Source organism: Streptomyces sp. NPDC102406 (genome assembly GCF_044765725.1).
Lineage (GTDB): Bacteria > Actinomycetota > Actinomycetes > Streptomycetales > Streptomycetaceae > Streptomyces.
Genome location: NZ_JBIWKP010000005.1, coordinates 394,361 through 449,955, shown reverse-complemented (window position 1 = coordinate 449,955; position 55,595 = coordinate 394,361). Strand labels below are relative to the sequence as shown.

General features: G+C 70.3%; 52 protein-coding genes, 2 tRNA genes and 1 riboswitch (1 of these 55 cut by a window edge). Of the genes, 22 read left to right on the top strand and 32 right to left on the bottom strand.

Going from position 1 to position 55,595, the window contains the following annotated elements:
- Positions 1–22: 22 nt before the first annotated feature.
- On the bottom strand, positions 23–661 hold the full coding sequence (locus ACIRF8_RS23225; protein WP_404217351.1) for a TetR/AcrR family transcriptional regulator: 639 nt from the start codon (positions 659–661) through the stop codon (positions 23–25).
- A 95-nt stretch (positions 662–756) separates the two neighbouring features.
- Between ACIRF8_RS23225 and ACIRF8_RS23220 the strand changes: the two genes are divergently transcribed.
- A complete protein-coding gene (locus tag ACIRF8_RS23220) occupies positions 757–1,509 on the top strand; it encodes an SDR family oxidoreductase (RefSeq protein WP_404217350.1) in 753 nt (250 codons plus the stop codon).
- 449 nt (positions 1,510–1,958) lie between these two features.
- On the top strand, positions 1,959–2,744 hold the full coding sequence (gene nagB / locus ACIRF8_RS23215) for a glucosamine-6-phosphate deaminase (RefSeq protein WP_404217349.1): 786 nt from the start codon (positions 1,959–1,961) through the stop codon (positions 2,742–2,744).
- Positions 2,745–2,992: 248 nt separating this feature from the next.
- Here the strand turns inward: nagB and ACIRF8_RS23210 are convergent, their stop codons facing one another.
- The 4 genes from ACIRF8_RS23210 to ACIRF8_RS23195 form a co-directional block, all read right to left on the bottom strand.
- On the bottom strand, positions 2,993–4,534 hold the full coding sequence (locus ACIRF8_RS23210; protein ID WP_404217348.1) for a glycoside hydrolase family 3 protein: 1,542 nt from the start codon (positions 4,532–4,534) through the stop codon (positions 2,993–2,995).
- A 9-nt stretch (positions 4,535–4,543) separates the two neighbouring features.
- Positions 4,544–5,374 (bottom strand): carbohydrate ABC transporter permease, encoded by an 831-nt coding sequence (locus ACIRF8_RS23205; protein ID WP_404217347.1) that lies wholly within the window; start codon positions 5,372–5,374, stop codon positions 4,544–4,546.
- Positions 5,371–6,360, bottom strand: a complete 990-nt coding sequence (locus tag ACIRF8_RS23200) for a carbohydrate ABC transporter permease (RefSeq protein WP_404217346.1) — start codon at positions 6,358–6,360, stop codon at positions 5,371–5,373. The genes ACIRF8_RS23205 and ACIRF8_RS23200 overlap by 4 nt, the downstream gene beginning before the upstream one ends.
- A 119-nt stretch (positions 6,361–6,479) precedes the next feature.
- Positions 6,480–7,763 carry an extracellular solute-binding protein gene (locus tag ACIRF8_RS23195; protein ID WP_404217345.1) on the bottom strand — a complete coding sequence of 428 codons (1,284 nt, stop codon included), beginning with the start codon at positions 7,761–7,763 and terminating at the stop codon, positions 6,480–6,482.
- 384 nt (positions 7,764–8,147) lie between these two features.
- Here ACIRF8_RS23195 and ACIRF8_RS23190 point away from each other — a divergent pair, with 384 nt between their 5' ends.
- From ACIRF8_RS23190 to ACIRF8_RS23160, 7 genes are all read left to right on the top strand, one after another.
- The gene (locus ACIRF8_RS23190) at positions 8,148–8,912 is read left to right on the top strand and encodes a GntR family transcriptional regulator (protein WP_404217344.1); all 765 of its coding nucleotides are present in this window, start codon (positions 8,148–8,150) and stop codon (positions 8,910–8,912) included.
- Between the two features lie 112 nt (positions 8,913–9,024).
- Positions 9,025–11,187, top strand: coding sequence for a carbon starvation CstA family protein (locus tag ACIRF8_RS23185; RefSeq protein ID WP_404217343.1), 2,163 nt, complete (start codon positions 9,025–9,027; stop codon positions 11,185–11,187).
- Complete coding sequence (locus ACIRF8_RS23180) at positions 11,156–11,359, top strand: YbdD/YjiX family protein (RefSeq protein ID WP_404217342.1); 204 nt, start codon at positions 11,156–11,158, stop codon at positions 11,357–11,359. The genes ACIRF8_RS23185 and ACIRF8_RS23180 overlap by 32 nt, the downstream gene beginning before the upstream one ends.
- 119 nt (positions 11,360–11,478) lie before the next feature.
- On the top strand, positions 11,479–11,748 hold the full coding sequence (locus ACIRF8_RS23175) for a DUF3311 domain-containing protein (protein WP_404217341.1): 270 nt from the start codon (positions 11,479–11,481) through the stop codon (positions 11,746–11,748).
- Positions 11,745–13,370, top strand: coding sequence for a monocarboxylate uptake permease MctP (mctP, locus tag ACIRF8_RS23170; protein WP_404217339.1), 1,626 nt, complete (start codon positions 11,745–11,747; stop codon positions 13,368–13,370). Before ACIRF8_RS23175 ends, mctP begins: the two co-directional genes overlap by 4 nt.
- A gap of 108 nt (positions 13,371–13,478) precedes the next feature.
- Positions 13,479–13,623: riboswitch (cobalamin riboswitch) on the top strand.
- A gap of 122 nt (positions 13,624–13,745) precedes the next feature.
- On the top strand, positions 13,746–16,088 hold the full coding sequence (locus ACIRF8_RS23165) for a ribonucleoside-diphosphate reductase subunit alpha (protein ID WP_404217338.1): 2,343 nt from the start codon (positions 13,746–13,748) through the stop codon (positions 16,086–16,088).
- On the top strand, positions 16,088–17,113 hold the full coding sequence (locus tag ACIRF8_RS23160; RefSeq protein WP_404217337.1) for a ribonucleotide-diphosphate reductase subunit beta: 1,026 nt from the start codon (positions 16,088–16,090) through the stop codon (positions 17,111–17,113). The genes ACIRF8_RS23165 and ACIRF8_RS23160 overlap by 1 nt, the downstream gene beginning before the upstream one ends.
- Here the strand turns inward: ACIRF8_RS23160 and ACIRF8_RS23155 are convergent.
- Positions 17,110–17,277, bottom strand: coding sequence for a hypothetical protein (locus ACIRF8_RS23155; RefSeq protein WP_404217336.1), 168 nt, complete (start codon positions 17,275–17,277; stop codon positions 17,110–17,112). The two genes, ACIRF8_RS23160 and ACIRF8_RS23155, sit on opposite strands and share 4 nt — an antisense overlap.
- A 94-nt stretch (positions 17,278–17,371) precedes the next feature.
- On the opposite strand from ACIRF8_RS23155, the gene ACIRF8_RS23150 reads away from it, so the two are divergent.
- Positions 17,372–18,334 carry a GlxA family transcriptional regulator gene (locus ACIRF8_RS23150; protein ID WP_404217335.1) on the top strand — a complete coding sequence of 321 codons (963 nt, stop codon included), beginning with the start codon at positions 17,372–17,374 and terminating at the stop codon, positions 18,332–18,334.
- Here the strand turns inward: ACIRF8_RS23150 and ACIRF8_RS23145 are convergent.
- The 10 genes from ACIRF8_RS23145 to ACIRF8_RS23100 all read right to left on the bottom strand — a co-directional run bounded on the left by ACIRF8_RS23145 (position 18,331) and on the right by ACIRF8_RS23100 (position 28,457).
- Positions 18,331–19,710, bottom strand: coding sequence for a cytochrome P450 (locus ACIRF8_RS23145; protein ID WP_404217334.1), 1,380 nt, complete (start codon positions 19,708–19,710; stop codon positions 18,331–18,333). The genes ACIRF8_RS23150 and ACIRF8_RS23145 overlap by 4 nt on opposite strands.
- Positions 19,707–20,744 carry a multidrug MFS transporter gene (locus ACIRF8_RS23140; protein WP_404217535.1) on the bottom strand — a complete coding sequence of 346 codons (1,038 nt, stop codon included), beginning with the start codon at positions 20,742–20,744 and terminating at the stop codon, positions 19,707–19,709. The genes ACIRF8_RS23145 and ACIRF8_RS23140 overlap by 4 nt, the downstream gene beginning before the upstream one ends.
- 364 nt (positions 20,745–21,108) lie before the next feature.
- Positions 21,109–21,759 (bottom strand): peptide deformylase, encoded by a 651-nt coding sequence (gene def / locus ACIRF8_RS23135; RefSeq protein WP_404217333.1) that lies wholly within the window; start codon positions 21,757–21,759, stop codon positions 21,109–21,111.
- A gap of 80 nt (positions 21,760–21,839) precedes the next feature.
- Positions 21,840–22,820: a tetratricopeptide repeat protein gene (locus tag ACIRF8_RS23130; RefSeq protein WP_404217332.1), complete on the bottom strand. Its 981-nt coding sequence runs from the start codon at positions 22,818–22,820 to the stop codon at positions 21,840–21,842.
- 108 nt (positions 22,821–22,928) lie between these two features.
- Positions 22,929–24,119: an HD-GYP domain-containing protein gene (locus ACIRF8_RS23125; protein WP_404217533.1), complete on the bottom strand. Its 1,191-nt coding sequence runs from the start codon at positions 24,117–24,119 to the stop codon at positions 22,929–22,931.
- Positions 24,120–24,238: 119 nt separating this feature from the next.
- Entirely contained in the window at positions 24,239–25,570 is a 1,332-nt protein-coding gene (locus ACIRF8_RS23120) for an HD-GYP domain-containing protein (protein ID WP_404217331.1), read from the bottom strand.
- Between the two features lie 177 nt (positions 25,571–25,747).
- On the bottom strand, positions 25,748–26,038 hold the full coding sequence (gene rsrA, locus ACIRF8_RS23115; RefSeq protein ID WP_404217330.1) for a mycothiol system anti-sigma-R factor: 291 nt from the start codon (positions 26,036–26,038) through the stop codon (positions 25,748–25,750).
- Positions 26,035–26,718: an RNA polymerase sigma factor SigR gene (sigR, locus tag ACIRF8_RS23110; RefSeq protein WP_404217532.1), complete on the bottom strand. Its 684-nt coding sequence runs from the start codon at positions 26,716–26,718 to the stop codon at positions 26,035–26,037. Before sigR ends, rsrA begins: the two co-directional genes overlap by 4 nt.
- 245 nt (positions 26,719–26,963) lie before the next feature.
- Positions 26,964–27,608, bottom strand: coding sequence for an alpha/beta family hydrolase (locus tag ACIRF8_RS23105; protein WP_404217329.1), 645 nt, complete (start codon positions 27,606–27,608; stop codon positions 26,964–26,966).
- A gap of 33 nt (positions 27,609–27,641) precedes the next feature.
- Positions 27,642–28,457, bottom strand: a complete 816-nt coding sequence (locus ACIRF8_RS23100) for an SOS response-associated peptidase (protein ID WP_404217328.1) — start codon at positions 28,455–28,457, stop codon at positions 27,642–27,644.
- A 64-nt stretch (positions 28,458–28,521) separates the two neighbouring features.
- On the opposite strand from ACIRF8_RS23100, the gene ACIRF8_RS23095 reads away from it, so the two are divergent.
- The 4 genes from ACIRF8_RS23095 to ACIRF8_RS23080 all read left to right on the top strand — a co-directional run bounded on the left by ACIRF8_RS23095 (position 28,522) and on the right by ACIRF8_RS23080 (position 32,048).
- Positions 28,522–29,223, top strand: coding sequence for a M50 family metallopeptidase (locus ACIRF8_RS23095; protein ID WP_404217327.1), 702 nt, complete (start codon positions 28,522–28,524; stop codon positions 29,221–29,223).
- Positions 29,224–29,259: 36 nt separating this feature from the next.
- Positions 29,260–30,585 (top strand): 3-phosphoshikimate 1-carboxyvinyltransferase, encoded by a 1,326-nt coding sequence (aroA, locus tag ACIRF8_RS23090; RefSeq protein ID WP_404217326.1) that lies wholly within the window; start codon positions 29,260–29,262, stop codon positions 30,583–30,585.
- Between the two features lie 12 nt (positions 30,586–30,597).
- On the top strand, positions 30,598–31,608 hold the full coding sequence (gene rsgA / locus ACIRF8_RS23085) for a ribosome small subunit-dependent GTPase A (protein ID WP_404217325.1): 1,011 nt from the start codon (positions 30,598–30,600) through the stop codon (positions 31,606–31,608).
- 116 nt (positions 31,609–31,724) lie between these two features.
- Positions 31,725–32,048 (top strand): multidrug efflux SMR transporter, encoded by a 324-nt coding sequence (locus ACIRF8_RS23080; RefSeq protein ID WP_361064379.1) that lies wholly within the window; start codon positions 31,725–31,727, stop codon positions 32,046–32,048.
- Between the two features lie 51 nt (positions 32,049–32,099).
- Here ACIRF8_RS23080 and ACIRF8_RS23075 read toward each other — a convergent pair whose 3' ends face one another.
- Positions 32,100–32,693: a TetR/AcrR family transcriptional regulator gene (locus tag ACIRF8_RS23075; protein ID WP_404217324.1), complete on the bottom strand. Its 594-nt coding sequence runs from the start codon at positions 32,691–32,693 to the stop codon at positions 32,100–32,102.
- A 176-nt stretch (positions 32,694–32,869) separates the two neighbouring features.
- On the opposite strand from ACIRF8_RS23075, the gene hisN reads away from it, so the two are divergent.
- Together hisN and ACIRF8_RS23065 are read left to right on the top strand one after the other, a co-directional pair.
- Positions 32,870–33,667 carry a histidinol-phosphatase gene (hisN, locus tag ACIRF8_RS23070; protein ID WP_404217323.1) on the top strand — a complete coding sequence of 266 codons (798 nt, stop codon included), beginning with the start codon at positions 32,870–32,872 and terminating at the stop codon, positions 33,665–33,667.
- Positions 33,668–33,835: 168 nt separating this feature from the next.
- On the top strand, positions 33,836–34,243 hold the full coding sequence (locus ACIRF8_RS23065; protein ID WP_404217322.1) for a cyclic nucleotide-binding/CBS domain-containing protein: 408 nt from the start codon (positions 33,836–33,838) through the stop codon (positions 34,241–34,243).
- Positions 34,244–34,296: 53 nt separating this feature from the next.
- Here the strand turns inward: ACIRF8_RS23065 and katG are convergent, their stop codons facing one another.
- Complete coding sequence (gene katG / locus ACIRF8_RS23060) at positions 34,297–36,513, bottom strand: catalase/peroxidase HPI (RefSeq protein WP_404217321.1); 2,217 nt, start codon at positions 36,511–36,513, stop codon at positions 34,297–34,299.
- Between the two features lie 137 nt (positions 36,514–36,650).
- On the opposite strand from katG, the gene ACIRF8_RS23055 reads away from it, so the two are divergent.
- Positions 36,651–37,064 carry a Fur family transcriptional regulator gene (locus tag ACIRF8_RS23055; RefSeq protein ID WP_404217320.1) on the top strand — a complete coding sequence of 138 codons (414 nt, stop codon included), beginning with the start codon at positions 36,651–36,653 and terminating at the stop codon, positions 37,062–37,064.
- 142 nt (positions 37,065–37,206) lie between these two features.
- Here ACIRF8_RS23055 and ACIRF8_RS23050 read toward each other — a convergent pair.
- The 4 genes from ACIRF8_RS23050 to ACIRF8_RS23035 all read right to left on the bottom strand — a co-directional run bounded on the left by ACIRF8_RS23050 (position 37,207) and on the right by ACIRF8_RS23035 (position 42,454).
- Positions 37,207–37,280 (bottom strand) — tRNA-Met (locus ACIRF8_RS23050).
- 95 nt (positions 37,281–37,375) lie between these two features.
- The gene (locus tag ACIRF8_RS23045; protein ID WP_404217319.1) at positions 37,376–39,193 is read right to left on the bottom strand and encodes a tetratricopeptide repeat protein; all 1,818 of its coding nucleotides are present in this window, start codon (positions 39,191–39,193) and stop codon (positions 37,376–37,378) included.
- A gap of 239 nt (positions 39,194–39,432) precedes the next feature.
- Positions 39,433–39,506, bottom strand: a tRNA-Met gene (locus tag ACIRF8_RS23040).
- Between the two features lie 44 nt (positions 39,507–39,550).
- Positions 39,551–42,454 carry a UPF0182 family protein gene (locus ACIRF8_RS23035; RefSeq protein WP_404217531.1) on the bottom strand — a complete coding sequence of 968 codons (2,904 nt, stop codon included), beginning with the start codon at positions 42,452–42,454 and terminating at the stop codon, positions 39,551–39,553.
- Positions 42,455–42,587: 133 nt separating this feature from the next.
- Between ACIRF8_RS23035 and ACIRF8_RS23030 the strand changes: the two genes are divergently transcribed.
- The gene (locus ACIRF8_RS23030) at positions 42,588–43,136 is read left to right on the top strand and encodes a PPA1309 family protein (RefSeq protein ID WP_404217318.1); all 549 of its coding nucleotides are present in this window, start codon (positions 42,588–42,590) and stop codon (positions 43,134–43,136) included.
- Between the two features lie 84 nt (positions 43,137–43,220).
- Here ACIRF8_RS23030 and ACIRF8_RS23025 read toward each other — a convergent pair whose 3' ends face one another.
- From ACIRF8_RS23025 to ACIRF8_RS23010, 4 genes are all read right to left on the bottom strand, one after another.
- Positions 43,221–44,309, bottom strand: a complete 1,089-nt coding sequence (locus ACIRF8_RS23025) for a PDZ domain-containing protein (RefSeq protein ID WP_404217317.1) — start codon at positions 44,307–44,309, stop codon at positions 43,221–43,223.
- A gap of 97 nt (positions 44,310–44,406) precedes the next feature.
- Positions 44,407–44,571 carry a hypothetical protein gene (locus ACIRF8_RS23020; RefSeq protein WP_404217316.1) on the bottom strand — a complete coding sequence of 55 codons (165 nt, stop codon included), beginning with the start codon at positions 44,569–44,571 and terminating at the stop codon, positions 44,407–44,409.
- Between the two features lie 103 nt (positions 44,572–44,674).
- Positions 44,675–45,139, bottom strand: coding sequence for a molybdenum cofactor biosynthesis protein MoaE (locus ACIRF8_RS23015; protein WP_404217315.1), 465 nt, complete (start codon positions 45,137–45,139; stop codon positions 44,675–44,677).
- Between the two features lie 103 nt (positions 45,140–45,242).
- Positions 45,243–46,355 carry an SDR family oxidoreductase gene (locus tag ACIRF8_RS23010; RefSeq protein WP_404217314.1) on the bottom strand — a complete coding sequence of 371 codons (1,113 nt, stop codon included), beginning with the start codon at positions 46,353–46,355 and terminating at the stop codon, positions 45,243–45,245.
- Between the two features lie 191 nt (positions 46,356–46,546).
- Between ACIRF8_RS23010 and ACIRF8_RS23005 the strand changes: the two genes are divergently transcribed.
- Positions 46,547–48,043: a zinc-dependent metalloprotease gene (locus tag ACIRF8_RS23005; protein ID WP_404217313.1), complete on the top strand. Its 1,497-nt coding sequence runs from the start codon at positions 46,547–46,549 to the stop codon at positions 48,041–48,043.
- Positions 48,040–48,564 carry an NUDIX hydrolase gene (locus ACIRF8_RS23000; protein ID WP_404217312.1) on the top strand — a complete coding sequence of 175 codons (525 nt, stop codon included), beginning with the start codon at positions 48,040–48,042 and terminating at the stop codon, positions 48,562–48,564. Before ACIRF8_RS23005 ends, ACIRF8_RS23000 begins: the two co-directional genes overlap by 4 nt.
- 76 nt (positions 48,565–48,640) lie before the next feature.
- Here ACIRF8_RS23000 and ACIRF8_RS22995 read toward each other — a convergent pair whose 3' ends face one another.
- The 4 genes from ACIRF8_RS22995 to ACIRF8_RS22980 all read right to left on the bottom strand — a co-directional run bounded on the left by ACIRF8_RS22995 (position 48,641) and on the right by ACIRF8_RS22980 (position 52,446).
- Positions 48,641–49,396: an AIM24 family protein gene (locus ACIRF8_RS22995; protein ID WP_404217311.1), complete on the bottom strand. Its 756-nt coding sequence runs from the start codon at positions 49,394–49,396 to the stop codon at positions 48,641–48,643.
- Positions 49,397–49,413: 17 nt separating this feature from the next.
- A complete protein-coding gene (locus ACIRF8_RS22990; protein WP_404217310.1) occupies positions 49,414–50,094 on the bottom strand; it encodes an AIM24 family protein in 681 nt (226 codons plus the stop codon).
- An 11-nt stretch (positions 50,095–50,105) separates the two neighbouring features.
- Positions 50,106–51,737, bottom strand: coding sequence for a TerD family protein (locus ACIRF8_RS22985; RefSeq protein WP_404217309.1), 1,632 nt, complete (start codon positions 51,735–51,737; stop codon positions 50,106–50,108).
- 112 nt (positions 51,738–51,849) lie between these two features.
- Entirely contained in the window at positions 51,850–52,446 is a 597-nt protein-coding gene (locus ACIRF8_RS22980) for a M48 family metallopeptidase (protein WP_404217308.1), read from the bottom strand.
- A 190-nt stretch (positions 52,447–52,636) separates the two neighbouring features.
- On the opposite strand from ACIRF8_RS22980, the gene ACIRF8_RS22975 reads away from it, so the two are divergent.
- Both ACIRF8_RS22975 and ACIRF8_RS22970 read left to right on the top strand, forming a co-directional pair.
- Complete coding sequence (locus ACIRF8_RS22975) at positions 52,637–53,800, top strand: TOMM precursor leader peptide-binding protein (RefSeq protein ID WP_404217307.1); 1,164 nt, start codon at positions 52,637–52,639, stop codon at positions 53,798–53,800.
- A gap of 67 nt (positions 53,801–53,867) precedes the next feature.
- Positions 53,868–55,232 (top strand): ABC1 kinase family protein, encoded by a 1,365-nt coding sequence (locus ACIRF8_RS22970; RefSeq protein ID WP_404217306.1) that lies wholly within the window; start codon positions 53,868–53,870, stop codon positions 55,230–55,232.
- Here ACIRF8_RS22970 and ACIRF8_RS22965 read toward each other — a convergent pair whose 3' ends face one another.
- Entirely contained in the window at positions 55,233–55,433 is a 201-nt protein-coding gene (locus ACIRF8_RS22965) for a hypothetical protein (protein WP_404217530.1), read from the bottom strand. It lies immediately after the preceding gene.
- A 133-nt stretch (positions 55,434–55,566) separates the two neighbouring features.
- Positions 55,567–55,595: the 3' end of a hypothetical protein gene (locus ACIRF8_RS22960; protein WP_404217305.1), read on the bottom strand. Its footprint extends 295 nt past the window's final position; 29 of the gene's 324 nt are visible here — the last part of the coding sequence; the start codon falls outside the window, past its right edge; it ends in the stop codon at positions 55,567–55,569.

Genomic DNA, 55,595 nt, shown 5'->3' with positions numbered 1-55,595 from the left:
CCTCCGAGTCCCGTACCGGATCCTAGGCCGGATGCGAGCCAGGTTCGAGGCTACGTCCGGGACTTTCCCGCACGGGCCAGGCCGCCATGGCGATGTCGGCGATGCCCTCCAGCTCGGCCTTGCTCGCCCCGTCCCGGGACTGTTGCGACATGCCTTGGAAGACGGCCCCCACGAAACGGGCGAGCGCGGCGATGTCCGTGTGCTCGGGCAGCTCCCCCGCGTCCACGCCCTGCCGCAACCTGTCCTCGATCGCGGCGAGGCTCGCGCCGCGCTGCTCGCGCAGGGCCTGCTCGACCTCGGGGGTCGTGCAGTTCGTCGCGGCGTGGATCACGAGGCAGCCGTGCGGATGGGCCGGGTCGGTGAATTCGTCGGCCGCCTCCCTCAGCATCCGTTCGACGGCCGCGCGGGCGGTGGGCTCCTCGGTCAGGGCGCGGGCGGGCCCCGCACCGTGCGTGACGCCGTAGACCCGGACGACCTCCTCGAACAGCGAGCGCTTGTCGCCGAACGCGGCGTACAGGCTGGGGGCGCCGATGCCGATCTCGCGGGTCAGCTCGGAGACCGACGTCCCCTCGTAGCCGTGCTCCCAGAAGGCTCGCATGGCCTTTTCCAGGGCGGTTTCCCGGTCGAAGGAGCGAGGTCGTCCGCGCTGCTTGGTCGCCATGGGGTGAATTCTATAGCGACCACTAGATATCCGGGAGGCGGGTGCGCTACGGTCTTTCCATAACGACCGCTACAGATATGGGGAGGGGCGTCGACATGGGCGTACTCACGGGCAGGACGGCACTGGTCACGGGCGCGAGCCGGGGTATCGGACGAGCCATCGCCGAGCGGCTCGGCAGGGACGGTGCGCGGATCGCGGTGCATTACGGGGTGAACCAGGAGGCGGCGAAGGAGACGGTGGCGGCGATCGAGGCGGCCGGCGGATCGGCGTTCGCCATCGGGGCGGATCTCGGGTCGCCGGGTGCGGCGCGGGAGCTGTGGGAGAAGTTCGACGCGCAGGCGGACGGTGTGGACATCCTGGTGAACAACGCGGGGATCGGTACGTCGAGCCCCTTCGAGGACATCGAGGAAGCGGAGTTCGACCGGCTGTTCGCGGTCAACGCCAAGTCGCCGCTCTTCCTCGCCCAGCTCGCGGCCCCGAGACTGCGGGACGGCGGCCGGATCATCAACATCTCCTCCGGCGCCTCCCACACCGCGATGCTCACCCAGCTCATGCCGTACGCGATGACCAAGGGCGCCCTCGATGTGCTGACGCAGTACCTGGCCAAGATCCTCGGACCGCGGGGCATCACGGTGAACACGGTGGCACCCGGCATCGTCGACACGGACGTCAACGCGGAGTGGCTGCGCGCCAGCGACGAGGCGTGGGCGGAGGCGGCGGCGCTCTCGGCCCTGGGCAAGGTGGGGACACCGGAGGACATAGCCGACGTGGTGGCGTTCCTGGCGTCACCGGACGGCCGCTGGGTGACGGGGCAGTGGGTGGATGCGACGGGGGGTTCACTGCTCTGACCGCACAGGGGGCGGAGGACTGAGGGTGGAGGGCTGGAGGTGGAGGACTGGGGGTGGGGAGCTGGAGGTGGAGGACTGGGGGTGGAGGGCTGGAGGTGGAGGGCCGGGGATGGAGGGTCTGAGGGGCGAGCCCCGGACGCGGGGTCGGGCTGCGAGCGTCGCCGGGCGCACGCCTCAAGGCCCGAACCACCCACGGTCCCGCACGACCTCCAGGCCCGAACCACCCCCCGATCCCCCACGACCTCCAGGCCCGAACCACCAACGCCCCCGCACGACGCCCAGGCCCCCCCGCCCGACATGCCAACCGATCGCGCAGCGCTGAGCATGGACAGAGCGGGGCGGGTGACGCAGAAGGCCTGACCGAGAGGGGGCCGCTCTGCTAGATTGGTCTATACCACATACCGTCAGTCTCTCCAGTTGACTCCTCTCACCAGAACGGCAGGCCCAGCGTGGAAGTAGTGATCGTTCCGGACGCCAAGGCAGGTGGCGAGCTGATCGCCGAGGCCATGGCCGAGCTGTTGCGACGCAAGCCCGAGGCGTTGCTCGGCGTGGCCACCGGCTCGACCCCGCTGCCCATCTACAAGGCGCTGACGGCCAAGGTGCGGGCCGGAGAAGTCGACGCGTCGAAGGCCCGCATCGCTCAGCTCGACGAGTACGTGGGGCTCCCGACGGGGCACCCCGAGTCCTACCGGGCGACAGTGCTGCGCGAGGTCGTGCAGCCGCTCGGCCTGAACGAGGCGTCGTTCATGGGGCCGGACGGCAGTGCCGCGGACGTACAGGGAGCGTGCGAGGCGTACGACAAGGCGTTGGCCGAGGCGGGCGGTGTCGATCTCCAGTTGCTCGGGATCGGTACGGACGGGCACATCGGGTTCAACGAACCGTGCTCGTCGATCGCGTCGCGCACCCGGATCAAGACGCTGACCGAGCAGACCATCGCGGACAACGCCCGGTTCTTCGAGGGCGACCTGAGCCAGGTGCCGCGGCACGTCATCACCCAGGGCATCGGCACGATCCTGGAAGCCCGCCACCTGGTGCTGCTGGCGACCGGTGAGGGCAAGGCGGACGCGGTGGCGGCGACGGTCGAGGGGCCGGTGGCTTCGGTGGTGCCGGCGTCGGCGTTGCAGCTTCACCCGCACGCGACGGTCGTCGTGGACGAGGCAGCCGCGTCCAAGCTCAAGCTCGCGGACTACTTCCGGCACACGTACGCGAACAAGCCGAAGTGGCAGGGCCTGTAGATGTGGCAGGGCCTGTAGATGTGGCAGGGCCTGTAAGGGCCGTCCCTAGCGTTTAGCGTCCAGGCCGCCTGAAGCAGTAGCTCAAGCAGTTCGGGCAGTTCGGTTAGTTCGGGCAGTTCGAAGAGTTTCAGCCATTGTGGCTTCGACGCAAGGAAGTGCCGGTCGTCCCCGCTCGGAGATGACCGGCACTGTCCGTAAGGCGGGCGGCAGGGGTCCCCAGGCGTCCCCTCCCCGCCCCGCCCCCGCGCTCATCCAGCCGTGATGACCTCCGCGGCCGCGACCCCGCAGACCCGGGCCGCGCCGTGGGTCGCGATGTGGAGGGCGCCCCGGGGCGGGGCCGCCGGTATGCCCATCTCCACGACGATGGTGTCCGGGCGGGCGGCGAGCAGGGCGTCGAGGGCGGCGGACATCCAGGCGTGGCGGTGTTCGTCGCGGACCACGGCCACGATTCGCCGTTCACCGGCGGCGGACAGCGCGGCCTGGCCGGCGTCCGGGCCGGCGTAGGAGCCGGTGGTGGTGCCGGGGAGCAGGCGTTCGAGTTCGGCGGCGACGCCCCAGGGGGTCTCGTCGCCGACCGCGATATTGGCGACCGGGGAGAAGGCCGCGACGTGTACGGGGGCCGTCACGGGTGGGGCGTACTCGCCGCGCGTGACCGTGACCGCGCGCCGGGCCGCGACCAGCCCGATCTCCGAGCCACCCGTACCTTGTGACCCACTCCCCGACGCGCCCCCCGACCGTTCCGGCGCCGGTCCCGACGCCGACGCCGACGCCGTCAACGCCGACGCCGTCCACGTCGCCAGGGCGCGGACGCGGGCGGCGGCGTCGGCGAGGCGTTCTTCGGGGAGTTCGCCGGAGCGTACGGCGGTGACGAGGGCGTCCCGCAGGGCGGTCACCGTCTCCTCGTCGGAGAGGCCGCCGCCCACGCAGATGGCGTCGGCACCGGCGGCGATGGCGAGCACGCTGCCGCGCCCGATGCCGTAGGTGGAGGAGATGGCCCGCATCTCGATGCCGTCGGTGACGATGAGGCCGTCGTAGCCGAGTTCCTCGCGGAGCAGGCCCGTGAGGATGCGGCGGGACAGGGTCGCCGGGCGCTCGGGGTCGAGGGCCGGGACGAGGATGTGGGCGCTCATCACGGCTCGGCTGCCGGCCGCGATGGCCGCGCGGAACGGGGCGAGGTCGCGGGCGTGCAGCACGTCGAGGTCGACGTCGATGAGCGGCATGTCGTGGTGCGAGTCGACCCCGGTGTCGCCGTGCCCGGGGAAGTGCTTGGTGCAGGCGGCGACGCCCGCGGCCTGCATGCCTTCCACGTACGCGGCGGTGTGCCGGGCGACGAGCGCGGTGTCGGCGCCGAAGGAGCGGACGCCGATGACCGGGTTGTCGGGGTTGGCGTTGACGTCGGCGGAGGGCGCCCAGTTGAGGTTGACGCCGCAGGCGGCGAGGCGGCGGCCGAGTTCGTGGGCGACGTCCCGGGTGAGGTCCACGTCGTCGACGGCGCCGAGCGCGTGGTTGCCGGGGAACGAGGAGCCCGTACGGACTTCGAGGCGGGTGACGTCGCCGCTCTCCTCGTCGATGGCGACGAGGACGTCATCGCGTTCCGCCTTCAACTGGGCGGTCAGGGCGGCCAGTTGTTCGGGCGTCTGGATGTTGCGGCCGAAGAGGCCGACCGACGCGAGGCCCTCGCTGAGCCGGCGCAGCAGCCAGTCGGGGGCCGTGGTGCCGGGGAAGCCGGGTTGCAGGACGGTGAGCGCGTCGCGGGTCAGGGTGTCCGTGCCGCGAGTGACAGTGGTCATCGGGTGGTGTTATCCCTTCACGGCGCCGGAGGTGAGGCCGCTGACGGCCTTGCGCTGGAGGAAGACGAAGAGGATGAGGATAGGGATCGCGAAGAGGGAGGCCGCGGCCATGGTGGCACCCCAGTCGTCGCCGAACTGGCTCTGGAACTGCGACAGCCACAGGGGCAGGGTCTTCGCGTCCGGCTCCTTGTTCAGGACCAGGACCAGGGGGAACTCGTTCCATGCCGTGATGAAGCCGAACAGTGACGTGGCCATCAGGCCCGGCGCGAGCAGCGGCAGGATCACCTTGACGAAGGCCTGCGGGCGGCTGCACCCGTCGACCATCGCCGACTCCTCCAGCTCCTTGGGCACCGCGGCGACATAGCCGCGCAGTGTCAGGACGGTGAAGGGCAGCACCATGACCATGTAGAAGAGGGTCAGTGGGAGCAGGCTGTTCAGCATGTCGGCGTCGCGTACGAGCATGTAGATCGCGATGACCATGACCTCCCAGGGCGCCATCTGCGCGACCATGAAGACCAGGATCATGCCCTTGCGCCCCTTGAACCGCATGCGCGCGAGGGCGAACGACGCGAACAGGGCGATGACGAGCGAGAGCAGCACCGCGCAGACCGTGACGGTGACCGAGTTGACCACCAGTTGCCAGAAGTTGGGCGCGTCGATCGCCGTGCTGAAGTGCTCGAAGGTGACATCGGTCGGGAACCAGACCGGGTCCTCGGTGATGATGTCCGCGGTCGGCTTGAAGGCCGTCGTGAACATCCAGTACACCGGGAAGACCATCATCACGAACAGCGCGATCGCCGTGGCGTTGGGCCAGATGCGGCCGAGCAGTGAGCGCTTCACAGCTCGTCCTCCTCTTGCTTGAGAACGATGCGGAGGTAGTACGCGGTGAGGATCAGCATGACGACGATGGTGAGCAGCGCGATGGCGGCGCCCATGCCGTAGTGCTGGTTGCCGACGCCCTCGACGAACGCGTAGATCGGCAGGGTCTCGGTGAGCCGGTCGGGGCCGCCCTCACTGATCGTGAAGCCCTGCGTGAACGCCTTGAAGACCCAGATGACTTCGAGGAACGTCGTGGCGTAGAGGAAGGGGCGCAGGAAGGGGAAGGTCACCGAGGTGAACTGCTTCCACACGCCGGCGCCGTCGAGGGAGGCGGCCTCGTACAGCTCGCGCGGGATGGTGGTCGTGGCGGCGTAGAGGTTGATCGCGACGAACGGGATCGAGCCCCAGACGATCAGCAGGCCGATCACGAAGAACGTGGAGAGTTGCGAGCCGGTCCAGTTGTAGTCGGCCATGGAGTGCCAGCCGAGCTTGTCGAGCACCCAGTTGACGATGCCGAAGCGGGACGCGAACAGCCACTGGTAGACGGTCGACGACGCGACGATCGGCATGGCCCAGGCCAGGACGAGGCCCAGCATGAGCAGCAGCCGCATCTTCTTGCCGAGGCGTGCGAGCAGCAGTCCGATGAGCGTGCCCGCCACCATGATGGCGACGACGTTGGCCGCCGTGAAGATGATCGAGCGCAGCGTGACGCGCCAGAAGTCCTCGCCGGTGAGGACTTCCTTGTAGTTGTCGAAGCCGTTCCACTCGGTGACGTGCTGGATGAGCTGGCCCATGTTGAGGTTCTGGAACGACAGCATGCCGTCCTTCACCAGGGGCCAGCCGAGGAAGATCGCCGTCACCACGAGGGCCGGGAGCAGCAGCAGATATGGGGCGGCGGCCGCCGCGCCCTTCCGCTTGTCCCCCCGGGGTCCGGGTGTGCGACCGCTGCCGTGTCCGGCGGCCTCGACCTTTTCGGTCGCGTCCACCGGATTGGTCTGCACTGCCATGCTCGCCATCTCTTCCAAAGCCGTACGAATCCGTACGAAGCCGTACTGGGACGATGCGCGGGGCCGGGGCGGCGGTCCGGGATGCAGGATCCGGTCCGCCGCCCCGGCTCAGGGCGCGCCTACTGCTGCTGGCTCAGGCGCTTGTTGAGCTCGCCCTCGACCGCCTTGGCCGCCTCGGTCGCGGACTTACCGTTCAGGACCGAGGTCATGTACGTCTTGATCGGGTTCGGCGGGTTCTCCACCGGCGCCCACTCCGGGATCAGCGGCGTGGTGCCACCGGACTTGGCGGCGGCGGGGGCACCGGCCATGGCGGCCGGCTGGTCCTTGGCGTAGGACTCCAGGGCCGGGGACTTCGGGACCCAGCCGGCCTCCTTGACGAGCTGGCCGTCGTTCTTGACGGAGAGCGCGACCTTCAGGAACTCCTTGGCGAGTTCCTGCTTCTTGGAGCCCGCGGCGACCGCGAGGTTGGAGCCGCCGAGGAAGACGCCCTCGGGCTTGTCCGCGGTCTCGCCCGGGATGGTGAAGAAGCCGATGTCCTCGGCCTTGAGCTTCTTGGCCTGCAACGCGGTGCCGGCCTCGTAGCCCATGGCGATGATCGCGCCGGTCTCACCCTTGCCGAAGACGGTGGCCTGCTGCGGGGTGGCCTCGTCCTTGTCCTTGGGCGCCTTGGAGAAGGCCTGGTACTGCTTGTAGATGTCCATCGCCTTGCCGACCTTGGGGTCGGAGAGGTTGGAGACCCACTTGTCGCCGTCCTTCTTCACGGGCTCGACGCCCTGGCCGACGAGCAGGCCGTCGAAGAAGTACCAGTTCTGGCCGGGCAGGTAGAGCGGCTCGGCCTTCGTCTTCGTACCGATCTTCTTGAGGTCGGCGAACAGCTCGGCACGCGTCTTCGGCGTGTCCGTGATGCCGGCCTGCTTCCAGATCTTCTTGTTGTACATGACCGTGCGGTTACCGAAGTACCAGGGCAGCGCGTACTGCTTGCCCTCGTACACCGACGGCTTGTTGACCGAGTCGGCCCAGTCCTTGCCGATCTCGCTCTTGAGATCGCTCAGGTCGGCCAGACCGCCGGTCTTGGCGTACGCGGGGGTCTGGGTGTTGCCGATCTCCAGCACGTCGGGCGGGTTCGACTCCGAGAGGGCCGTGGTGACCTTCTGCTGGATGCCGTTCCACTCCTGGACCTGGATGTTCAGCTTGGCCTTGGTCTTCTTCTCGAACTCGGCCTTGACCTGCTTGGTCCACTCCGGGGGATTCGACCCGGACATGGTCCAGACGGTCAGCGTCTGCCCCTTGTACGACCCGTCGGCCCCCGCCTTGCTGCCGCTGTCGTCGTCACTGCCGCCACATGCCGCGACCGAGACCATCATGCCCGCGACACCGATCGCCGCTATCAGCTTGCGCTTCACGCCACCCTCCTCAGGGATGCCAGCAACCCCCCTGCCCACCGCGGTGACTTGAGACGAGTACGACCTGTGGGGCTGGGACCTGGTCGTGAATGGTGTAGACCAGTACCGGGAGCTTGGCCCAGACCAATAGAGGTGTCAAGAGTGGCCGAGAAAGGGCCGTGCGTCCGTTATCGGAACGACACCCACCCGTCGGCACAAGGGCGTTGAGGGGTCGCGGAACCGCTTCCCCCACTTGGTGTGTGGACTAGACCAGACGGGCACCGGACGGTATAAGGAGGGATCACGGAGCGTGCGGGGAGTCCCCGGCAGCGAGCCGTGCCACGATGTGAGCCGTGGCCGATGGGTACGTCGGTCGCATCGGCACCGGAGCCGGGAAGGCGGAGCATGAGCACCGACGTGAGCAGTGCGGAGAACGAGAGCGGGGCGCCCGTCCGTACCGCACGCGTGCCCAAGTACTACCGCCTCAAGAAGCATCTGCTCGACATGACGGAGACCCTGCCGCCGGGCACGCCGGTGCCGCCGGAGCGCACGCTCGCCGCCGAGTTCGACACCTCGCGCACCACCGTCCGCCAGGCGTTGCAGGAGCTGGTCGTCGAGGGCCGCCTGGAGCGCATCCAGGGCAAGGGCACCTTCGTCGCCAAGCCCAAGGTGTCGCAGGCCCTGCAACTCACCTCGTACACCGAGGACATGCGGGCGCAGGGCCTGGAGCCGACCTCGCAGCTCCTCGACATCGGGTACGTCACGGCGGACGACACCCTCGCCGGGCTCCTCGACATCTCCGCCGGCGGGCGCGTGCTGCGCATCGAGCGGCTCCGCCTGGCCAGCGGCGAACCCATGGCCATCGAGACCACGCACCTTTCGGCCAAACGCTTCCCGGCGCTGCGCCGCTCGCTCGTCAAGTACACCTCGCTCTACACGGCGCTCGCCGAGGTCTACGACGTGCACCTCGCCGAGGCCGAGGAGACCATCGAGACGTCGCTCGCCACACCACGGGAGGCCGGTCTGCTCGGCACCGACGTGGGCCTGCCGATGCTGATGCTCTCGCGCCACTCGATCGACGGTTCGGACCGGCCGGTGGAGTGGGTGCGCTCGGTCTACCGCGGCGACCGGTACAAGTTCGTGGCGCGCCTGAAGCGGCCGATGGACTGATCCCGGCCCCCGGATTTGTTGGGGAACGGGACCGGCTCCGCACGCGGTGTGGCGCCGCTCACCTTTCTGCCCTACGTTCCTCCCGTCGCCGCATGGACGGGAGGACGCACTCGTGCGTACCGCATCTCACCGCTCTCCGCGCACCATCGCCCTGTGGACCTTCGTCGCGCTCGTCGGCGCGGCCGGCTGGTCCGTCCTCGCCCTCGCCCGCGGCGAGGAGGTCTCCGCCGCCTGGATGGTGGCCGCCGCCCTCGGGTCGTACGCCGTCGCCTACCGCTTCTACGCGAAGTTCATCGCCCACAAGGTGCTCAAGGTCGACGGCACCCGGGCCACGCCCGCCGAGCGGCTGAACAACGGCATGGACTTCCACCCGACCGACCGGCGGGTGCTGCTCGGCCACCACTTCGCCGCCATCGCCGGGGCGGGACCGCTCGTCGGACCCGTGCTCGCCGCCCAGATGGGATACCTGCCCGGCACCATCTGGATCATCGTCGGGGTGATCTTCGCGGGGGCCGTGCAGGACATGGTCGTGCTGTTCTTCTCGACCCGGCGGGACGGCAGGTCGCTCGGGCAGATGGCGCGCGAGGAGATCGGCCCGTTCGGCGGGGCCGCCGCGCTGCTCGCCGCCTTCGCCATCATGATCATCCTGCTCGGGGTGCTCGCGCTGGTGATCGTCAACGCCCTCGCGGCCTCTCCCTGGGGCACCTTCTCCATCGCGATGACGATCCCGATCGCCCTGTTCATGGGCTTCTACCTGCGTGTCCTACGGCCGGGCCGGGTCTCCGAGGTCTCCCTTATCGGCGTCGCGCTGCTGCTGCTCGCACTCGTCGCGGGGCGCTGGGTCGCCGAGTCGTCGCTGGCCGACACCTTCACCCTCGCCCCCTCCACGCTCGTCATCTGGATGGTGGCGTACGGGTTCGTCGCCTCGGTGCTGCCGGTGTGGATGCTGCTCGCGCCGCGCGACTACCTCTCCACCTTCATGAAGCTGGGCACGATCGCGCTGCTGGCCATCGGCGTGATCGTCACGCTGCCGACGCTGAAGATGGACGCCGTCACCGACTTCGCCTCGCACGGGGACGGGCCGGTGTTCGCCGGGTCCCTGTTCCCGTTCGTCTTCATCACCATCGCGTGCGGCGCGCTCTCCGGTTTCCACGCCCTGATCTCCTCCGGCACGACGCCGAAGATGATCCAGAAGGAGACCCAGGTCCGGATGATCGGCTACGGCTCCATGCTGATGGAGTCGTCCGTCGCCGTGATGGCCCTGGTCGCCGCCTCGATCATCGACCCGGGCCTGTACTTCGCCATGAACGCGCCCGCCGGCGTCATCGGCGACTCCGTGCAGTCCGCCTCCCAGGCCGTCGCGCAGCTCGGCTACTCGATCTCGCCGGACGATCTGGCGCGCGCGGCCCGGCAGGTGGAGGAGTCGAGCCTGCTGTCCCGTACGGGCGGCGCGCCGACCCTGGCCGTCGGTGTCTCCGAGATCTTCTCGCAGGTCACCGGGGGCGGACTGCGGGCCTTCTGGTACCACTTCGCGATCATGTTCGAGGCGCTGTTCATCCTGACCGCGCTGGACGCCGGGACGCGGGTGGGCCGCTTCATGCTCCAGGACATGCTGGGCAACCTGCACAAGCCGTTCAGGAACGTGAGCTGGAAGCCCGGTCTGCTGATCAGCAGCGCCGTCGTGGTCGCCCTGTGGGGCTACTTCCTCTGGGTCGGCGTGCACGAACCGCTCGGCGGGATCAACCAGCTCTTCCCGATCTTCGGCATCTCCAACCAGTTGCTCGCGGCGGTGGCGCTGGCCGTGTGCACGACGCTGCTCGTGAAGTCCGGCCGCCTCAAGTGGGCCTGGGTGACGGGGGTCCCGCTCGTCTGGGACGCCGTCGTGACGCTGACCGCGAGCTGGCAGAAGGTGTTCTCCAGCGACCCGCGCGTCGGCTTCTTCCAGCAGCGCTCGAACTACCAGGACGCCATCGACGCGGGCAAGGTGCTGCCGCCCGCCAAGACCATGGACGACATGCACACCGTCGTGACCAACTCCACGGTCGACGGCGTCCTGTCGGCCGCGCTCGCCCTGCTCATCGTCGTGGTGATCGCGGACGCGGCGCGGATCTGCCTCAAGCACGTACGCGACCCCCGGTCGACCCGGCTGAGCGAGGCCCCCTATGTCGAGTCGACGCTGGTCGCCCCGGCCGGGCTCGTCCCCAGTCGGGAGGAGAAGGCGGAACGGCGAAAGGAGGCGCGCGATGCTGGCGTCGGTACTTCTGCGGGCGGTTGAGCATGTGCGCTGGTACGTACGTGAGTTGACGGACGAATCGGCGTACGAGCGCTACGTGGCACACCAGCGGGCCGTGCACCCGGGGGCCTCCGTGCCCTCGCGGCGCGAGTTCGAGCGCATGCGGACGGACCGTCAGGAAGAGGATCCGCGCCAGGGCTTCCGCTGCTGCTGACGACCGGAAGCAGTACGTCCGTTATCCGGACAGGGGTTCCATAGATCAAGACTCTCGCTTAGATTTCCCGCACGTTAAACGTGAGATAAGTGGGATCAGCGAGGGGACGGAGCCGCGAAATGTCCGATGCGCCGGAAGTTGCGCCACAAGTGGGGAGACCGGTGGTGACACCGGTCCGCGTCGTCATCGGGCTGTGCCTCGTCGCACCGTTCGTGGCGATGCTCTGGGTCAGCTCGTATTCCAAGATCGACCCGACCTTCATCGGCATCCCGTTCTTCTACTGGTACCAGATGCTCTGGGTGCTCATCTCGACGGGCCTCACGATGATCGCGTACAAGCTGTGGCAGCGTGACCAGCGCGCCCGCAAGGCCCCGAGGAGCCAGGGATGAACGGCGGCGTCAACGGTGTCGCGCTCACCGTCTTCATCATCTTCTTCCTGGCCGTCACGGTCATGGGCTTCCTCGCCGCGCGCTGGCGGCGCTCGGAGAGCGACTCGCTCGACGAATGGGGCCTCGGCGGACGCTCGTTCGGCACCTGGATCACCTGGTTCCTGCTCGGCGGCGACCTCTACACGGCGTACACCTTCGTGGCCGTCCCCGCGGCGATCTACGCGGCGGGCGCGTCCGGCTTCTTCGCCGTGCCCTACACGATCCTCGTCTACCCGCTGATCTTCACGTTCCTGCCGCGCCTGTGGTCGGTCTCGCACAAGCACGGGTACGTGACCACGTCCGACTTCGTGCGCGGGCGCTTCGGCTCCAAGGGCCTCTCGCTGGCCGTCGCGATCACCGGCATCCTCGCCACGATGCCGTACATCGCGCTCCAACTGGTCGGCATCCAGGCCGTGCTCGACGTCATGGGCGTCGGGGGCGGCGAGAACACGAACTGGTTCGTCAAGGACCTGCCGCTGCTGATCGCCTTCGGCGTGCTCGCCGCGTACACGTACTCCTCGGGCCTGCGGGCCCCCGCGCTGATCGCGTTCGTCAAGGACGGTCTGATCTACCTCGTCATCGCGGTCGCGATCATCTACATCCCGATCAAACTGGGCGGCTTCGACGACATCTTCGCCGCCGCGGGCAAGAAGTTCGAGCAGCTCAACCCGGCGACCGGCAAACCCGTCGGGGCGCTCGCGCCCGGCGACGCGGGCCACTGGACGTACGCGACGCTCGCGCTCGGCTCAGCCCTCGCGCTGTTCATGTACCCGCACTCGATCACGGCGACCCTGTCGTCCAAGAGCCGCAACGTGATCCGCCGCAACACCACGATCCTGCCCCTGTACTCGCTCATGCTGGGCCTGCTCGCACTGCTCGGCTTCATGGCGATCGCGGCCGGGATCAAGGTGCAGAACGGGCAGTTGGCGATCCCGCAGCTCTTCGAGGACATGTTCCCCGACTGGTTCACGGGGGTCGCCTTCGCCGCCATCGGCATCGGCGCGCTCGTCCCGGCGGCGATCATGTCCATCGCCGCGGCGAACCTCTTCACGCGCAACATCTACAAGGACTTCATCAAGCCCGACGCGACGCCCGCACAGGAGACCAAGGTCTCCAAGCTCGTGTCGCTGCTCGTGAAGGTCGGCGCGCTCGCCTTCGTCCTCACCATGGACAAGACCGTCGCCATCAACTTCCAGCTCCTGGGCGGCATCTGGATCCTCCAGACGATGCCCGCGCTGGTCGGCGGCCTGTTCACCCGCTGGTTCCACCGGTGGGCGCTGCTCGCCGGCTGGGCGGTCGGCATGGTGTACGGCACGCTCGCCGCGTACGGGGTGGCCTCGCCGACGCAAGCACACTTCGGCGGCTCCTCCGACGAGATCCCCGGCATCGGGGAGATCGGCTACATCGGTCTGACCGCGTTCGTCATGAACGTGATCGTGACGGTCGTCCTGACCTTCGTCCTGAAGGCCGTGAAGGCCCCGGCCGGTGTCGACGAGACCTCGCCCGAGGACTACACCGCCGACGCCGGTGACAAGGGCGTCCAGCAGGACCTGCCCGTCGTCGGAGTGGGCGCCGGACACTGATCACCACCCCTCGTAGGACGGGCCTCTCCCTTGTGGAGGGGCCCGTCTCTTTGTGTCGGGCTCCTCCCTCGCACACCAGGACGACACAACATATGGGCACGCGCCGGACACCCGGCACAACATGTATGCTCGCTCTCGCTGTAGCCGCAGGGGAATCCGGTGCAAATCCGGAACTGTCCCGCAACGGTGAACGTATGCGCACACAAAGGCGCCCGCGTGAGTCCGACGACCTGCCGACAGCACACCCGGGCCGTCCGGTCCGGGTGTCGATGACGTCCGGGCCTCGCGGAATGGGCCGGTGACGACGGCGCCCCCGTGCACGCCCGAGCCACTCCTCCCCGCAGGCCCCGAGCCGAGCGAGGGAGAGCCCTTAACGTGACCATCGCGCCGCCCGCCGAACCGGTCTCAGCCGCACCCGACGACGCCCCGGGCACCGCGCTGCTGCGCACCCTGACCGAGCTGACCTCCGACCTGCCCGGCGCCGACCCCGGCCGGGTCGCCGGTGCCGCCCTGCGGGGGCGCAGCGCCGGAGCCGACGAGAGCGAACTGCGCGAACTCGCCACCGAGGCCGCCGCCGGGCTGATCTCCGAGGACCCCGTCTACTCCCGGCTCGCCGCCCGCCTCCTCACACTCTCCGTCGCCGCCGAGGCCGCCTCCCAGGGCGTCACCTCCTTCACCGAATCCGTCGCGACCGGCCACCGGGAGGGCCTGATCGCCGACCGCACCGCAGCGTTCGTCCGCCTCCACGCCACGCGCCTCGACGCGCTGATCGACCCCCGGGCCGACGACCGCTTCGGCTACTTCGGCCTGCGCACCCTGCACAGCCGCTACCTGCTGCGCCACCCGATCACCCGCCGGGTCATCGAGACCCCGCAGTACTTCATGCTGCGGGTGGCGGCGGGCCTGGCCGAGGACGACAGCAGCCGCGCCGTCGACGAGGTCGCCGCGCTCTACGGCCTGATGAGCCGCCTCGACTACCTGCCGTCCTCCCCCACGCTGTTCAACTCCGGCACCCGGCACCCCCAGATGTCGAGCTGCTACCTCCTCGACTCCCCGCTCGACGAGCTGGACTCGATCTACGACCGCTACCAGCAGGTGGCCCGCCTCTCCAAGCACGCCGGCGGCATCGGCCTCTCGTACTCCCGCATCCGCGCCCGGGGCTCGCTGATCCGCGGCACCAACGGGCACTCCAACGGCATCGTGCCGTTCCTGAAGACCCTCGACGCGTCGGTCGCCGCCGTGAACCAGGGCGGGCGCCGCAAGGGCGCCGCCGCCGTCTACCTGGAGACCTGGCACGCCGACATCGAGGAGTTCCTGGAGCTGCGCGACAACACCGGTGAGGACGCCCGCCGCACCCACAACCTGAACCTCGCGCACTGGGTCCCCGACGAGTTCATGCGCCGGGTCGCCGACGGCGCCGACTGGTCACTGTTCTCCCCCGCCGACGTGCCCGAGTTCGTCGACCTGTGGGGCACCGGGTTCGACGCCGCGTACCGCCGCGCCGAAGCCGAGGGCAAGGCACGGAAGACCATCCCCGCACGGGACCTGTACGGCCGCATGATGCGCACCCTCGCGCAGACCGGCAACGGCTGGATGACCTTCAAGGACGCCGCCAACCGCACCGCCAACCAGACCGCGGAACCCGGCCGCACCGTCCACTCCTCGAACCTGTGCACCGAGATCCTGGAGGTCACGGACGACGGGGAGACGGCCGTCTGCAACCTCGGCTCGGTCAACCTCGGCGCCTTCGTCCACGACGGTGACATCGACTGGGAACGGCTCGACGCGGCCGTCCGCACCGCCGTCACGTTCCTGGACCGCGTCGTCGACATCAACTTCTACCCCACCGAGCAGGCGGGCCGCTCCAACGCCCGCTGGCGCCCCGTCGGACTCGGCGCGATGGGCCTCCAGGACGTCTTCTTCAAGCTGCGCCTGCCCTTCGACTCGGCCGAGGCCCGCGCGCTGTCGACCCGGATCTCGGAACGCATCATGCTCGCCGCGTACGAGACCTCCGCCGACCTCGCCGAACGCGACGGCCCGCTGCCCGCCTGGGACGAGACCCGCACCGCCCGCGGCGTGCTGCACCCCGACCACTACGACGTCGAGCTGACCTGGCCGCGGCGGTGGGCCGCACTGCGGAAGCGGATCGCCGCCGTCGGCATGCGCAACTCCCTGCTGCTCGCCATCGCCCCGACCGCGACGATCGCCTCCATCGCGGGCGTCTACGAGTGCATCGAGCCGCAGGTCTCCAACCTCTTCAAGCGCGAGACGCTGTCCGGCGAGTTCCTCCAGGTCAACTCCTACCTGGTCGAGGAGTTGAAGCGGCTCGGCGTGTGGGACGCGCAGACCCGGGAGGCGCTGCGCGAATCGGGCGGCTCGATCCAGGGCTTCACCTGGGTCCCCGACGACGTGCGCGCCCTGTACCGCACGGCGTGGGAGCTGCCGCAGCGCGGCCTCATCGACATGGCGGCGGCCCGCACCCCCTTCCTCGACCAGGCCCAGTCCCTCAACCTCTTCCTGGAGACGCCGACCATCGGCAAGCTCTCCTCGATGTACGCCTACGCCTGGCGATCCGGGCTGAAGACGACGTACTACCTGCGCTCGCGCCCCGCGACGCGCATCGCCCGCGCGGCGGCCCGCGTGCCGCTCCAGGCGGCCGAGCCCGACGCCGTCGCCTGCTCCCTTGAGAACCCCGAGTCCTGCGAGGCCTGCCAGTGATGACCCCCGCACCGAAGAAGACCGCGAAGAACCTGCTCGACCCGGGCTTCGAACTGACCCTGCGCCCCATGCGCTACCCGGACTTCTACGAGCGCTACCGGGACGCCATCAAGAACACCTGGACCGTCGAGGAGGTCGACCTCCACTCGGACGTGGCCGACCTCGCGAAGCTGTCGCCGGGCGAGCAGCACCTGATCGGCCGCCTCGTCGCGTTCTTCGCGACGGGCGACTCGATCGTGGCGAACAACCTGGTGCTCACCCTCTACAAGCACATCAACTCCCCGGAGGCGCGCCTGTATCTCTCGCGTCAGCTCTTCGAGGAGGCCGTGCACGTCCAGTTCTACCTGACGCTGCTCGACACCTACCTTCCCGATCCGCAGGACCGGGCGGCGGCGTTCGCGGCGGTCGAGAACATCCCGTCCATCCGCGAGAAGGCCGAGTTCTGCTTCAAGTGGATGGACTCCGTGGACCGGCTCGACCGGCTGGAGACCAAGGCGGACCGCCGCCGTTTCCTGCTCAACCTGATCTGCTTCGCGGCGTGCATCGAGGGCCTGTTCTTCTACGGTGCGTTCGCGTACGTCTACTGGTTCCGCTCGCGCGGACTGCTGCACGGGCTGGCCACCGGGACGAACTGGGTCTTCCGGGACGAGACCATGCACATGTCGTTCGCCTTCGACGTGGTCGACACGGTGCGCAAGGAGGAACCGGATCTCTTCGACGACGAGCTGCGCGGTGAGGTCACCGACATGCTGCGGGAGGCCGTCGAGGCCGAGCTCCAGTTCGCGCGCGATCTGTGCGGGGACGGGTTGCCCGGGATGAACACGGACTCGATGCGCCAGTACCTGGAGTGCGTCGCCGACCAGCGCCTGGTGCGGCTCGGGTTCGCGCCGGTCCACGGCTCGCAGAACCCGTTCTCCTTCATGGAGCTCCAGGGTGTCCAGGAGCTGACCAACTTCTTCGAGCGCCGGCCCTCGGCCTACCAGGTGGCGGTGGAGGGGTCGGTCGGCTTCGACGAGGACTTCTAGGCGACCTTGGCGAACTCGGGGCGCTGGGAGGTGCGCTCGGCGTCCCGTCGCGCCTGCCGGATCTGCCGGTCGATGCGGCGGTCGTGGGCGGCGCCGTACAGGGAGGGGGCGGCGAGGAGGAGGAAGACGAAGAGGACGGTGAGGTAGTTCATCGCTGTGTTCATGTCCTCTACTCTGCCGCCGCCGAGCGCACCGCGGCAGTGGCAGTTCTGTCACTGACCCTCGAATTACTGCCAGGTCTGCGGCAGACTGTCCTCCATGCTGAAGAACGTGGCCGCAGTGCTGCTCGACGGTGTGCATCCCTTCGAACTCGGCGTCGTGTGCGAGGTGTTCGGCCTCGACCGGAGCGACGCCGGGCTCCCGGCGTACGACTTCGCGGTCGCTTCCACCGAGGGGCCCTCGCTCACCACCCATGTGCCGGGGATGACGGTCTCCACCCCGCACGGCCTCGAACGCCTGGAGGAGGCCGACCTCATCACGATCCCCTCGGCGGGGCGCCGGTTCGACGGCTACCCGCCGGAGCTGCTCGACGCGCTGCGCCGGGCGGTCGACCGGGGTGCGCGCGTGCTCAGCCTGTGCGCCGGGGTGTTCGTGCTCGGGGAGGCCGGGCTCCTGGACGACCGCCGCTGCGCGGTCCACTGGCGGTACGCGCGCGAGCTCGCCGTCCGGTACCCGCGCACCCGCGTCGACCCCGACGTCCTGTACGTCGACGCGGGCCCGGTCATCACCTCCGCGGGGACGGCCGCGGGCATCGACGCGTGCCTGCACATCGTGCGCAGCGAGCACGGCTCGGCGGTGGCCAACGCGATCGCCCGCCGCATGGTGGTGCCGCCGCACCGGGACGGCGGCCAGGCCCAGTACGTGGAGCGGCCGTTGCCCGCCACGCGCTGCGACACCGTGGGCGAGGTGCTGGCCTGGATGGAGCGGAACCTCGACGCGCCGGTGACCGTGGAGGAGCTCGCGGCGCGGGCGCACATGTCACCGCGGACCTTCGCGCGCCGCTTCCAGCAGGAGACGGGGACGACCCCGTACCGCTGGCTGCTGCGCCAGCGGGTGCTGTTCGCGCAGGAGTTGCTGGAGCGCACGGACGAGACGGTGGACGCCATCGCCTACCGCGCCGGGTTCGGGAACGCGGCGGCGATGCGCCATCAGTTCATGAAGGCGCTGGGCACGACGCCCAACGCCTTCCGCAGAACCTTCCGGGTACGGCTGGCGAGCTAGGAGCCCTGCCGCGCCTCCACCCGCAGCAGGGCCCTCCTCGGCTGGAGCGTGATGCCGATACGGGGGGAGCCGTCCGTCTCCGGGGTCGGGACGAGCCGCCACCGCGCGACCACCGTGCCCAGGATCAGTGCCAGTTCGGCCATGCTGAAGTGGTCGCCGGGGCACTTGCGGTTGCCGACGCTGAACGGCGCGTGCGCCGCGGGCGTGACGTCCGCGGCGCGCTCGGGCAGCCAGCGGTCGGGGTCGAAGGTCAGGTGGTCGGTGAACGCGCGGGGGTCGCGCTGCATCGCCAGCGGACTGTAGACGATGTCGGATCCGGCCGGAATCCGATACCCGCCGAGCGTCGTATCGACGACGGCCAGCCGCGTCAATATCCAGACAGCGGGCCTAATCCGCATCGACTCGGTGAGGAGATTCCGCATATATGCGAGCTCCTTGAGATGACCGAAAGCCACCGGCTCGCCCTCTGTCACGGATTCAACCTCCGCGTGCAGCCGCCTTTCCTGCTCGGGGTGTTCGGCCAGAAGCTGGAACACCCACGTCAGGGTCTTCGCGACATTTTCGGCACCGGCCACGACGAGGGAGACGACCTGGTCGTGCACCTCCTGCTCGTTGACGGTTTCACCATTCTCGTCGCGGTCGTCGAGCAATGCCCCGAGAAGGTCCCCCGGATTGCTTCCCGACGCCCTTCGCTCGGCGATGATCTCGTCGACCAGGCGATGCAAATCGGCCAGTGCGTTCTCGAATCGCCTATTGGCCGGTGTGGGCAGCCGGTACAGCGGCCCGAAGGAAAGGATCATCCTGCGGTACAGGCCCTCGAACACGGTGTGCAGCGCCGCGCTCAGCCGGTCGGCCCGCTCGTCGACGGACTCGATGTGCAGCACGGAACGGGCCACGACCCGGGTCGCCGTGCGGAACACCTCGGCCGCGATGTCGACGGTCTGCCCGTCGGTCCACCGCGCGGCCATCGCCCGCGCTTCCTCCTCCATCACGGTCGCGTACGCGTGGATCCTGTCCATCCGGAACGCGGGCTGGATCGCCCGGCGCTGCCGCCGGTGCAGGGGCCCGTTGCTGGTCGCCACGCCCTTGCCGAGCAGGACGCCCATCGTCTCCCAGAGTGGCCCTCCGACCAGGAAGTCCGGGCTCTTGAGCAGGGTCGCCACCAGCTCCGGGTCGCACACCGCATAGGCGGTTCTCGGGCCCAGCCTCAGCCGGACCACGTCGCCGCCGTCGCGCAGCCGCGTCAGAAAGCCGAGCGGGTCGCGCAGCAGGTTCCAGGCGTGGCCGAGCAGGGGCGCGCCGCCGGGGGCGAGCGGTGGCCGGGCCGGGTCCGTGCCGGGCGCGGCCGGGGTCGGCGGGGCGGATCCGACGGTCATGCGCACTCACCCACCTGGTCGGTCTGTTCGGTCGTCTCGTCGTCGGTGATGTACGGCGGGGTCGCCCGGTCGTCCCAACTGTCGACCGCGTAGCGCCCTGATTCGTGGTGGAACCAGTACACGGAGCTGAACCAGTTCCGCATATTTCCCACGCACGACCTGATGGCTTTCGCGAGTTCTTCTCCGTGCGGTCCGATGTTCTCCGTCGCGACCGCGAGCTGTTCGACCTCCGCCTCCGCGGCGAGGAAATCCTCGATGGTTCCCTCGACCCTTCGGCGGACTTCAGCTATTGCTTCTCCGAGGGAAAGCCCATCGTGTTTGATGAGGCTTATACCGAGGTTGTGCAATTCGTCGCCCGCGAGTTCCTTGGGCAATGAGCACAAGTCGTTGTACCAGGCGGCGAAATCCTGGCAGGCGAGTGCCGCGCGGTGGTACGCCTCGTTCTTCCTGACCCATGCGGGGAGTTCGTACTGCGCGGTCGGCTCCAGCAGGTCGAGCCAAATCCAGTGCGCGAACGTATTCCTGCGCAGGGCTATGTACTCGTCGACGGTCGGGACCGTTCCCGTCATGCGGTTGCCGAACTCCTGGTCGTACGCGTCGATCACCACGTGGAAGTGGCGGGCGAACCGGGCGTTCCACGTCCGGCTCAGGGAGCCGTAGAGCCGGCCGACGCTCTCGGCGAAGCCCGCGACCACGGGGTCCTGGTGGTTGCGGTGGAGCTCCGGGGCCTCGGTGGCCGCGTGGAGCTGGACGGCGAGCCGCCGCCAGTTCGCGGCCCTCGCGTGGATCACGTCGCGGTCGTGGCGGTCGTCCCAGACGAAGAACCACGCGCTGTAGTCGCATATGGCGGCCAGTACGTCGTCGGGCGCACCGAGGTAATACCCCGCCATCAAGTCCGTGTAGCACAGACCATCGGCATATTTATCCACCTTCTCGGCGGGCATCAGTCGCTTTTCGAGCAGCCAGGACCGCGTCTTCTCCTGGAGCTTCGGCCAATAGGGGTGCAGCTTGCGAGGAAACGCGTCCTCGATCACCGGTAGCGCCAGCGCCGGTGGGACCGCTGTCCTTGAATAAGCAGGCACGAACTAACCCCTCTCTGCCGCCCTGATGGCGTACGCCCTCCCGCAGTGCCGGGCGCGCGCCGTTGCGTATCCCCGCGCTTTCTATTCAGCACTACAACTGACCGTTCTGGGAACGGATTTGCTCCCCTCACTACCCCCACTCGCCGGAATCGTCCCCTTACATGACTGAATATGGGTCACGTACGGCCGGTCCTGTTCGCACAACTGGGCGTACGCGTGCGGGGCACCGGCTCGGGCACTGGTGCAGACGAGAGCGGCGCCCGGTTCGGAATCATCCGTACCGGGCGCCGCTCGGCGCTCAACTGCCTCTTGACACTCAGTCGTTGGGGACCACGGGGTAGCGCGGGGTCCCCTCCTCCATCTGCTTCAGGGCGTTCTTCCGCTCCCGCTTCGAGAGCCGGTCGATGTACAGGTACCCGTAGAGGTGGTCCGTCTCGTGCTGGAGGCAGCGCGCGAAGTACCCGGTGCCGCGCACCGTGATCGGGTTGCCCTTCTCGTCCTGCCCGGTGACCACCGCGTAGTCGGGGCGGGCCAGTTCGGCGTACGCGGTCGGCACGGACAGGCAGCCCTCGTTGGAGTCGTCGAGGCGGCGCTGGTCGGCGGGCAGCTCGCGCAGGACGGGGTTGACGACGACGCCGGTGTGGCGCACGCCCTCGTCGTCCGGGCAGTCGTAGACGAAGACCTTGCGGTCGACGCCGATCTGGTTGGCCGCGAGGCCGACGCCCTCGGCGGTGCGCTGGCTGGCGAACATGTCGTCGACCAGCGCGGCCAGCTCGTCGTCGAACTCGGTGACGTCCTTGCACTCCTTGTGCAGGACGGGGTTCCCGACGACGGTGATCGGCCGCGACGTCCCGCGCTCCCGGTACGCCGCCTCGCGCGCCTCGCAGTCCTCGGTGTCGATGACGAAGCCCTCGTCGTCCACGGGGAGCACGCCCGCGCGCTGCTGATCGGTGTCCTGCTGGGCCATGACCGAGGTAAGCCTTCCTGGGATGTACGGAGAACCCCTACAGGGTACGGCGACGGGCGTGCCGCCCTGGGCGCGGCGTCTCAGCACACCTCTTCGAGATCCCGCCAGTCCCGCGAATCCGGGCTGTCGGCGACCCAGCCGTCCAGCAACCCCCGGACCAACGAGGCCGGCGCCGCCACCCCGCACTCGCGCTCCGGCACCCAGAGCTGCCCGTCCGTCCGGTGGCCCAGCGGCCCGGGGTGCCCCGGCTCGCTGTGGTCGTGCGGGTCGAGGTGCTCGCCGTCGCCCTCGTCGGACGGCATCCGCGACTCCGAGCACATGCGGCACAGCAGCCGCACCGACGACGACCAGTCCTCGGCGGCGAACCCGGCATCGGCCGCGAGCCGCTCCAGCGCGTCCCGGTCGGACTCGGTGGCCGCCTCCAGGAGCACCACCCAGGTCGGCACCGGCGAGGGCGCCCACAGCTCGATCTCGTCGAAGACCGGGTACGAGTGCCCCGCGGCGATGGTCCGCTCCCCGTGGGGCACCCCGTCGTGCAGCACGACCTCGCCCCAGCGCCGCCCGGAGGACGGCAGCGGAATGGAGAGCACCTCGATGCGCGCGGGGTCGAGCCTGCGCCCCCACACCACCTCGGCCTCGCCCTCCGGGGAGAGCCGCACCGCGGCGCTGCCCAGCTCCATCCCGGTCGGCTCGCCCGCGGCGGTGGCGCCACCGGGCACCTTCAGCCCGTACGCCTGCCAGGCCCGCCGGGCCAGCGGCCAGTCCTGGAGCGCCGTGGCGGCGATCCCCACGTTCCACCAGTCAGGGGCGCCCGTCTCCCGTTCGAGCAGCGCGACGGCGCGCAGGCCCGCGGTGCGCGCCTGCTCCCAGTCGTGCCGGAACTTGTGCAGCAGCGCGAGGTTGAACCAGGACTCCGACAGCCACGGCTCCAGGTCCGCGGCGCGTGTCAGCAGCGCCCCCGCGTCCTCGTAGCGCCCGTCCCCGATCAGCGTGAACGCACGATCTGTGGCCTGCCGCCACGAGGCGGAGGGCCGGTGCCGTCCCTTGCCGAAGATCCTCACGATTCCCGCCTGCCGATACTTGAGGCCCGTGCCCCCGGGACACTCCCCTTTTGTGGGCTTCTTCGCATCCAACCACGTACGGTCGGACGCCCGCTCATTACCCATGGGTTACCCAGCCGACCCTAGGCTCAGACCGCGCTCCACGACCACTCTGGCCAGTGCCTCCACGACCTCGGGCTGGTAGTCGCGACCGGTCCCGAGCCGCAGTCGTTCCAGGGCCGCGAGCGGTCCCTGCGGGCCCTCTTCCCTGGCCATCTCCTCGTACGCGTTCGCTGTCCGCACAATCCGTGCGGCGAGCGGCTGTTCACGGTACGGATCGGCCTGCCGCTCGACCACCACGGCGACCTGGGCGTCCACGCCCGTCTGCCGGACGACGGCGCCACCGAGCAGGGCGATGCGCCGCTGCTGGGCGGGGGTGAGGTTCGCTGTCGCGCCCCGGGCGACGGGGTCGAGGAGCGAGAGCTGCCCGATGTCGTGCATCAGGGCGGCGTACTCCAGGACGGTCAGATCGGGCTCCGAGAGCCCCAGCTCCCGGCCGACCGACCGGCTCAGCGCGGCGACCCGGTGGGCGTGCCCGTGCGGCGTGTACCCGGCGATCTCGGTGGCGCGGGCCAGTGAGGCGATGGTCTGCCGGTACGTGGCCCGGACCGCGCTGTAGCGCCGGAAGGCCAGTTGGGTGAGGAGCAGCGGCAGGCTGATGACGGGCAGCGCCCACAGGCCGGCCACGGCGACGGCGAGGGCCATGACGGCGCCGGTCGCGCAGACGGCGGAGCCGATCCCGAGCATCGCCCGCAGTTCGTCACGGAGCAGCGGGCCGAACGGCCAGCGGGTGCGCGCGTGCGCCATGGCGGCGGCGAGCACGGCGTCGCACAGGGCGGTGAGGGCGAGCAGCCCGACGACGAGCAGCGCGTAGCGGGACCCGTGGCCGAACCACTCCTCCACCTCTCCCCGGTTGTAGAGCGGCTGGAAGCAGACGGCGGCGAAGCCGACGGTCAGCACGCGGCGCGCCATGTGGTCGAGCGAGGGCCCGTCGCCCCGGGCGACGTGCGGGACGCATCCCACGAGCGTGCCCGCGACGGTGACCGCGACGACCTGGAGCACGCCGTGCTGCGTGGGCTGCCCGGCGTCCTGCCCGAGCAGCGCGTACGCGAGCGCGCCCGCGGTGCCGAGGGGCGCGGCTTCCCGGTCGCCGCCGGCGCCCCATCGCGCCAGTTCCCCCACCACGACGAGGAGGCCGAAGGCGAACGCGGCGCCGGGGTCGGCCGCGCCGTGCCGGGCGGTGGAACCGAGGGCGAGCAGGGTGAGGACGCCGGCCGTCAGGTAGACGGCCGCCACCGCGGCGGGCGGGCGCTCCGCACGGCACGGCGGGTGGGCGGCGCCGTCGGCGCCGGGCGCCGGCCTGCGGGGCGCCCGGCCCGTCACCGGGAGACCGCCCCGGGCACGGCCACCCCTGCCGGGCGAGCGGCGGGGACCGCGGCCTCGTCGGCGGTGACCACGGGGTGCCACCCCTCCCGCCCGAGGACCCGCACCAGCGCCCGCACCATCACCGGGTCGAACTGCGATCCGGCGCACCGCTCCAGCTCCGCCAGGGCCACGTCGACGGGCCGTGCCCGTGAGTACGTACGCGTGGAGGTCATGGCGTCGAACGCGTCGGCCACCGCCACCACCCGGGCGAACTCCGGGATCTGCGCGCCCGCGAGCCCGTACGGGTACCCGCTGCCGTCGAGCCGTTCGTGGTGGTGGAGGATGGCCGCCCGCGCCTCGCCGAGGAAACCGATGCCGCGCACCATCTCGTGGCCGTACTCCGGGTGGAGCTGGATGATCTCGCGCTCCTCGGGCGTCAGCGGCCCGTCCTTGCGCAGCAGTCTGGTCGGGACGCCGAGCTTGCCCACGTCGTGCAGGATCCCGGCGAACCGCAGGACCTCGACCCGCTCGTCGGCCATGCCGAGTTCCCGGGCGATCATCATGGACGCCTGCCCGACCCGCTCGCTGTGCCCGCGCGTGTAGCCGTCCTTGATGTCGACGGCCTGTACGAGGGCGCGGATCGTCGCCTGGTGGGCGGCCCGCTCGCGCTGGTACTGGGCGAACACCCAGCAGGAGATGTACATGGGCAGCAGGACGAGCAGCGCGGCCAGCGGACCGTAGGAGCTGGCCCAGAGCACCGCCATCAGCAGCCCGGCGAGCCCGTGCACGGCGACCGGTGCCAGGGACCGCGCGAAGAGTCCGCGCCAGGCGGCCCGCAGGGGCACGCGCTCGGCCGCGGCGAGGATGCCGCCGTCGAGGGCGGTGAGCAGGGCGCAGAAGACGAGGACAGCGGCGGCGGCGGGGAGGAGCGCGTACGGGAGCCGGGCTCCGGAGACGGCGTCCGGGCCGCCGAGCGCGCCGAAGGCCCGCGCCGAGGACCACCCGGCGAGGGCGAACTGGGCGGCCCGCCACAGGCGGCGCAGCGCCACCGGACGCTGTTCGACGCGGGCGAGCAGGGCGCCGGGCACGGCGACGAGGGCAGCGGCCGGGGGCGGCAGCAGGAACGCTCCTGCGAGGAGGACGGGGAAGAAGGTGCCCATGCCCCTGGGGGCACGCCGTCCGACGAGCCGACAGCGGCCGACCTGCTCGCAGCCCGCGTACACGCATGCGAGCAGGGCCACGGCGGACCAGGAGGTGTCCGGGGAGAACGCGGGCGCGACGCACACGAGGGCGCAGCCCACGGCGAGGAGCACATAGACACGGGCCACCGGCGGAACCGACCGCATGCCCAACTCCCTCCCCATGGCGTCCAGTTCACGGAGAATAGGACGCGGTGCACGCCACGAGGGCGGCATCACGGGGATTGCCGGGGCCTGGGGCCCCGGATTAGCACGATCGGGTGAACAGGGTGGCGAATGAGGCGAACTCCCGCACATGATGCGGGAGTTATCCGTATAAGCGCCTCAGGCGAGCGGCGTGCCCTCGTCCGGGGCGGGCTGCCCGGAGCGGATCAGATCGATGCGCCCCATGACCTTCGCCCGAAGGTCGGCCGGCACGTCGTCGTGGCCGCAGCAGCGCTTGACCAGCTTCTTCACGGCCTGCTCCAGACCGTACTTCTCCAGGCACGGGGAGCACTCCTCGAAGTGCACCTCGAACTTGGTGCAGTCGGAGTCCGGCATCTCATGGTCGAGAAACTCGTAGAGATGGTCGAGGACCTCACTGCAGTCCGTCTCGTGCGGCTCTCCGCAGCTCATGAGCCCGAGCCTTTCGCTTCGTTCGACTCTCCGGCGCCGGCCGGGACGAGCCCGCGGTCACGGGCGTAGTCCTCGAGCATCCCGCGCAACTGGCGACGGCCCCTGTGCAGCCGGGACATCACCGTACCGATGGGTGTTCCCATGATGTCGGCGATCTCCTTGTACGCAAAGCCCTCGACGTCGGCGAGATAGACCGCGATGCGGAATTCCTCGGGGATCGCCTGCAACGCCCGCTTCACATCGGAGTCGGGCAGGTGATCGAGCGCCTGGGACTCGGCGGAGCGCAGACCGGTCGACATGTGCGACTCGGCGCGCGCAAGCTGCCAGTCCTCGATCTCCTCGGCAGCACTGCGCTGGGGCTCGCGCTGCTTCTTGCGGTACGAGTTGATGAAGGTGTTCGTCAGGATCCTGTACAGCCACGCCTTGAGGTTCGTGCCCTCGCGGAACTGGTGGAACGACGCGTACGCCTTGGCATACGTCTCCTGCACCAGGTCCTCGGCGTCCGCGGGATTGCGCGTCATGCGCAGCGCGGCCGAGTACATCTGGTCGAGGAACTCCAGCGCGTCCCGCTCGAAGCGCGCGCTGCGGGCAGCGGCGGTCTCCGGGTTCTCGGGGGTGCCGGGCTGCTCGTCCGCCTGGCCGTGTTCGGTCCCTGCGTCGGTCCCTGTGACCGGACCCACCTCCTCCAACGACGTCGCGAGACCCAAGGAGGTCCCACCCGAATCGGAGGATAGACGACGATCCGGTCCGCCCGCCGCCCGAATAGGAGCGTTCTTGGCCGCGCTCAGCACGCTCCACTCCAGTTCAGGAGTGGTGGCGCGGCTCGGGCAGATGGTCGAACCCATGCGGCGGACTTCCTCTCGTACGACTGTGTCACCGACGTACGCCACAACAGCCGCCCCGCACTCCACATTCCCGGACTTGATCATCCGTCCCGGCGGAGTGACGAAGTCCACGCCGTGACGGCGTCGGTGATGACGGCGAGGGTCTCCTCCTCGCCGACCCCCGCACGCTTCGGCACGGCGAACCCGTGATCCGCGTACGGCACTTCGACGAGCTCGTAGGCACCGTCGCCGGGGAACTCGGCCGGCTTGCCGAACGGATCGTTGCCGCCCTGCACGACCAGGGTGGGAACCTCCGTGCCCAGCAGCTCGTCGGCGCGGGACTTCTCCGGCCTGCCCGGCGGGTGCAGCGGGAAGCTGAGGGCGAGGACGCCGAGGGCTCCGAGTTCCTTCGCCGTCCGGCAGGCGACGCGGGCGCCCGCGCTCCGGCCCCCGGCGACCACGGGCACCCCGCTCGCCGCCACCGCGGGCCACACCCCGCGCCACCCCACGTCCAGGGTCCTGGGCGCGGGCGCCACCTTCTTGCCCGCCACCCGCCAGGGCTGTTCCACGAGGGCGACGCTCACCCCGTGCGGCGGCAGGGCGTCGGCGAGGGCCCGCAGGTCCCGGGCCTCGATGCCGCCCCCGGCACCATGACCGACGGCAAGGACGAGAGCGGGGGACGTGGCGGCGTGCCAGGTGATACGGGCGTCACCGGCGTCGGTGGGCACGAGGTCGATACGGGTCACCCGATCATGGTGCACCACCGGCCGGGCCCGGCCTCAGAAGAGCGTCACCTCTTCGGGCCCGTCCAGCTCCTTCAGCAGCTCCGGTCCGTTGTTGCGGACATTGCTGACGGCCGTGGACACCGGGTACGCCCGCATCAGTCCCTCCGGCGGCGCCGCGAGCAGGGAGCGCACCTCGTCCACGTCCGTGCGGCCCGGGTCGAGCCACGCGTCCCACCGGTCGGGCGTCAGCATCAGCGGCATCCGCGGGTGGATGTCGGCGAGCGAGCGCGGCCCGCTCTCGGGCGCGACGCCGAGCGGGGCGGTCTCCGCCTCGGTCGTGATCACGGAACACGTCACCCACCAGGCCAGCGGGTGCTCGTCGGGGAGCGTGCGGTCGCGCCAGAACTCGTAGAGGCCGGCCATCGCGAACACCGACCCGTCGGCCGGTGTGACGAAGTACGGCTGCTTGCGTGGCCGCTTCTTCTTCCCCTCGACCTCCAGCTCCCGCTCCCCCGCCCCGGTCACCCACTCGTAATAGCCGTCGGCCGGCAGGATGCAGCGCCGCGTCGCGAAGGCCCGCCGGTACGACGGCTTCTCGTGCACGGTCTCGGCCCGCGCGTTGATCATCCGGGCGGCGCCCTCGGGCGTCTTCGCCCAGGACGGCACCAGTCCCCACTTGAGTTTGCGCAGTTGGCGAACCGGGCGCGGGTCCTCGGCGTCTTTCACCGGACGATCGAGTACGGCGAAGACCTCTTTGGTGGGGGCCACGTTGAAGTCGGGCTCATAGGCCTCCGCCGGCTCCCACTTCTCGACCTCGAAGATCGCTGCGAGATCCTCGGGCCCACGACTCGATGCATACCGTCCGCACATACGTGCCACAGTGCCAGAGCGACAAGCCCGACGACCACAGAATCCGAACGGGAGCAGCCCGCACATGGACGCCAGCCTCTGGGACCGCATCTTCGGGACCCAGTCCGACCCCGACCAGTGGGTGGTCATCGCCACCGGCGTCGTCGCGCTGGCGGCGATCGTCCCGCACACCCTGTGGCGGCTCTCACGGAACGCCATCACCATCGCCCACGAGGGCGGCCACGGCCTGGTGGCCCTGCTCATGGGCCGCAGGCTCGACGGCATCCGCCTGCACTCGGACACCAGCGGCCTCACGGTCAGCCGGGGCAAACCGACCGGCCTCGGCATGATCCTCACCGCGGCGGCCGGGTACACGGCGCCGCCCCTGCTCGGCCTGGGCGCCGCGGCCCTGCTCGGCAACGGCCACATCACGCTCCTGCTCTGGCTGGCGACAGCCCTGCTGGTGGCGATGCTGGTGATGATCAGGAACGCGTACGGGGTGCTGACCGTGTTCGTCACGGGCGGCGCGTTCGTCGTGGTCTCCTGGCTGGCCGGACCCCAGGTCCAGGCGGCGTTCGCGTACGCGGCGGTCTGGTTCCTGCTTCTGGGCGGTGTCCGCCCGGCCTTCGAACTCCAGGCCAAGCGCCGGCGCGGCGGTGCCGGTGACTCCGACGCCGACCAGCTCTCCCGCCTCACGCACGTCCCCGCGGGAATGTGGCTCTTTTTCTTCCACGCCGTCTCCCTGTGCTCACTGCTGGGCGGGGGTCGCTGGCTGCTCGGCCTGTGAAGAGGTGGCTCGGGGCGGGCCCACTAAAGTAAAGGCATGACCACGCACCCCGTGCCCACCGCCCTCTGGCCCGCCCCTCTCGCGAGCGGGGCCGTCGACGCGACCGTTCCGGTGCCCGGGTCCAAATCCGTGACCAACCGCGCCCTCGTCCTGGCCGCGCTCGCCGCCGAGCCGGGCTGGCTGCGCCGCCCGCTGCGCTCCCGCGACACGCTGCTGATGGCGGGCGCGCTCCGCGCGATGGGCGTGGGCATCGAGGAGGGGGTCGGCCCGGACGGTTCGGGCGAGGCCTGGCGCGTCATCCCCTCCGGGCTCCAGGGCCCGGCCACGGTCGACGTGGGCAACGCGGGCACGGTCATGCGCTTCCTGCCGCCGGTCGCGGCGCTCGCCGACGGGCCGATCCGGTTCGACGGCGACCCCCGTTCGTACGAGCGGCCGCTGCACGGTGTGATCGACGCGCTGCGGGTGCTCGGCGCCCGAATCGACGACGACGGCCGGGGCGCACTGCCGCTGACGGTGCACGGCGGCGGGGCGCTCGACGGCGGCCCGGTGGAGATCGACGCGTCCTCGTCCTCCCAGTTCGTGAGCGCGCTGCTGCTCTCGGGCCCGCGCTTCAACCAGGGCGTCGAGGTCCGCCACACCGGCTCCTCGCTGCCCTCCATGCCGCACATCCGGATGACGGTCGACATGCTGCGCGCGGTCGGCGCCCAGGTCGACAGCCCGGAGTCGGGCGGCGAGGCCGATGTCTGGCGGGTCACCCCGGGCGCCCTGCTCGGCCGGGACATCGTCATCGAGCCCGACCTCTCCAACGCCCAGCCGTTCCTGGCCGCGGCCCTGGTCACCGGTGGCCGGGTGACCGTCCCGGACTGGCCCGAGCACACCACGCAGCCCGGCGACGCGCTGCGCGAGATCTTCACGCGGATGGGCGGCACCTGCGAACTGACCGAGCGGGGGCTCACGTTCACCGGCTCCGGCTCGGTCCACGGCATCGACGTGGACCTGAGCGAGGTCGGCGAGCTGACCCCGGGCATCGCGGCGGTCGCGGCCCTGGCCGACGGGCCCTCCACGCTCAGCGGCGTCGCGCACCTGCGACTGCACGAGACGGACCGCCTGGCCGCGCTGACCAAGGAGATCAACGAGCTGGGCGGTGACGTGACGGAGACCGCCGACGGTCTGCACATCCGCCCGCGCCCCCTGCACGGCGGGATCTTCCACACCTACGACGACCACCGCATGGCGACGGCGGGCGCGATCATCGGCCTGGCCGTGGAGGGCGTACGGATCGAGAACGTGGCGACGACGGCCAAGACCCTGCCGGACTTCCCCGACATGTGGACCACGATGCTCGGGAACGACAGGCCGTAGGGACGTAACGCGATGCGCCGCTACGGCAAGCACACCGACGAGGACGACATCCGCCAGCGCCCCAACCGCAAGGGGAACCGGCCGCGGACCACCATCCGCCCCAAACACGAGGACGCGGCGGAGGGCATGGTCCTGACCGTCGACCGGGGGCGGCTGACCGTCCTCATCGACGACCGGCCCGTCCACGCCATGAAGGCCCGCGAACTGGGTCGCAAGGCCGCGGTCGTCGGCGACCAGGTGGCCGTCGTCGGCGACCTGTCCGGCGCCAAGGACACCCTGGCCCGCATCGTCCGCATCGCACCGCGCACCTCGGTCCTGCGCCGCACGGCGGACGACGACGACCCCTACGAGCGGATCGTCGTCGCCAATGCCGACCAGCTCGCCATCGTCACGGCGCTCGCCGACCCGGAACCGCGCCCCCGCATGATCGACCGCTGTCTGGTGGCCGCGTTCGACGCCGGTCTGACGCCGCTGCTGGTCCTGACCAAGTCGGACCTCGCCTCGCCGGACAAGCTGCTCGAGCTGTACGGCGACCTCGACATCCCCTACGTCGTGACCAGCCGCGAGGAGCTGGAGAACGGCACGGCGGTGGCGCGGGTGCGCGAGCAGCTCGACGGGAAGATCACCGCGTTCGTCGGCCACTCGGGCGTGGGCAAGACGACGCTGGTGAACGCGCTGGTGACCCAGGCTCAGCGGCGTACGACGGGGCACGTCAACGCGGTCACCGGGCGCGGGCGGCACACGACCACGTCGGCGCGGGCCCTGCCGCTGCCGGACGACGCGGGCTGGGTGGTCGACACCCCGGGCGTGCGCTCGTTCGGCCTGCACCATGTGGACCCCTCGCGGGTCATCCAGGCCTTCCCCGATCTGGAGCCCGGCACGGCGAACTGCCCGCGCGCGTGCAGCCACGACGAGCCGGACTGCGCCCTGGACGCCTGGGTCGCGGAGGGCCACGCGGACCCGGCGCGCCTGTACTCGCTGCGCCGTCTGCTCTCCACGCGCGAGCGGCGCGAGGGTGACTGACCTCTGTCTTGTTTGCTGCCCCCGCACGCCGGTGAAGGCATAATCGCACCGAGCCGGACGCAAGATCGAAGCCGTACGAGACGCACGGGATCAGTGGAACGCGGGAGGCACATCACATGGCGTGGCTGCTGGTCATTGTCGCGGGGTTCCTGGAGACCGGTTTCGCGGTCTGCCTGAAGCTGTCGCACGGCTTCACCCGGCTGTGGCCGACCATCGCGTTCGCCTCCTTCGCACTGGGCAGTTTCGGCCTCCTGACGCTGTCCCTGAAGAAGCTCGACGTGGGTCCGGCGTACGCGGTGTGGACGGGCATCGGCGCGGCCGGTACCGCGATCTACGGGATGATCTTCCTCGGCGACGTGGTCTCCACCCTCAAGATCATCTCGATCAGCCTGGTCATCGCGGGCGTCATCGGCCTCCAGCTCTCCGGGTCGGCGCACTGAGACGCGGGCGGCGCGGGACCGCCCTCTTGGCCGCGACCGGGTTCGCCCGGTTCAGCCGGGGCGTCCCGGGCGAATGGCCTCCCGCACCATCCGCCCGACCCCGCCCTCCCGCGGCGGCACCATGACGCAGGACAGGGCGATCCGTACGGCCAGTTCGCAGTCCCGGGCCAGCGCCTCCGACGGCGTCCTCGCCGTGCCCGCGGCGCCGAGCGCGGCCAGGGACCGGTCGCGTACCGAGGCGACGAGATCGGCGGGGGCGGGCAGGGGGCCGTCCGCGCGGCGCTGCGCGGGCACCGCCGACGAGGACGGCACCGCGGACAGGGTCGGCGAGGGCAGCCGCTCGCTCCAGCAGCCGGTGAGCGCGGCGCGCACCAGCGGATTGCGGCGGGCGCTCGCCACGGTCCACTCGGCGACCGTGTCCAGGCCACCCTCCTTCAGGGCTCGGTCGACGCCGGCGAGATAGGCGTCGGCCTCGCGCCGCACCAGGGCGCGGGCCAGCCCCTCCTTGCTGCCGAACTCGTTGTAGAGGGTCTGCCGGGAGACCCCGGCGAACGCCGCCACGTCGACCATGCGCACCCCGCCCCAGGGACGCCGCGCGAGCGCCGTGTAGGCCGCGTCCAGTAGGGATTCCCGCGCTGCGGGCATCGTCGCCTCCCCGGGCCGCCGTGTCCGTACGGCTTGTTTCGCCAGAGTTGACGGGCTTGTCCGCCCTGTCAATAGTCCTGCCAAGAGCCCCGTCGGCAGCCCTGCCGAGAGTTCGCGCGCGGCGTCGCGCGGAGGCCGTGTGGCCCCGGGCGGACCACGGTCGATACTGTGCAGTCATGCCCGACTACCACGATGATCTGCGTCTCGCCCACGTCCTCGCGGACGCCGCCGACGCCGCGACGATGGACCGGTTCAAGGCACTCGACCTGAAGGTGGAGACCAAGCCGGACATGACGCCGGTGAGCGAGGCCGACAAGTCCGCCGAGGAGCTGATCCGTGGTCACCTCCAGCGGGCGCGGCCGCGTGACGCGATCCTCGGCGAGGAGTACGGCGTCGAGGGCACGGGCCCGCGCCGCTGGGTCATCGACCCGATCGACGGCACCAAGAACTACGTCCGCGGGGTCCCCGTCTGGGCGACGCTCATCTCCCTGATGGAGGCGGGCGAGGGCGGCTACCAGCCGGTCGTCGGCGTGGTCTCGGCGCCCGCGCTCGGCCGGCGCTGGTGGGCGGCGAAGGGCGCGGGCGCGTACACGGGCCGCAGCCTCACCTCGGCGTCCCGGCTGCACGTGTCCAAGGTGAGCCGCCTGGCCGACGCCTCCTTCGCGTACTCCTCGCTGACGGGCTGGGAGGAGCAGGGCCGCTTCGAGGGGTTCCTGGATCTGACCCGGGCGGTGTGGCGCACCCGCGGCTACGGCGACTTCTGGCCCTACATGATGGTGGCCGAGGGCTCGATCGACCTGTGCGCGGAGCCGGAGCTGTCGCTGTGGGACATGGCGGCGCCCGCGATCGTGGTCACCGAGGCGGGCGGCTCCTTCACCGGCCTGGACGGACGCCCCGGCCCGCACAGCGGCAACGCGGCGGCGTCGAACGGACTGCTCCACGACGATCTGCTCGGCTACCTCGACGCGCGCTGAGCGGCGCTCGTAGGACCTACGAGCGCCCTCGAACTCGCTTCCCGCGCCCCCTTGTTGGTGCTCCCTTTACCTGTAACTCTGAGAGTCCCCCCACTTGTGAACTTGTGAATCGTTTCTCGTACCCGGGACCGGTTCCACAGGTGGCCCCACAGGAAGGTGGCTCCATCCATGCTCGTCCGTGACGCCATGAGCACGATGGTCCTCACCATCGGCCCCACCCACACCCTGCGCCAGTCGGCCCGGTTGATGTCGGCGCGGCGCGTCGGAGCGGCTGTCGTCCTCGACCCCGACGGCTGCGGCATCGGCATCCTGACCGAGCGCGACATCCTCAACTCCCTCGCACTGAACCAGGACCCGGACCACGAGAGGGCCGGTACCCACACCACCACCGACGTCGTCTTCGCCGCCCCGTCGTGGACCCTGGAGGACGCGGCGGACGCGATGACCCACGGCAACTTCCGCCATCTCATCGTGCTCGACGGCCGGGAGCCGGTCGGCATCGTCTCGGTCCGCGACATCACCCGCTGCTGGACCCCGGCGAGGCGGCACACGCCCGCACCGACGCTGACGGCCTAGACGAGAGGGCCGGCTCCCCTGGGGAGCCGGCCCTCCTACCTAGCCTGTGCGGGTCAGACCAGGTCGAACCGGTCCAGGTCCATGACCTTGCTCCACGCCGCGACAAAGTCCTTCACGAACTTCTCCTTGGCGTCGTCGCTCGCGTAGACCTCAGCCACCGCGCGCAGCTCGGAGTTGGAGCCGAAGACCAGGTCGGCGCGGGTGCCGGTCCACTTGACCGCGCCGCTCGCGTCGCGGCCCTCGAACTCGTCCTGCGCGGAGGACGTCGACTTCCACGTCGTGCCCATGTCGAGCAGGTTGACGTAGTAGTCGTTGGTCAGCGTGCCCGGACGGTCGGTGAGGACGCCGTGCTTGGACTGACCGGTGTTGGCGCCCAGGACGCGCAGGCCGCCGACGAGGACGGTCATCTCGGGGGCGCTCAGCGTCAGCAGGTTCGCCTTGTCGAGCAGCAGGTACTCGGCCGGCAGGCGGTTGCCCTTGCCCGCGTAGTTGCGGAACCCGTCGGCGGTCGGCTCGAGCGCGGCGAACGACTCGACGTCCGTCTGCTCCTGCGCGGCGTCCACCCGGCCCGGCGTGAACGGCACCTCGACGTCGAAGCCGCCGTCCTTGGCCGCCTTCTCGACGGCCGCGGAGCCCGCGAGCACGATCAGGTCGGCCAGCGAGACCTGACGGCCGCCCTTGGCGTTGAAGGACTCCTGGATGCCTTCGAGCGTGCGCAGCACCTGCGCCAGCTCCTCCGGGTTGTTGACCTCCCAGTTGCGCTGCGGCTCCAGGCGGATGCGGGCGCCGTTGGCACCGCCGCGCTTGTCGCTGCCGCGGAAGGAGGAGGCGGAGGCCCAGGCGGCCGAGACGAGCTGGGCGACCGTGAGGTCCGAGCCGAGGACCTGCTCCTTGAGGGCGGCGATGTCCGCGGCGTCGATGATCTCGCCCGTGCGCTCCGGCAGCGGGTCCTGCCACAGCAGCGTCTCGGACGGCACCTCGGGGCCGAGGTAGCGGACGACCGGGCCCATGTCACGGTGCGTCAGCTTGTACCAGGCGCGGGCGAAGGCGTCCGCGAACTCCTGCGGGTTCTCGTGGAAGCGGCGCGAGATGGGCTCGTAGATCGGGTCGAAGCGCAGCGCGAGGTCGGTCGTGAGCATCGTCGGGAGCTGCTTCTTCGACGCGTCGTGCGCGAGGGGAACCGTCGCCTCGGCGTTCTTCGCGACCCACTGGTTGGCACCGGCGGGGCTCTGGGTCAGCTCCCACTCGAAGCCGAAGAGGTTGTCGAAGAACTCGTTGTCCCACGCGGTGGGCGTGCTGGTCCAGGTCACCTCGAGGCCGCTGGTGATGGCGTCGCCGCCCTTGCCGCTGCCGTAGGTGCTGGCCCAGCCGAGGCCCTGCTGCTCGATGGGGGCGGCCTCGGGGTCGGGCCCGACGTTGTCCGCAGGACCGGCGCCATGGGTCTTGCCGAAGGTGTGGCCACCGGCGATGAGGGCGACGGTCTCCTCGTCGTTCATCGCCATCCGGCGGAACGTCTCACGGATGTCGCGGGCCGCGGCGATCGGGTCCGGGTTCCCGTTGGGGCCCTCGGGGTTCACGTAGATGAGACCCATCTGCACGGCGCCGAGCGGGCTCTCCAGCTCGCGGTCGCCGGTGTAGCGCTCGTCGCCGAGCCAGGTCGTCTCGGGGCCCCAGTAGACGTCCTCCTCGGACTCCCACACGTCGGGGCGGCCACCGGCGAAGCCGAAGGTCTTGAAGCCCATCGTCTCCAGCGCGACGTTGCCGGTGAGGATCAGCAGGTCGGCCCAGGAGATGGACTGGCCGTACTTCTGCTTGACCGGCCACAGCAGGCGGCGGGCCTTGTCCAGGTTGCCGTTGTCCGGCCAACTGTTCAGCGGCGCGAAACGCTGCTGACCGGCACCGGCGCCACCGCGGCCGTCGCTGATGCGGTACGTGCCGGCGCTGTGCCAGGCCATGCGGATCATGAGCGGGCCGTAGTTGCCGAAGTCGGCGGGCCACCAGTCCTGCGAGGTGGTGAGCACCTCGGCGATGTCCCGCTTCACGGCGGGCAGGTCGAGGGCGTTGAACGCCTTCGCGTAGTCGAAGTCCTCACCGAGCGGGTTCGCGACCGCCGGGTTCTTGGCGAGGATCTTCAGATTGAGCCGCTCCGGCCACCACTGGGTGTTGCCACCGCCCTGGGTCGGATGCTTGGCGCGGCCGTGCGCGACCGGGCAGCCGCCCGTCTCCTCCGTCTTCGCGTCCGTGACGATTGCTTCATGGTTCTCGGTCATGCGAACCCTTCCGGAGTCTGTCCTGTCGCTTGGCCCTAGCCAATGCTTGATCCTACAATGGACAATGTCTAAGTCAAGCAAAGCTCCAAAGTCACATCCATTCGGGATGCGGTCCCCCAACTGTTAGGCTGGATTCCATGAGTGACCTCCTTGACCGACTGCGCGGACGCGGCTGGCGCATGACCGCGCAGCGGCGCGTCGTGGCAGAGGTTCTCGAAGGGGACCATGTCCATCTGACGGCCGACGAAGTGCACGCACGAGCGGTCGCGAAGCTCCCGGAGATCTCGCGGGCCACGGTCTACAACACGCTGGGCGAGATGGTGTCGCTTGGCGAGGTCATCGAGGTGGCCACGGACAAGCGGGCGAAGCGCTACGACCCGAACGCGCACCGCCCGCACCAGCACCTGGTCTGCGGCCAGTGCGGCCAGATCCGCGACGTCCATCCCACGGGCAACCCGCTGACGAGCCTCCCCGACTCGGAGCGCTTCGGCTTCACGATCTCCGACGTGGAGGTCACGTACCGCGGCCTCTGCCCGAACTGCGCCGGGTGACTCGCGCCCGAACTGTGTTACGCGCAAGAGGCCCGCACCTGCTGGTGCGGGCCTCTTCTGCGTGGACGACGCTGTAGAGCTACAACCGTCCGTACATATGCCTGAGGCCCGGAACCAATGGTTCCGGGCCTCAGGTCTTCAGTAGCGGGGACAGGATTTGAACCTGCGACCTCTGGGTTATGAGCCCAGCGAGCTACCGAGCTGCTCCACCCCGCGCCGTTGAACACAACCTTACGGGACGCCTCCCACCAGCGCAAATCCCCGCCGGGGGCGGTCCGGGGCGGGGGCAGCCCAGAGCCTGGGCCGCCCGCTCAGGCCGACAGTTCCTGGCGCAGGGCGTCCCGCAGCCGGCCCGCCCGCTCGGCCACCTCGGCGGGGCCGAGCTCGACGGCCCGGCTCGCCCACTTCTGGCCCTCCACCAGATCGCCGCGCCGCGCGCACAACAGGGCGAGGCGGAGCGCGGCCCGGCCGTGCCCGGCGTCAGCGGCGCGCTTCCACCACAGGGCCGCCTCCGGTTCGCTCCCCTCGCGGGCGAGCAGCAGCCCGAGGTTGAAGGCTCCGTTGCGCGAGCCCGCCTCGGCGGCCTCCCGGTACCAGCGCGCCGCCTCGACCACGTCGCCGCGCACGGCGGCCAGCATGCCGACGCGGACCTGCGCGCGCCGGTGCCCGTGCTCGGCGGCCCGCTCGTACCACTCCTCGCACTCGCTCTTCACCGTGACGGGCTCGCCCAGCTCGTGCCGGGTCTCGGGCGGGCGGCGCACGTCGAGCAGCGAGGCGAGCCGGTACGCGGCCTCGGGGCTGCCCCCGCCCGCGGCGCACCGCAGATGCCGCTCGGCGCTCGGCTCGTCACCCTGGCGCAGGCGCGCGATACCGGCCTGCAAGGCGGCTTCCGTGTGCCCTCCGGCGGCGGCCCGCTCATACCAGCGCAGGGCCTTCTGGTCGGCCTCCGGCTCGTCGCGGCCCGCGTACAGGATGCCGAGGTTGAAGGCGGCGTCGACGCTGCCCGCCTCGGCCGCCTTGGAGAACCAGGGCTCGGCGCCGACCGCGTCGCCGTTCTGGAGGAGCAGCACGGCCAGCGCGTTGGCCGCCTCGCGGTGACCCGCGTAGGCGGCGCGGCGGTACCAGCTCTCGGCCTGCGCGGTCCGCTTCTGCTCGGCGCAGAGCAGGCCGAGGTTGTACGCACCGTTGTTGTCGCCCGCGTCCATGGCGGCGCGGTACCAGCGCTCGGCGGTCTGCGTCTCGCCGCGCTGGGCGTGCAGCGCGCCCAGCGCGTTCGCCGCGTTGCCGTCGCCGTCCTGCGCGGCGCGCAGCCACCACACGGCCGCGCTCTCCTCGTCCCCGGCGTCGCGCAGCAGGAAGGCGAGGGCGCACGCGGCGCGCGGCTCACCGTCCTTGGCGGACGTCAGGTACCAGCGGCCGGCCTCCTTGAGGTCGCCGCGCTTCTCCAGGATGGAGCCGAGATGGAGCGCGGCGCGGCGGTGTCCGCGGGCGGCGGCCTGCCGGTACCACTGCTCGGCCTCGGCGGCCGGCTTCCTGTTCTCGTCCGTGACCAGTACGTCCTCGGGGCCGAGGCGCGCGGCCTCCCGGTCCAGGGCGCGGGCGAGGCGGTACGCCGCCTCGCGGTGCCCGCGCTGAGCGGCGACCCGCATCCAGCGCTCGGCGCCGACGTCGCTGCGGTGCTCCAGGAGATCGGCGAGGGCGTACGCGCCGAGGGTGTGGCCCTGCTCGGCGGACTGGCGCAGCCAGTACTCGGCGGCGGGCTCGTCGCCGCGCTCGCGGAAGTGGCGGCCGAGCGCGTGCGCCGCGGGGGCCGAACCGGCGACGGCGGCGATCCGCCACCAGCCGGCGGCCTCGTCGGCGTAACCGCGCTGGTGCAGCAGGACACCCAGGTTGTTGGCGGCGGCCCGGTCGCCCGCGCCGGTGGCGCCGCGCAGCAGGGGCTCGGCTCCGTCGAGATCACCGCGGCGCAGCAGGATGGCGCCGAGGACGCTCATCGCCTCGACGTCGCCGGCCTCCGCGGCCAGCCGTCGGCGTGCTTCTTCTGCTGCCTCGCCGGATTCGTCCCGGTCAGAAGGCTGCACAAACCGCCCTGTCTCCAACAGAGTTGCCTTGTCCCCCATAACGTCCATCGTCGCACCACCTGCAACCTGGGTACACCTCGTATACCGCAGCCAGTGAGGTCACTTCAGCGTTTTGTCGACATGCCCACAGGGCGACAAGTGAAACACAATTATCCGAACTCACCCCGTGCGGCGCGGCGTTCGTACTGTCTTGATACACAGTTCGCACATGCCAGCGGCCCGTGACACCCGGGGCCTCGACGCACCGAAGGCCCGGAAGCTGCTGCTTCCGAGCCTTCGATCATGAGTAGCGGGGACAGGATTTGAACCTGCGACCTCTGGGTTATGAGCCCAGCGAGCTACCGAGCTGCTCCACCCCGCGCCGTTGTGTTCAAACCGTACCACGGCGCGGGGGGAGCCCCGGACTCAGTCGCCGGCCCCCTTCTTGTCGGCGCCCTTGCCGTCGCTCTTCTGGTCGGCCTTGGCGTCCTTGTCGGCCTGCGTCTGGGCCTTGTCGGCGCGCTGGAGGGCGTCCTGGAGCTTGTCCTGGGCCTCGCCGTACGCGGCCCAGTCGTTCTCCTTGAGGGCCTTCTGACCGTCCTCGAAGGCCTTCTCGGCGTCGGCCAGCGCCTCCTTGACGGTGGAGTTCGCCGGTGGCTTCGTCGTGTCCCCACCGGGCTTCTCCGGCTCCGCCGGTTGCGCCCCATCCACTTCGAAGGCCTGGTTGAGCGCCTCCGACAAGGAGTCGGCGAAGCCCGTCCGGTCGCCGTAGGAGACCGCGACCTTGCGCATCAGCGGGTACTCGGCGTTGCGCCCCTGGGCGTAGATCGGCTCCACGTACAGGAAGCCCTTGTCGAGCGGCACCGTCAGCAGATTGCCGTACAGGACCGTCGAGTCGGCGCCCTTCATGTCACGTACCCAGTTCGCCACCGGGTTCGAGGAGTTGAGCTTGTTCTGCACCTGCTCAGGTCCGTAGACCTTGTCCTCGGTGACTCTCAGGAGCCTTATGGTCCCGTAGTCCTTGCTCGTCGCGTCGGCGTCGACGGCCATGAAGGCCCGTAGATTGGGCCGGCCGCTGGGCGTGAACGTCGTCGTCAGTGAGAACTGCTGACTGGTCTGGCCCGGCATCTTCATGGACAGGTAGTACGGCGGAACCGCGCTGTTGTCCTTCTTCGTCGGGTCGTTGGGGACCTGCCAGGCGTCGGACGCGTTGTAGAACTGGTCCGAGTTCGTGACGTGGTACAGGCTCAGCAGCTCGCGCTGGACCTTGAACATGTCCTGCGGGTAGCGCAGGTGCTCCTTGAGGTCCGCCGGGATGGCGCTCTTCGGCTCGACCGTGCCGGGGAACGCCTTCTTCCAGGTCTTCAGGACCGGGTCGGCGTTGTCCCACGTATAGAGCTTGACCTCGCCCGTGTACGCGTCGACCGTCGCCTTCACCGAGTTGCGGATGTAGTTGACCTGGTTCTGCTGGGTCACCACCGCGCGCTGGTTGTCGCCCTCGTTGAGGGAGTCGGCCGTCGTGTCGCCCAGCGTCGTACGGGACGCGTACGGATAGCCGTTCGACGTCGTGTACGCGTCGACGATCCACTTGATCTTGCCGTCGACGACGGTCGGATAGGCGTCGCCGTCGATGGTCAGCCAGGGCGCGACGGCCTCGACGCGCTCCTTGGGCGTGCGGTTGTACAGGATCCGCGACCCCTCGCCGATGGCGCCCGAGTAGAGGATCTGCGGCTCGCTGAAGGCCACCGCGTACGCGGCGCGGTTGATCGGGTTCGAGAGGTTGACGCCGCTGTCGCCCTTGTAGCTCGTGGTCTTCTGCGTGCCGTCGTCCTGCTCGTAGTCCAGCTCCTTCTGCGGCCCGCCGACGATCGAGTACTGCGTCGTCTTCTCGCCGTAGTAGACCCGCTGGTTGTAGTCGCCCAGGTCGCCCGTGGTCGGCAGGCCCGACTGGGTGAACTGGGGGGCGCCCTGGGCCGTCGACGTGCCCTTCGCGGTCACGGCACCGAAGCCGTGCGTGTACACGAAGTGGTCGTTGATCCAGTTGCGCTTGTCCAGCTTGCCCAGGTTCAGCTCACGCAGGCCGACGACCGTGTCCACGCCGTTGTAGCGGTCCACGTCCAGGGTCGTCGGGAACTGGTAGTACTTCCGCTGCTGTTCGAGCTGCTGGAAGGTGGGCGACACGATGTTCGGGTCGTTCAGGCGGTAGCTCGCCGCGGAGTCGGAGTCCGTGCGCTGCTTCTTGGTGTCGTCCGAGCTCTTGCCGCTGTAGTCGACCGGGTTCGCCTTGTCGATGCCGTACGCCTTGCGGGTCGCCTCGATGTTCTTCTCGATGTACGGGGCTTCCTTGGACTGCTCGTTCGGCTGCACCTGGAACTTCTGGACGATGGCCGGGTACAGGCCACCGATCAGGATCGCCGAGAGCACCATCAGGCCGAAGCCGATGACCGGGAGCTGCCAGGTACGGCGCCACAGTGTCGCGAAGAACAGCACCGCGCAGATGACAGCGATGCAGAACAGGATCGTCTTCGCGGGCAGGTACGCGTTCGCGTCGACGTACCTGAGGCCCGTCCAGTTGTCGGTCGCCTTGAAGTCACTCGACTTCACGGTCAGCCCGTACCGGTCCAGCCAGTACGCGACCGCCTTCAGGGTGACGAACACGCCCAGCAGGACGGACAGGTGCCCGGTCGCCGCGGCGGTGGCGCGCGCGCCCGGGCTGGTGACGCGCAGCCCGCCGTACAGGTAGTGCGTCAGCGCGGCGGCGACCAGGCCGATGACGGTGGCCGCGAACCCGAAGCCGAGCAGGAAGCGGTACCAGGGCAGGTCGAACGCGTAGAAGGCCACGTCCATGTGGAACTGCGGGTCCTTCTGGTGGAACGGCACCCCGTTCACGAACATCAGCCACGTACGCCACTGACCGGCGGCCGAGGCACCCGCGATGAGCCCCACCAGGGCGGTGACACCGAGCAGCAGCCATTTCTTGAAGGGCGCGATGCCCATGCGGTAGCGGTCGAGGCTCTGCTGCTCCATCGACATGGCGCTGAGCGGCGGGCGCAAGCGGTGCGCCAGCCAGATGTTCACGCCGACGACGAGCGCCATGAGCAGACCGAAGACGAAGAAGAGCCCGATCTTCGTCCACAGCGTCGTCGTGAAGACGGACGAGTAATTGACCGATCGGTACCAGAGCCAGTCCGTCCAGAATCCGGCGAACATGACGAAGGCCATGCCGAGCACGGCCAGGACGCCCAGCGTCAGCAGCAGCGTCCGGGCACGCCTGGACGGGCGGCCCACTCTGATCCGCGGCCCCGTCGGGCCTCCGCCGCGGTCCGGCATCTGGAAAGCCAAGGTGCGCACCTCGAAGTTGAGTAATCGATCGGCCGGGCCCCCGAGACCGGGGACCCATCACCTATGCAACTTACTCACGCTTTACTCAGTTCCCGCTTCGGGGGAGGAACGAGGCAGGATTGTGACCATGTCCAACACACCCATGGCAGCGAGCCCCCTCACCCGGGCCGTACTCGAGATCGACGAGTACGCCTCCGGCCTCGGCTGGGACCAGCCCGCCCGCCTCTTCGCCCTGGTCGACACCGCCGCGCTGCGCGCCCAGGAACCCGCTCTCGCCTCCCAGCTCGGCCTGGAGGGCGAGCAGGAGACCACCGGTCTCACCCCGATCGAGCAGGACGAGATCCCGGCCGACAAGGCGCTGGACGAGTTCCTCGCCACCATCGCCTGGCCCGACGCCGTCGTGGGCTGCGCCCTGACGGTGGAGCGCCTGATGCTGCCGCCGTCCGCGGAGGCCACCGTCCCGGAGGGGCTGAGCGAGAAGAAGCTCGCGGCGTGGGTCGCCGAGCACCCGGACCGCCAGGAGGTCCGGATGACGGTCGCGGTGCTGCGCGACGGCTCCCGCGACTCGGCCCTGCGGCTGCGGGAGAAGGACTCGCCGACCGAGGTCCTCACCGGCTCGCAGCTCGTGCCCGGTCTGGCGGAGGCCCTGTCGGCGACGTTCGCCGAGTGAGATTTCCCTCGTCACGGGGAGGGACGCGCCGGGAGTCTCCGGCGCGCTCCTCTTCGTAGACAGTCGCGGATTCCCGGCCTCGGCTCAGCCTTTGGTCGTGCACGCGGGCAGGTCGGCGGTGTCGCCGCTGCGGATGTCCTTCAGAGCGTCCATGGCGTCGCCGATGGTGTTCACCTTGACGAGCGTGAGCCCGTCCGGGGTGTCCTTGGCCGCGGTCGCGCAGTTGTCCTTCGGCGTCAGGAAGTACTGCGCGCCCTTCTCCCGTGCGCCGACGATCTTCATGCCGATGCCGCCGATGGGGCCGACCTTGCCGTCCTCGTCGATGGTGCCGGTGCCGGCCACGAACTTGCCGCCGGTCAGGTCGGTGGGCGTGAGCTTGTCGACGATACCGAGGGAGAACATCAGGCCCGCGCTGGGGCCGCCCACGTCGGCGAGCTTGATGTCGATCTGGAACGGAAAGGTGTGGTCGGTCCCCGCCTGGATGCCGACGATGGCGCGGTCGTCCTCGGCCTTGCCCGTCTTGATCGTCACCTTCTCCGTGCGGGTGGCCTCCTTGCCCGCCTTCTCGGCGGCGGCGGCCTCCTTGACGGGAACGACGGTGAAGACGACGTTCTCGCCCGGCTTGTGCCGGGTGACGAGCTTCGCGACGTCGGCGGGCTTGGTGACCTCGGTGCCGTCGACGGCCTTGACGACGTCACCGGCGTGCAGCTTGCCCTCGGCGGGGCTGTCCTTGACGACGGTGGAGACGATCACCCAGGACTTCACGGGGATGCCCAGCTCGTCCAGGGCGGCGACCTTGGCGCTCTCCTGGGACTGGCTGAACTCCTCGGCGTTCTCCTGCGAGGACTGCTCCTCCGTCTGGCCGTCCGGGTAGAGCGTGTCGTGCGGCACCACGATGCTGTCGTGAGCGAGCCACCCATAGACGGCGGACACCAGGTTCATGTTGAAGTCGGCACTGGTGACGCGGACCGTCGTCATGTTGAGGTGCCCGGTCGTCTCGTACGTCCGGTGACCGGAGATCTGGATGACGGGTTCGCCCTCGTGGTCCCCGAGCGTGTTCACCGTCGGACCCGGAGACATCTCCGCGTAGGGCACCTTGATGAGCACTCCGGCACAGAGCAGCGCGATCAACATGAGGGTCGAGGCGAGCATCGTCGCGGTGCGGCGTGGCATGGAACGACAGTACGGGACGTGCCTGTCGGAGCACCTGTGGGGCCGGTCCGTCGAACCGACGCCGTGTCAGGTCCCGCCGGCCCTGCCCAGGCCGCGCTCAGGCCCCGGAGTTGGACTTCTCCATGGCCTCGCGGAAGCGTTCGTATCCGCTGAGTTCGTTCACGTCGCCCGCCTTGTGGCGGTGGCGGCCGGCCCAGGAGCCCCACAGCGCCGCCCCCACCGCGGCGATCACCGGAATCAGCAGCCACAGGAGCGCTGCCATGCCGACCTCCCGACCCCGTGTGCCATCACAACTGACTGATCAGCAGATTAACCATCCGCACAGTCAACGCTCGCCGCAGGGGTGCGGTTACGCAACCGGAGGGTCAGCAGGCCCCCACCCACTCCTCGGTGCCGTCGGAGAACGTCTGATGCTTCCAGATGGGCACTTCGTGCTTCAGGTCGTCGATGAGCTTCCGGCACGCGTCGAAGGCCTCACCCCGGTGCGGGCACGACACGGCGACCACGACGGCCAGATCGCCCACGGTCAGATCACCGATCCGGTGGACGGCGGCGAGGGCACGCACGGGGTACTCGGCGACGACCTTCTCCGCGACGCGGCGCATCTCCGCCTCGGCGGTCGGATGACACGAGTAGCCCAGTCGCTCCACATCGCTTCCGCCGTCGTGATTGCGCACCGTCCCCACGAAGAGCGCGGTGCCGCCCGCCGCGTCGTCCCCGACGGCCTTGAAGACCTCGTCGACGGAGAGGGGCGTCTCACGGACGGCCAGCAGCTTGATGGGGTCCTGGGCCGCCTGCTCACCGGGGTGGTCGTGCTGGGTGGGTGCCATGTCCTCATCGTGCCGTACGCCGCCGACAACCGTGAATAGCGTTTTCGACCGGCACGCGCGTGTGGAGACTTGGAGCCTCCTACAGGCACGCGGTTTCGTGGGATCAGATGCGCCGTCGGGCCTTGCGCACCCGCCGGACGACCGCCGCCGTACCCAGCAATGCCACCGTCGCGCCCGCGGCTCCGGCCGCCGTCGCGTCCTTGCGCCCCAGTCGGCGGCCGGCGACCGTGCGGCGTCCGGCGACCTCTTCGAGCAGTTCGGAGAGGACCTCCTCGTTCGTCCACCGGGGGCGCCATCCGGCGTCGTGCAGCCGGCTCCCGCTGACGACCCACGGGTACATCGTGTAGGCGAGGTCCCCGGCCGGGGAGGGCGTCAGGCCGATCCGGTGCAGCCGCGCCGCCGCGCCGAGCGCGACGGTCGACGGCAGTTCCATGCGCCGGATCCCGCTGAGCTCCTCGACCTCCTCCTGCTCCAGCCAGCCGTCACAGCCGACCGCGAGCTCTCCGTCGACCTTCTCCAGGACGGCGTACTCCAGAGCGCTGCACAGGTCCTCCACGTGGCAGAACTGCCAGGCGGGCCGTGAACCGGCCACCACCAGGAGGCGCGGTGACTCGAAGTAGCGCGTCAGGGCCGTGTCCGTGCCGCCGACGAGGATCGCGGGGCGCACCACGGTGACGTTGAGTCCGGGGTGCGCGCGGGGGGCCCGCCGGGCGAGCCGCTCGATCTCCAGGAGGTCGCCGACGCCCGTGGCCTCCGCCGTGGCGCGCAGCTCCGCGTCCTCGGAGAGGGGCAGCTCGTTGTCCTCGAGCGCGCCGTAGACCATCGCCGAGGTGCACAGGACGACGCGGTGGACCCCGGCGGCGGCCGCGGCGGTCAGCACCGTCTGGGTACCCCGTACGTTGTACGCGGTACGGGCCGCGGCGTCGGACTCCAGGTCGAGGTCGAGCGCCAGGTGGACGACGACGTCGGCGCCGCGCAGCTTCTCGGCGATGGCCGGGTCACGCACGTCCAGGATGTGCCAGGTGGCGGCGGCGCACTCGCCGCGCCGCTCGTCGATGGCGAGCACCTGCTTGATCGCGTCCGACGCGGCGAGCCGCTCGGTGAGCAGGGCGCCGGTGCCGGAGGCGGCACCGGTGACCGCGACGACGGGTCCGCGCACGGCCGGACTGGTTGAGGGGTTTCGCGCTGCGCGAACCTGCGGATCTGGGGAACTCACCGGGCGTCTCCAGCGGTTGTCTTCAGTACGTGCGTGTATGACGCGTACGTACCAGGAGGCATCCATCCTGCCGCAGGCCATGAGTCGGCGAAGCACCGAGGCCCGATCGCGTCACGGTGTCTACGCTGGGTGTGTAGTCGGGCAGTCGCCGCCGGGACAGAAACCGGTGGCCTTACCAGCCGAGGAATCCCGTGAGTGACACCCCATTTGGTTTCGGCCTTCCGCCTGAGGAGCCGGACGACGGCGACGAGGGCAAGAAGAAGGACCAGCAGGGTGGTGGCGGTCAGGGACCGGCCAACCCCCTCGGATTCGGGTTCCCGGGCCTGCCGGGGGCGGGCGGCCCGGGCGGTGCGGGCGGGGACAACCCGTTCGCGGCGATGTTCGGCTCGATGGATCCGAACGATCTGGGGGCGGCCTTCCAGCAGCTCGGCCAGATGCTCTCCTACGAGGGCGGCCCGGTGAACTGGGACATGGCCAAGGACATCGCGCGCCAGACGGTCTCCCAGGGCACGCAGGACGGCGTGAAGGACGCGAGCGTCGGTCCCGCCGACCGGACCGCCGTCCAGGAGGCCGTGCGCCTGGCCGACCTGTGGCTGGACGACGCGACGTCGCTGCCGTCGGGCGCCGGTTCCACGGTGGCGTGGAGCCGCGCCGAGTGGGTCGAGGCGACCCTTCCCGCGTGGAAGGAGCTCGTCGACCCGGTCGCCGAGCGGGTCGGCCTGGCCATGGGCGATGTGCTGCCCGAGGAGATGCAGGCCATGGCGGGCCCGCTCATCGGCATGATGCGCTCCATGGGCGGCGCCATGTTCGGTTCCCAGATCGGGCAGGCCCTCGGCGTGCTCGCGGGCGAGGTCGTCGGCTCCACGGACATCGGTCTGCCGCTGGCCCCGGCCGGCAAGGCGGCGCTGCTGCCGCTGAACATCGAGGCGTTCGGCAAGGACCTCGGCATCCCGAAGGAGGAGGTCCGCCTCTACCTGGCGCTGCGCGAGGCCGCCCACCAGCGGCTCTTCCAGCACGTGCCGTGGCTGCGCTCGCACTTGTTCGGCGCGGTCGACGGGTACGCACGCGGCATCAAGGTCGACACCACGAAGCTGGAGGACGTGGTCGGCCAGTTCGACCCGCAGAACCCGGAGCAGTTGCAGGAAGCGCTCCAGCAGGGCATGTTCCAGCCGGAGGACACCCCGGAGCAGAAGGCCGCCCTGGCGCGCCTGGAGACGGCTCTCGCGCTCGTGGAGGGCTGGGTCGACGCGGTGGTCCACGCCGCCGCGAAGCCGCGTCTGTCGTCCGCCGACGCGCTGCGTGAGACGCTGCGCCGCCGCCGGGCCTCCGGTGGCCCCGCGGAGCAGACGTTCGCGACGCTGATCGGGTTGGAGCTGCGTCCGCGTCGCCTGCGCGACGCCTCGCGCCTGTGGGCATCGCTCACGGATGCGCGCGGGGTGGACGGCCGTGACGGGCTGTGGGCCCACCCGGACATGCTGCCGACCGCCTCGGACCTGGACGACCCGGACGGTTTCGTCCACCGTGAGCAGCTCGACTTCTCGGAGCTGGACAAGATGCTCGGCGAGGCAGCCGACGGGCCCTCCGCCAAGCCGACGCTCTCCAAGGACGACCCGGACGGCGCGGACCGTACGGGCGACACCGGCAGCGCCGACACCACGGACGACAACAAGGGCGACAACGACAAGTGACCCTGTACGACGATGCGGTCCTCGTGCTCAAGGGCTACGAGGACCAGCCGGAGCTGCGCCAGGGCTACCTGGACCATCTCGCCGCTCACGGTGAAGCGGCGATGTGGAAGTCCTGCACCGAGGGTCATCTGACGGCGAGCGCGCTGGTGGTCGACGCCGAGCGGGGCCGGGTCCTGCTCACGCTGCACAAGAAGCTGCGGATGTGGCTCCAGATGGGTGGTCATTGCGAGCCCGGTGATCCGACGCTGGCGGCGGCGGCGCTGCGCGAGGCGACCGAGGAGTCCGGCATCCCGGGGCTCACCCTCCGCGCGGGTGGCCCGGTCCGTCTCGACCGGCACGCCATCCCGGGTCCGTGCACCGAGCACCTGGACACGCAGTACGTGGCACTCGCCCCGGCGGACGCCACGGAGGCGATCAGCGACGAGTCCCTGGACCTGCGGTGGTTCCGCTACGACGAGGTCGCGGACGTGGCCGACGCGTCGGTGGTCCGCCTCGTGGAAGCGGCCCGCGCCCGTCTGTAGGACGTACGCACCTGTGCATGTGTAAGGGGCGGGCCCCATTGGCACCCGCCCCTTACAGCCTGCCTGGACGCAGGCATCAGCTCCAGACGTTGCCCTGGTTCTGGCCGCGGGCCCCTTGCTGCCCCATGCCGTACTGGGCCGCGATCCCCTGTCCGCTCACCGAGTTCTGCGGCGGCAGCAGTTCGCTGGGCTGGACGAGCGCGTAGCCCTGCCCCATGAAGCTGAGTTCCCAGCCCTCGCCGGTGTTGCCGCGGCGCCGCCAGATGCCCGAGGAGTGCGTCTGTGCCTGCATCTGCACCCGAAGCCCGGTCGACCAGGCGACGACGGCGTCCGCGTCGGCGTTGACGTAACGGTCGGGCGTGACGGGCAGCATCAGCGGCTGGCCCGAGGTCATCAGCGCGACCTTGCCGCGTCCGGTGATGTTGAGCTGGTACTTGCCGGAGCCGGAGATGCCGAACTGGCTGTCCACGGCGATGACCTCGTGGTGCAGCGACGAGTCCATCGCCAGCACGTAGCTGCTGTCGACGGTCAGCCCGTCCTGCTCCACGTCCACCACATGGATGTACTGGGCGAGGTTCGCGAGGTAGACGGTGCCCTGGCCGTGGCAGCGCATGAGGTCGAGGCCCTCGCCCGTGTGCGCGCGGGAGCGGCGCTGTCCGGTCGTCTGGATCTCGCCGTCGAACTCCATCAGTCCCTGGTAGGCGACCATCGAGCCCTTACGGGCGAGGATGTCGTCGTGGCCTTCCAGGGCGACCCGCAGCAACTGCGGGTTCTGCAGCGTGTAGCGCTCCTGGGACTGCTGCTCGGTGCATGCGAAAAGCGGGCTCTGCATGATGTGTTCGCTCCCCCTCAGCCCCGGGCTCGGAGACGGTCGGTGCTGTCTTCACTGGGCTGTACGACGACGATGCCCTCCCCGGAGAAGCCCATCTGGTAGGCCTCACCGCTGCCGCGCCCGATGAGCGAGGCGGCCTTGAAGCTGCGCTTGCCCTTCACCTTCAGATTCGGTGACCAGGCGATGAGCGCGTCGGGGTCGACGTAGGTCTCGTCCTCGCCACGCCCGCAGTCGACGACGATGGGGGTGCCGCGCGAGGTCAGGGCGACGTGCCCCTGACCGCTGACCTTGATGTTCCACAGGCCCTGCCCGGCGAACTTGGCGAGGCCCTTCACGCGCTCGACGCCCCACTGGAGGTGCGCGTCGAAGGCGAGCAGGTTGGTGCCGTTGACGGAGATCGACTCGCCGCCGAGGTCGATGACGACGATGTCGGCTCCGTAGTCGGCGAGGTAGAGCAGACCGTCACCGGAGCACTTCATGAGGGGCGCGCCCTCACCGGTGATCCAGTCACGCGCGATCTGGCGTACGGCGGGCGGGTTGGGCTCGTACTGGACGAAGCCTTCGTAGGCGACCATCGAGCCCACGCGCGCGAAGAGGTCGTTTCCGGTCTGCATGGCGACCTTCAGCATGTTGCTGCCGTGGTTCTCCATGCGGGCGGCTACCGGGGTCGGGGCGAAGCCCGCGAGCGGCTGGTTCATGACGGGCTCCCTCAGACCTCGTACGGCTGGACGACGATGAAGTTGCCGGGTGCGCCCCGGAACTGGAGGTTGACGCTCTCCCCGCTGTGGCCGGGATAGGCGTTGCGGCGCATCCGGACCTGGCTGGAGACGATCGCCTGCGCGGCGGCGGACCAGGCCACGACCGCGTTGCAGTCGGCGAACGTCGTCGGCGTCACCGGCAGCACGACGGGCGTTCCGTGCGTCTTGACGACGACGGTCCCGGTGCCCTGGAACTGCATGATGAACAGGGCGCCTCCGGGGATGCCGTGCCCCTCGATCCTGCGCACTTCGTACTGAAGGCTCTCGTCGAAGGCGAGGACGTTCTCGGCGGAGACGCAGATCGCGTCGCCCTGGAGCTCTATGGGGTGCAGGTAGGTGGCCTCCTCGGCGAGGAAGACCTGACCGCGGCCGGTGCAGCGCATGAGCTGCATCTCCTGGCCGGTGGCGTTGCCCACGATGCGCCCGGCGAACCCGGCGCCCTTGTAGCCGAACTCGACCTTGCCCTGGTAGAGCACCATGCTGCCCTGCCGGGCGAGCACGGGCTGGTCGCCGCCGGCTCCGAGGTCCACACGGATGAGCTTCTTGTTCTGGAGCGTCCAGCGCTGCCCGGTGGGGGCCTCGCGGTACTTCTCCAGGGCGGCTGCCACACCCGGCGCTCCGGCCTGCTGCGGGGCGCCTTGAGGAGCACCGTACGGGGAGGGAGCGGCGGGCGGCTGACCGTAGCCGGGCGGCGGGGTCGGTGCCGGGGGCTGCTGGCCGTAACCGGGCGGCAGGCTCGCACCGCCCTGACCCGGTACCTGCCCGTACTGGGGCTGCTGGGGCGGTTGCCGATCGTAGGGAGCGGGCGGCGGTGGCGGAGGCACCGCGCCCGGCGGCGTGGTCAGCGGCGCGACCATGGTCGGCGCAGCGTGCACGGGCGGCACGGCCGGGGAGGTCGCCGGCGGAGGCGCCGGGCTCTGCGGCGGCGCGAAGGGCTGCGCAGCGGGCGCGGGAGCCGGTGCCGCGGGGGCGCCGAAGGCGGGCGGCGCGGTCGCCTGGGCGGGCGGCGCGAAGCCGGGGGCCTCGGCGGGCTGCGGCTGCGCGGCGGGCTCCTCCTCGGCGACCTCTCCGCCGAAGTTCCTCAGCAGCGCGTCCAGACCCCCGTCGAAGCCCTGGCCCACGGCCGCGAAACGCCACACGTCCTTGAGGTAGAAGTCGCCCAGCATCACGGCGCGCTCGGTGGAGAACTCGCCACCGTGGAAGGAGTACCGGGCGACCTCCTCACCTCCGGCGACGATGCGGATGTACCCGGGTGCCACCTGCGACATCTGGCCCGGACCGTCGAGCGTCGCGGTGAACGACAGCTTGTGGATGTTCGCGGGGATCTTGTCGAGCGTGACGCGGAAGGACTCCGAGTCACCGGCCTGCGCGCCGAGCAGTTGGACGGACTCCTCGGGCGTCTTGGGCTGGTTGAAGAAGACGAAGTACCGGTCGTCGGACAACCGCTCCTCGGCGTCGAGGCCGAAGCAACTGATGTCGAAGGTCAGTCCGGGGCCGGTGATCTGCACGCCGACGTACAGATCGGTGCCCGCGGTGAGGTCGCTGATCTTGGCCTTGTGGCCGCGTTGGAATTCCCTGGCCATGCGTAACGACCGTCCCCCATCCCGATGGTGATTGCGTCGCTCAGGCTAACGGCAAACACCGGGGCCGGAAGAGGCCGGTACAGCCCTGGTACAGAACCGGACCAGTGGGCCTTCACTCACCGCGCGCGGGCGGCAGATGCGGCAGGCGGTCCGCCGCGACCACCCCTTCGAGGTAACCGCGCGCCCGCTCGGTGCGGGGGTACGCCTCCAGAAGCTGCCAGAAACGAGGTCCGTGGCCGGGAACCAGCAGATGCGCCAGCTCGTGGACGAGCACGTAGTCGACGACGTACTCGGGCATGCCCTGCAACCGGTGCGAAAGACGGATGCTGCCTTCCGCGGGGGTGCAGGAACCCCACCGGGTGTTCTGATTGGTGACCCAGCGCACCGATGCGGGCCGGGCCTTGCCGCCGAGGTACTGCTCCGAGAGCCGCCCGGCGCGCTCGGCCAGCTCCGCGTCGCCGAGGACCCGCTTGCTCTCCTGCGCCGCGAGCTTGTCGAGCATCACGCTCACCCAGCGCTGTTCCTCCGCCTCCGACATCCGGGCCGGGATGAGCACCACGGTGCGGTCGCCCTCGCGGTACGCGGAGACCGTCCTGCGGCGCCGGGCACTCCTGCGGATTTCGACCGCGCTCACCCCCGGACCGCCTGGCGGCGGGCTGGTCGTGCTGCGCTGTGTAGTCGTGGCACGGTGCGGAGGGTCGGCGGGCACGCCCCGACGTTACCGGGTGGGCAGGGCGGAAGTCCCGCCTCCAGGACTGTTCGGTGTGCTCCCACGCCCCCGCCGACTTGACTTGTACGACTATCACCCACTGCCTGTGGACAACCTTCGGCACGCTTTCGGCCGAGCGGGCAGGCTGGCCCTCTCGATCGACGCGATCAGCACAACACGGGGGACAGTCATGCATCCGATCCTGAAGCCGGCGCTGCGGCGCGGCTGGCACGATCTGAACACGGTGCAGTTCGGCCTGACACCGGCGCACGCCGTGGTGCTCGGCCCGGTCGACACGGCCACGGGCAGCTTCCTCACCCTGCTCGACGGGACGCGCGGGGTGCCGTTGCTGCGCGAGGAGGCCCAGCGGATGGGCCTGCCCGACGGACATGTGGACGCGCTTCTGGAGCGGCTGACCGGCGCGGGGCTCCTCGACGACGCCACGGGCGGTGGTCCGGCCGCCGAGGCACTGCGCACACAGACGCGGGCGATGGACCGGCTCCGCCCCGACCACGCCGCGCTGACGGTGACCACGGCGGAGCCGGCCGAGGCGATGCGGCGACTGGCGGCCCGGCACAGCATGCGGGTGCAGGTCAGGGGCGCCGGGCGGGTCGGCGCGGTCGTGGCCTCGGTCCTCGCCGCCGCGGGCGTCGGCCATGTCGACGTCCGCGACGGCGGCTGCGTCGAGCCGTGGGACGTGGCCCCGGGCGGGCACCCGCCGGAGGCGGTCGGCGAGCGCCGCGACGTGTCGGCGCGCCAGGTGGTGCGCGCCGCCGCACCGAGTCGGCCCCCGCGCCCCGACCGTCGCAGGACGCAGACCCGTCCGGTCGACGGGGACCAGGAAGACCCCGCCCTCTCCCTCGTGATCATCACCCCCCGCGACGGGCTGGCGATCCACTCCCCCGACCCGGCCGCCGCCGAGGACCTGATCGCCGCCGGCATCCCCCATCTCTACGCCGGTGTGACCGAGGCCACCGGAATCGTGGGCCCCCTGGTCCTGCCCGGTGGCACCGGTTGCGCGCATTGCCTGCTGCTGGGGCGCGCGGAACGCGATCCGACGTGGCCGCGGCTGCTCGCCCAATGGGGATCGGGGCACGCCGCCCGCCAGACGCAACCCTGTGACCTGGGTCTTGCCACCGCCGTGGCAGGTCTCGCCGCGGCCCATGGACTGACCTTCCTGGACGGGGAGCTGCCGTCCACCACCGGTGCGCGCTGGGAGACGGCCGCCCCGGGCCTCGACTGGCACGCCCGCCCGGTATGGCCGCATCCGCAGTGCCCGTGCGGTGCGGGTGAGGGAGGTAACGGGCAGGAGACCCCCGTGGAGCACGAGCCGCACGACACAATGGCGGGGTAAGCAATCGCTGACGGCGTCATGACGCCTGGGCACGCGCGGCACGGCTGTCCGGCACTTGGAGGGGTGTATGTCTGATCTTCCCCGGAAGGCGGTTACCCGTACCGCGAAGCTGGCCGCCCTACCGATCGGCTTCGCCGGCCGGGCGACCTGGGGCATCGGCAAGCGCATCGGCGGCAAGTCCGCCGAGATCGTCGGCCGTGAACTCCAGCAGCGCACGGCCGAGCAACTGTTCAAGGTCCTCGGCGAGCTGAAGGGCGGGGCCATGAAGTTCGGGCAGGCGATGTCCGTCTTCGAGTCCGCCCTGCCGGAGGAGGTCGCCGGACCGTACCGAGCCGCCCTGACGAAACTCCAGGAGGCCGCTCCCCCGATGCCGACACGCACCGTGCACGCGGTCCTCGAGGAGCGCCTCGGCCCGCAGTGGCAGGAGCTGTTCCAGGAGTTCGAGGACAAGCCGTCGGCCGCGGCGTCGATAGGCCAGGTGCACCATGCCGTGTGGCACGACGGACGCGAGGTCGCCGTCAAGGTCCAGTACCCGGGCGCAGGCGAGGCCCTGCTCTCGGACCTGGGTCAACTGAGCCGTTTCGCCCGCTTGTTGGGCCCGCTGATCCCGGGCATGGACATCAAGCCGCTGATCGCCGAACTGCGCGACCGGGTGACCGAGGAGCTGGACTACGCGCTGGAGGCACAGGCCCAGCGCGCCCACGCCGAGGAGTTCCACGACGACGCCGATGTGGTGATCCCGGACGTGGTGCACCAGAGCGAACAGGTCCTGGTGACGGAGTGGATCGACGGGACGCCGCTCGCCGAGATCATCAACGACGGGAGCCAGGAACAGCGGGACCGCGCGGGCCAGTTGCTGGCACGGTTCCTTTTCTCGGGCCCGGCGCGTACCGGTCTGCTGCACGCGGACCCGCACCCCGGAAACTTCCGGCTGCTGCCGGACGGCGAGAACGGCTGGCGCCTGGGCGTCCTGGACTTCGGCACCGTGGACCGGCTGCCGGGCGGACTTCCCACCCCGATCGGCAGCTCTCTGCGGATGACGCTCGACGGTGACGCGGCCGGGGTCTACGAGCTGTTGCGCGAGGAAGGCTTCGTCAAGGAGTCGATCGAGCTCGAACCGGACGCCGTACTCGACTACTTGTTGCCGATCATCGAACCCGCCCAGGCCGACGAGTTCACGTTCACCCGCTCCTGGATGCGCAACCAGGCGGCTCGCATCGCCGATATCCGCTCCCCCGCCCACCAGTTGGGCAAGCAGCTCAACCTGCCGCCTGCGTATCTGCTGATCCACCGGGTGACGCTCAGCACGATCGGAGTGCTGTGCCAGCTCGGTGCCACAGTGCGGCTGCGGGACGAACTGGAGGCCTGGCTACCGGGGTTCGTCGCCGAGACGGAGGAGGAACCGGAGCAGGACGCGGCCGCGGAGGGCTGATCACCACCACTCCGCGTCGAGCCGGCCCTCGATGGCGCGCAGGTTCTCCCGGGCGCAGGCCTCGCAGTAGAGGCGGCCGACACCACCCTCCACGGAGTACGTCCAGGTCAGCGGCGTCCCCTGGGCCGTCGTGCCGCACCGGGCACACACGACGGCCTGCTGGTCGGCCTCGTGCGCGGAGTCTTCGCCAGGAAGAGACATCACTGCGCGACGATAACTCCGAGGACCCATGGTCGTCAGGCGCAACGCACCGCGGGGGCCGGTCCTTGCACCGGCCCCCGCGGGAGCAGCCGCTTGATCGTCGCGGCTCATGTCGATGGGTGTCGACGGCTTGTCACTGCATGACGGCCATGGCCAGTGCGC

Bases quoted from the DNA above. Each gene is read 5' to 3' on its own strand.
- ACIRF8_RS23225 (WP_404217351.1), bottom strand. From the start codon at position 661: ATGGCGACCAAGCAGCGCGGACGACCTCGCTCCTTCGACCGGGAAACC.
- ACIRF8_RS23220 (WP_404217350.1), top strand. From the start codon at position 757: ATGGGCGTACTCACGGGCAGGACGGCACTGGTCACGGGCGCGAGCCGG.
- ACIRF8_RS23210 (WP_404217348.1), bottom strand. From the start codon at position 4,534: ATGACCACTGTCACTCGCGGCACGGACACCCTGACCCGCGACGCGCTC.
- ACIRF8_RS23200 (WP_404217346.1), bottom strand. From the start codon at position 6,360: ATGGCAGTGCAGACCAATCCGGTGGACGCGACCGAAAAGGTCGAGGCC.
- ACIRF8_RS23190 (WP_404217344.1), top strand. From the start codon at position 8,148: ATGAGCACCGACGTGAGCAGTGCGGAGAACGAGAGCGGGGCGCCCGTC.
- ACIRF8_RS23180 (WP_404217342.1), top strand. From the start codon at position 11,156: ATGCTGGCGTCGGTACTTCTGCGGGCGGTTGAGCATGTGCGCTGGTAC.
- ACIRF8_RS23175 (WP_404217341.1), top strand. From the start codon at position 11,479: ATGTCCGATGCGCCGGAAGTTGCGCCACAAGTGGGGAGACCGGTGGTG.
- mctP (WP_404217339.1), top strand. From the start codon at position 11,745: ATGAACGGCGGCGTCAACGGTGTCGCGCTCACCGTCTTCATCATCTTC.
- ACIRF8_RS23160 (WP_404217337.1), top strand. From the start codon at position 16,088: ATGACCCCCGCACCGAAGAAGACCGCGAAGAACCTGCTCGACCCGGGC.
- ACIRF8_RS23155 (WP_404217336.1), bottom strand. From the start codon at position 17,277: ATGAACACAGCGATGAACTACCTCACCGTCCTCTTCGTCTTCCTCCTC.
- ACIRF8_RS23150 (WP_404217335.1), top strand. From the start codon at position 17,372: ATGCTGAAGAACGTGGCCGCAGTGCTGCTCGACGGTGTGCATCCCTTC.
- ACIRF8_RS23145 (WP_404217334.1), bottom strand. From the start codon at position 19,710: ATGACCGTCGGATCCGCCCCGCCGACCCCGGCCGCGCCCGGCACGGAC.
- def (WP_404217333.1), bottom strand. From the start codon at position 21,759: ATGGCCCAGCAGGACACCGATCAGCAGCGCGCGGGCGTGCTCCCCGTG.
- ACIRF8_RS23120 (WP_404217331.1), bottom strand. From the start codon at position 25,570: ATGCGGTCGGTTCCGCCGGTGGCCCGTGTCTATGTGCTCCTCGCCGTG.
- rsrA (WP_404217330.1), bottom strand. From the start codon at position 26,038: ATGAGCTGCGGAGAGCCGCACGAGACGGACTGCAGTGAGGTCCTCGAC.
- ACIRF8_RS23100 (WP_404217328.1), bottom strand. From the start codon at position 28,457: ATGTGCGGACGGTATGCATCGAGTCGTGGGCCCGAGGATCTCGCAGCG.
- ACIRF8_RS23095 (WP_404217327.1), top strand. From the start codon at position 28,522: ATGGACGCCAGCCTCTGGGACCGCATCTTCGGGACCCAGTCCGACCCC.
- aroA (WP_404217326.1), top strand. From the start codon at position 29,260: ATGACCACGCACCCCGTGCCCACCGCCCTCTGGCCCGCCCCTCTCGCG.
- rsgA (WP_404217325.1), top strand. From the start codon at position 30,598: ATGCGCCGCTACGGCAAGCACACCGACGAGGACGACATCCGCCAGCGC.
- ACIRF8_RS23080 (WP_361064379.1), top strand. From the start codon at position 31,725: ATGGCGTGGCTGCTGGTCATTGTCGCGGGGTTCCTGGAGACCGGTTTC.
- ACIRF8_RS23075 (WP_404217324.1), bottom strand. From the start codon at position 32,693: ATGCCCGCAGCGCGGGAATCCCTACTGGACGCGGCCTACACGGCGCTC.
- hisN (WP_404217323.1), top strand. From the start codon at position 32,870: ATGCCCGACTACCACGATGATCTGCGTCTCGCCCACGTCCTCGCGGAC.
- ACIRF8_RS23065 (WP_404217322.1), top strand. From the start codon at position 33,836: ATGCTCGTCCGTGACGCCATGAGCACGATGGTCCTCACCATCGGCCCC.
- katG (WP_404217321.1), bottom strand. From the start codon at position 36,513: ATGACCGAGAACCATGAAGCAATCGTCACGGACGCGAAGACGGAGGAG.
- ACIRF8_RS23055 (WP_404217320.1), top strand. From the start codon at position 36,651: ATGAGTGACCTCCTTGACCGACTGCGCGGACGCGGCTGGCGCATGACC.
- ACIRF8_RS23045 (WP_404217319.1), bottom strand. From the start codon at position 39,193: ATGGACGTTATGGGGGACAAGGCAACTCTGTTGGAGACAGGGCGGTTT.
- ACIRF8_RS23035 (WP_404217531.1), bottom strand. From the start codon at position 42,454: ATGCCGGACCGCGGCGGAGGCCCGACGGGGCCGCGGATCAGAGTGGGC.
- ACIRF8_RS23025 (WP_404217317.1), bottom strand. From the start codon at position 44,309: ATGCCACGCCGCACCGCGACGATGCTCGCCTCGACCCTCATGTTGATC.
- ACIRF8_RS23020 (WP_404217316.1), bottom strand. From the start codon at position 44,571: ATGGCAGCGCTCCTGTGGCTGCTGATTCCGGTGATCGCCGCGGTGGGG.
- ACIRF8_RS23015 (WP_404217315.1), bottom strand. From the start codon at position 45,139: ATGGCACCCACCCAGCACGACCACCCCGGTGAGCAGGCGGCCCAGGAC.
- ACIRF8_RS22995 (WP_404217311.1), bottom strand. From the start codon at position 49,396: ATGCAGAGCCCGCTTTTCGCATGCACCGAGCAGCAGTCCCAGGAGCGC.
- ACIRF8_RS22990 (WP_404217310.1), bottom strand. From the start codon at position 50,094: ATGAACCAGCCGCTCGCGGGCTTCGCCCCGACCCCGGTAGCCGCCCGC.
- ACIRF8_RS22985 (WP_404217309.1), bottom strand. From the start codon at position 51,737: ATGGCCAGGGAATTCCAACGCGGCCACAAGGCCAAGATCAGCGACCTC.
- ACIRF8_RS22975 (WP_404217307.1), top strand. From the start codon at position 52,637: ATGCATCCGATCCTGAAGCCGGCGCTGCGGCGCGGCTGGCACGATCTG.
- ACIRF8_RS22970 (WP_404217306.1), top strand. From the start codon at position 53,868: ATGTCTGATCTTCCCCGGAAGGCGGTTACCCGTACCGCGAAGCTGGCC.
- ACIRF8_RS22965 (WP_404217530.1), bottom strand. From the start codon at position 55,433: ATGTCTCTTCCTGGCGAAGACTCCGCGCACGAGGCCGACCAGCAGGCC.